General features: G+C 33.3%; 47 protein-coding genes and 1 tRNA gene (1 of these 48 running past the window's edge). 27 read left to right on the top strand and 21 right to left on the bottom strand.

The features are described from left to right. The first annotated feature begins 988 nt into the window (after positions 1-988). Positions 989-2,395, top strand: coding sequence for an MptA/MptB family glycosyltransferase (locus BM246_RS08495; RefSeq protein ID WP_074937116.1), 1,407 nt, complete (start codon positions 989-991; stop codon positions 2,393-2,395). Between the two features lie 123 nt (positions 2,396-2,518). On the opposite strand, the gene hemL is transcribed toward BM246_RS08495, so the two are convergent. The 3 genes from hemL to BM246_RS08480 are packed head-to-tail and all read right to left on the bottom strand — an operon-like array spanning position 2,519 to position 5,569. Then, positions 2,519-3,805: a glutamate-1-semialdehyde 2,1-aminomutase gene (gene hemL / locus BM246_RS08490; RefSeq protein WP_074937114.1), complete on the bottom strand. Its 1,287-nt coding sequence runs from the start codon at positions 3,803-3,805 to the stop codon at positions 2,519-2,521. Between the two features lie 5 nt (positions 3,806-3,810). Then, positions 3,811-4,650: a glucosaminidase domain-containing protein gene (locus tag BM246_RS08485; protein ID WP_074937195.1), complete on the bottom strand. Its 840-nt coding sequence runs from the start codon at positions 4,648-4,650 to the stop codon at positions 3,811-3,813. A gap of 7 nt (positions 4,651-4,657) precedes the next feature. Further along, positions 4,658-5,569, bottom strand: coding sequence for a 1-aminocyclopropane-1-carboxylate deaminase/D-cysteine desulfhydrase (locus tag BM246_RS08480; protein ID WP_074937112.1), 912 nt, complete (start codon positions 5,567-5,569; stop codon positions 4,658-4,660). A gap of 410 nt (positions 5,570-5,979) precedes the next feature. On the opposite strand from BM246_RS08480, the gene BM246_RS19960 reads away from it, so the two are divergent. Together BM246_RS19960 and BM246_RS08470 are read left to right on the top strand one after the other, a co-directional pair. Continuing rightward, positions 5,980-6,144 (top strand): C1orf53 family protein, encoded by a 165-nt coding sequence (locus tag BM246_RS19960; RefSeq protein ID WP_159018398.1) that lies wholly within the window; start codon positions 5,980-5,982, stop codon positions 6,142-6,144. Between the two features lie 134 nt (positions 6,145-6,278). Further along, positions 6,279-6,836 (top strand): DUF4136 domain-containing protein, encoded by a 558-nt coding sequence (locus tag BM246_RS08470; RefSeq protein ID WP_042502686.1) that lies wholly within the window; start codon positions 6,279-6,281, stop codon positions 6,834-6,836. A gap of 61 nt (positions 6,837-6,897) precedes the next feature. Here the strand turns inward: BM246_RS08470 and BM246_RS08465 are convergent, their stop codons facing one another. After that, positions 6,898-7,518 (bottom strand): hypothetical protein, encoded by a 621-nt coding sequence (locus BM246_RS08465; RefSeq protein WP_042502684.1) that lies wholly within the window; start codon positions 7,516-7,518, stop codon positions 6,898-6,900. Positions 7,519-7,691: 173 nt separating this feature from the next. On the opposite strand from BM246_RS08465, the gene BM246_RS08460 reads away from it, so the two are divergent. Next, positions 7,692-9,452 (top strand): aromatic amino acid hydroxylase, encoded by a 1,761-nt coding sequence (locus tag BM246_RS08460; RefSeq protein WP_074937108.1) that lies wholly within the window; start codon positions 7,692-7,694, stop codon positions 9,450-9,452. Between the two features lie 2 nt (positions 9,453-9,454). Here the strand turns inward: BM246_RS08460 and BM246_RS08455 are convergent, their stop codons facing one another. Next, positions 9,455-10,204 carry an enoyl-CoA hydratase/isomerase family protein gene (locus BM246_RS08455; protein ID WP_042502682.1) on the bottom strand — a complete coding sequence of 250 codons (750 nt, stop codon included), beginning with the start codon at positions 10,202-10,204 and terminating at the stop codon, positions 9,455-9,457. A gap of 103 nt (positions 10,205-10,307) precedes the next feature. On the opposite strand from BM246_RS08455, the gene BM246_RS08450 reads away from it, so the two are divergent. Further along, positions 10,308-10,613, top strand: coding sequence for a rhodanese-like domain-containing protein (locus tag BM246_RS08450; RefSeq protein WP_074937106.1), 306 nt, complete (start codon positions 10,308-10,310; stop codon positions 10,611-10,613). On the opposite strand, the gene BM246_RS08445 is transcribed toward BM246_RS08450, so the two are convergent. Next, on the bottom strand, positions 10,608-11,222 hold the full coding sequence (locus tag BM246_RS08445) for a DUF4230 domain-containing protein (protein WP_042502679.1): 615 nt from the start codon (positions 11,220-11,222) through the stop codon (positions 10,608-10,610). The two genes, BM246_RS08450 and BM246_RS08445, sit on opposite strands and share 6 nt — an antisense overlap. A 421-nt stretch (positions 11,223-11,643) precedes the next feature. After that, the gene (locus BM246_RS08440) at positions 11,644-12,588 is read right to left on the bottom strand and encodes a GSCFA domain-containing protein (protein ID WP_074937103.1); all 945 of its coding nucleotides are present in this window, start codon (positions 12,586-12,588) and stop codon (positions 11,644-11,646) included. A 104-nt stretch (positions 12,589-12,692) separates the two neighbouring features. Here BM246_RS08440 and BM246_RS08435 point away from each other — a divergent pair, with 104 nt between their 5' ends. Genes BM246_RS08435 through BM246_RS08375 form a run of 13 tightly spaced genes read left to right on the top strand, consistent with a single transcriptional unit; the run spans position 12,693 to position 23,041 of the window. Further along, positions 12,693-13,586, top strand: coding sequence for a MerR family transcriptional regulator (locus BM246_RS08435; protein WP_042496753.1), 894 nt, complete (start codon positions 12,693-12,695; stop codon positions 13,584-13,586). Positions 13,587-13,632: 46 nt separating this feature from the next. Then, positions 13,633-15,099: a phytoene desaturase family protein gene (locus tag BM246_RS08430; protein ID WP_074937100.1), complete on the top strand. Its 1,467-nt coding sequence runs from the start codon at positions 13,633-13,635 to the stop codon at positions 15,097-15,099. A gap of 13 nt (positions 15,100-15,112) precedes the next feature. Then, positions 15,113-15,955, top strand: a complete 843-nt coding sequence (locus BM246_RS08425) for a phytoene/squalene synthase family protein (protein WP_042502677.1) — start codon at positions 15,113-15,115, stop codon at positions 15,953-15,955. Continuing rightward, the gene (locus BM246_RS08420) at positions 15,955-16,383 is read left to right on the top strand and encodes a hypothetical protein (protein ID WP_052415203.1); all 429 of its coding nucleotides are present in this window, start codon (positions 15,955-15,957) and stop codon (positions 16,381-16,383) included. The genes BM246_RS08425 and BM246_RS08420 overlap by 1 nt, the downstream gene beginning before the upstream one ends. Then, positions 16,380-16,835, top strand: coding sequence for a sterol desaturase family protein (locus BM246_RS08415; protein ID WP_042496748.1), 456 nt, complete (start codon positions 16,380-16,382; stop codon positions 16,833-16,835). The genes BM246_RS08420 and BM246_RS08415 overlap by 4 nt, the downstream gene beginning before the upstream one ends. Beyond that, positions 16,835-17,530: a lycopene cyclase domain-containing protein gene (locus BM246_RS08410; protein ID WP_074937097.1), complete on the top strand. Its 696-nt coding sequence runs from the start codon at positions 16,835-16,837 to the stop codon at positions 17,528-17,530. Before BM246_RS08415 ends, BM246_RS08410 begins: the two co-directional genes overlap by 1 nt. Further along, positions 17,520-17,993, top strand: coding sequence for a TspO/MBR family protein (locus BM246_RS08405; RefSeq protein WP_042496743.1), 474 nt, complete (start codon positions 17,520-17,522; stop codon positions 17,991-17,993). The genes BM246_RS08410 and BM246_RS08405 overlap by 11 nt, the downstream gene beginning before the upstream one ends. Before the next feature lie 11 nt (positions 17,994-18,004). Next, positions 18,005-18,664: a TetR family transcriptional regulator C-terminal domain-containing protein gene (locus BM246_RS08400; protein ID WP_074937095.1), complete on the top strand. Its 660-nt coding sequence runs from the start codon at positions 18,005-18,007 to the stop codon at positions 18,662-18,664. Continuing rightward, on the top strand, positions 18,661-19,971 hold the full coding sequence (locus BM246_RS08395) for an ABC1 kinase family protein (RefSeq protein WP_042496741.1): 1,311 nt from the start codon (positions 18,661-18,663) through the stop codon (positions 19,969-19,971). Before BM246_RS08400 ends, BM246_RS08395 begins: the two co-directional genes overlap by 4 nt. Further along, positions 19,972-20,583 (top strand): flavin reductase family protein, encoded by a 612-nt coding sequence (locus BM246_RS08390; protein ID WP_074937092.1) that lies wholly within the window; start codon positions 19,972-19,974, stop codon positions 20,581-20,583. A gap of 6 nt (positions 20,584-20,589) precedes the next feature. After that, positions 20,590-21,267 (top strand): SDR family NAD(P)-dependent oxidoreductase, encoded by a 678-nt coding sequence (locus tag BM246_RS08385; protein ID WP_074937090.1) that lies wholly within the window; start codon positions 20,590-20,592, stop codon positions 21,265-21,267. Positions 21,268-21,276: 9 nt separating this feature from the next. Beyond that, positions 21,277-21,762: an SRPBCC family protein gene (locus tag BM246_RS08380; protein WP_042496736.1), complete on the top strand. Its 486-nt coding sequence runs from the start codon at positions 21,277-21,279 to the stop codon at positions 21,760-21,762. After that, positions 21,752-23,041, top strand: coding sequence for a cryptochrome/photolyase family protein (locus BM246_RS08375; protein WP_074937088.1), 1,290 nt, complete (start codon positions 21,752-21,754; stop codon positions 23,039-23,041). The genes BM246_RS08380 and BM246_RS08375 overlap by 11 nt, the downstream gene beginning before the upstream one ends. 51 nt (positions 23,042-23,092) lie before the next feature. On the opposite strand, the gene alaS is transcribed toward BM246_RS08375, so the two are convergent. Continuing rightward, entirely contained in the window at positions 23,093-25,708 is a 2,616-nt protein-coding gene (gene alaS, locus BM246_RS08370; protein WP_074937086.1) for an alanine--tRNA ligase, read from the bottom strand. A gap of 196 nt (positions 25,709-25,904) precedes the next feature. Between alaS and BM246_RS08365 the strand changes: the two genes are divergently transcribed. The 5 genes from BM246_RS08365 (at position 25,905) to BM246_RS08345 (ending at position 29,267) form a co-directional block, all read left to right on the top strand. After that, on the top strand, positions 25,905-26,876 hold the full coding sequence (locus BM246_RS08365) for a M23 family metallopeptidase (RefSeq protein ID WP_042496732.1): 972 nt from the start codon (positions 25,905-25,907) through the stop codon (positions 26,874-26,876). Then, positions 26,876-27,205, top strand: coding sequence for a MerR family transcriptional regulator (locus BM246_RS08360; protein ID WP_042496730.1), 330 nt, complete (start codon positions 26,876-26,878; stop codon positions 27,203-27,205). Before BM246_RS08365 ends, BM246_RS08360 begins: the two co-directional genes overlap by 1 nt. Positions 27,206-27,323: 118 nt before the next feature. Continuing rightward, entirely contained in the window at positions 27,324-27,917 is a 594-nt protein-coding gene (locus BM246_RS08355; protein ID WP_042502666.1) for a LemA family protein, read from the top strand. 49 nt (positions 27,918-27,966) lie between these two features. Then, the gene (locus BM246_RS08350; RefSeq protein ID WP_042496726.1) at positions 27,967-28,407 is read left to right on the top strand and encodes a TPM domain-containing protein; all 441 of its coding nucleotides are present in this window, start codon (positions 27,967-27,969) and stop codon (positions 28,405-28,407) included. 47 nt (positions 28,408-28,454) lie between these two features. Next, positions 28,455-29,267: a TPM domain-containing protein gene (locus tag BM246_RS08345; protein WP_074937084.1), complete on the top strand. Its 813-nt coding sequence runs from the start codon at positions 28,455-28,457 to the stop codon at positions 29,265-29,267. 80 nt (positions 29,268-29,347) lie between these two features. On the opposite strand, the gene BM246_RS08340 is transcribed toward BM246_RS08345, so the two are convergent. Both BM246_RS08340 and der read right to left on the bottom strand, forming a co-directional pair. Continuing rightward, positions 29,348-31,468 (bottom strand): M3 family metallopeptidase, encoded by a 2,121-nt coding sequence (locus tag BM246_RS08340; RefSeq protein ID WP_074937082.1) that lies wholly within the window; start codon positions 31,466-31,468, stop codon positions 29,348-29,350. Between the two features lie 80 nt (positions 31,469-31,548). Continuing rightward, on the bottom strand, positions 31,549-32,853 hold the full coding sequence (gene der / locus BM246_RS08335; RefSeq protein ID WP_074937080.1) for a ribosome biogenesis GTPase Der: 1,305 nt from the start codon (positions 32,851-32,853) through the stop codon (positions 31,549-31,551). Between the two features lie 97 nt (positions 32,854-32,950). Between der and BM246_RS08330 the strand changes: the two genes are divergently transcribed. Beyond that, entirely contained in the window at positions 32,951-33,448 is a 498-nt protein-coding gene (locus BM246_RS08330) for a GTP-binding protein (RefSeq protein WP_074937078.1), read from the top strand. Between the two features lie 143 nt (positions 33,449-33,591). On the opposite strand, the gene era is transcribed toward BM246_RS08330, so the two are convergent. The 5 genes from era to BM246_RS08305 form a co-directional block, all read right to left on the bottom strand. Then, entirely contained in the window at positions 33,592-34,473 is an 882-nt protein-coding gene (era, locus tag BM246_RS08325) for a GTPase Era (RefSeq protein ID WP_042502661.1), read from the bottom strand. Between the two features lie 165 nt (positions 34,474-34,638). Continuing rightward, positions 34,639-35,364: a BamJ family beta-barrel-assembly machinery protein gene (locus BM246_RS08320; protein ID WP_074937076.1), complete on the bottom strand. Its 726-nt coding sequence runs from the start codon at positions 35,362-35,364 to the stop codon at positions 34,639-34,641. Between the two features lie 188 nt (positions 35,365-35,552). Next, positions 35,553-35,634 (bottom strand) — tRNA-Tyr (locus tag BM246_RS08315). A gap of 58 nt (positions 35,635-35,692) precedes the next feature. After that, complete coding sequence (locus BM246_RS08310) at positions 35,693-38,443, bottom strand: TonB-dependent receptor (RefSeq protein WP_074937074.1); 2,751 nt, start codon at positions 38,441-38,443, stop codon at positions 35,693-35,695. Between the two features lie 43 nt (positions 38,444-38,486). Then, entirely contained in the window at positions 38,487-39,335 is an 849-nt protein-coding gene (locus BM246_RS08305) for a GLPGLI family protein (protein WP_074937072.1), read from the bottom strand. 162 nt (positions 39,336-39,497) lie between these two features. Between BM246_RS08305 and BM246_RS08300 the strand changes: the two genes are divergently transcribed. Continuing rightward, entirely contained in the window at positions 39,498-40,277 is a 780-nt protein-coding gene (locus tag BM246_RS08300; RefSeq protein WP_074937069.1) for a hypothetical protein, read from the top strand. A gap of 4 nt (positions 40,278-40,281) precedes the next feature. After that, positions 40,282-40,896 (top strand): deoxynucleoside kinase, encoded by a 615-nt coding sequence (locus BM246_RS08295; RefSeq protein ID WP_042496710.1) that lies wholly within the window; start codon positions 40,282-40,284, stop codon positions 40,894-40,896. 60 nt (positions 40,897-40,956) lie between these two features. Here the strand turns inward: BM246_RS08295 and BM246_RS08290 are convergent, their stop codons facing one another. The 3 genes from BM246_RS08290 to BM246_RS08280 form a co-directional block, all read right to left on the bottom strand. Then, the gene (locus tag BM246_RS08290) at positions 40,957-41,955 is read right to left on the bottom strand and encodes an App1 family protein (protein WP_074937067.1); all 999 of its coding nucleotides are present in this window, start codon (positions 41,953-41,955) and stop codon (positions 40,957-40,959) included. 71 nt (positions 41,956-42,026) lie between these two features. Beyond that, entirely contained in the window at positions 42,027-44,435 is a 2,409-nt protein-coding gene (locus tag BM246_RS08285) for a sodium-translocating pyrophosphatase (protein WP_074937192.1), read from the bottom strand. A 128-nt stretch (positions 44,436-44,563) separates the two neighbouring features. After that, positions 44,564-45,094: an inorganic diphosphatase gene (locus BM246_RS08280; protein ID WP_042502653.1), complete on the bottom strand. Its 531-nt coding sequence runs from the start codon at positions 45,092-45,094 to the stop codon at positions 44,564-44,566. Between the two features lie 306 nt (positions 45,095-45,400). On the opposite strand from BM246_RS08280, the gene BM246_RS08275 reads away from it, so the two are divergent. Further along, a complete protein-coding gene (locus BM246_RS08275) occupies positions 45,401-47,611 on the top strand; it encodes a M1 family metallopeptidase (protein ID WP_074937065.1) in 2,211 nt (736 codons plus the stop codon). 82 nt (positions 47,612-47,693) lie between these two features. Here the strand turns inward: BM246_RS08275 and lspA are convergent, their stop codons facing one another. The 3 genes from lspA to BM246_RS08260 all read right to left on the bottom strand — a co-directional run. Continuing rightward, positions 47,694-48,206: a signal peptidase II gene (gene lspA / locus BM246_RS08270; RefSeq protein ID WP_042502649.1), complete on the bottom strand. Its 513-nt coding sequence runs from the start codon at positions 48,204-48,206 to the stop codon at positions 47,694-47,696. Further along, positions 48,207-49,100: an ACP S-malonyltransferase gene (gene fabD, locus BM246_RS08265; RefSeq protein WP_042502647.1), complete on the bottom strand. Its 894-nt coding sequence runs from the start codon at positions 49,098-49,100 to the stop codon at positions 48,207-48,209. A gap of 92 nt (positions 49,101-49,192) precedes the next feature. Continuing rightward, a protein-coding gene (locus BM246_RS08260) for an NAD(P)/FAD-dependent oxidoreductase (protein WP_074937062.1) crosses the window boundary here: on the bottom strand, positions 49,193-49,462 show its 3' end. It continues 1,287 nt past the right edge of the window; only the last 270 of its 1,557 coding nucleotides appear in the window; the start codon falls outside the window, past its right edge; its stop codon occupies positions 49,193-49,195.

Below are 49,462 nucleotides of genomic sequence, written 5' to 3'. Positions count from 1 at the left end.
AACGCGTTACCTTGCTAAGCGGGTGCAAATATAAAACCCTTTTTTAACTCTCACAATAATTATTTAACTTTTATTTTAAAAAGATTTAATACCTCTTTAACCTAAATACTAAACAATATACTTATGAACTTTCTAGCTAATTACGTTGCCGTTTTTAGCGGCTGCAAACTTACAACCTTTTCTGAAACTCACAATGTTTTTTGATTCTTTTTTTAAAAGTTTTTTACCGCTTTTAAAATCTTAATCAATCAACCTGCTTATGAACGTTACCCGTTTAAAGTTTTACCTTTTTTAGCGGGGTGCAAATATAGATCCCTTTTTGGTTCTGACAACCTTTTTTATGAAGTATTTTTAATTATTATTCGAAATCATTTTAATTAATTGATTTTTAATATTTTACAATACTTCTTTTTTATTAGATTTTACTGTGATTTATATATTTAGTTGGATAACGCTTTACATCTCCGTGAATATAGCGCCATTTGCTGTAATTCTTACTTTTATATTTTGTTGCTTTTATTCGATTAGACTTGAGTTTTATTTCATTTTTTATGATTTAAGCAATAAAATCCTCTTATGTGATAGAGAAAACAAATACAATCTATTTGTTTTTCTTCTTCTATAATATGTTATACATATATTTTATAATAAAACTTACTACTATATAGACATCCTTTCTTAAGAACCTTATATTCTATCTACTTTAAAATTCATGTTCCTTATATATTGTAATATTATTAAAGACTCGATACCTCAACAGATTTAAAATTCACTTTTGAAGAAAATAAGCTTAACGGCCCAGCTCTGCGTTAGGGATTGAACGGCATGTTTGAGCTCTTTTTGTGTGGTTGCACCTATGCAACACAAAAAAGCGAGTAGTGAAAGCCCGACTCTTGATGCACGACTAAGGGTGCAGCAAGAGTAACGCCCAAATTATTCTAAAAGAAATATACCTATATATAATGACTAGGTTTAATATATTTACCGCATGTTTATGAATTCGACTTTTTTAAAACTTAATAAGCAGCCGTTGCTCCTTGCCCTTTTCTCTGTTTTACTCTATTGGGCTTTTGCTTATAGTTTGGTGCGGACCGATTATGTAAAGCTTATTGGGCTCTATGTCGCCTTGTTTGTGTTGTTTTACCGTTTGGTATCTGTTTTTAAAGACAACATTAAGCTTTTAACTTACTTAGCTTTTGGATTTAGGGTGATTTTTGTTTTAGCTATACCGAACTTATCTCAAGATTTTTATCGTTTTATTTGGGATGGACGAATGATTTTAGCTGGTTTTAACCCGTATCTCTTTACGCCTGAATCGTTTATAAATTCAGAACAACTACCTGTCGCGCAAGCCGAAACTTTGTACGCAGGAATGGGCGTGCTTAATGGTAGCCATTTTACAAATTACCCACCGATTAATCAACTTTGTTTTTTTATTGCTGCCCTTTTTTCAGGAAAGAGCATACTAGGTTCTGTGGTTGTTTTTAAACTCCTTATTATTACCGCAGATTTTGGAACGTTTTTTTATGGCAGCAAATTACTGAAACGACTCAATATTCCTGTCTGTAATATTTTCTGGTATATTTTAAATCCGTTTATAATTATTGAACTTACCGGAAATTTACACTTTGAGGGTGTAATGATTTTCTTTTTAATCTGGAGTTTGTATTTACTACATTGTGGAAAATGGCAATTTGCAGCTGTAGTTTTAGCTTTATCGATTAGTGTTAAGTTAATTCCTTTAATATTTCTACCACTGTTTTTTAAATGGTTTTTATTGAACACTGATGATAGTGCTACGAAAAAACCAAATTGGTTGAACGGCTTTTGGAAGTTAACTAGCTTTTACAGTATTGTTTTAATTACTACGCTCTTATTATTCTTGCCCTTTTTATCTGAAGCGTTTTTTAGAAACTATGCTAAAACGGTTGGCTTGTGGTTTCAGAATTTTGAATTTAACGCAAGTCTTTATTATATAGCTCGTGAAATTGGATATACGTTTAGAGGTTATAATGAAATTGGTATTATAGGAAAGGTGACTCCAGTTTTAGTTATTCTATTTATTTTGATTGTTACTTTTTTCAGGAAGAACAAAACTATGGTTGAGTTGATTTCGGCTATGTTGCTTGTTTTATCTTTTTATTACTTTACAGCAACGACTATACATCCTTGGTATGTTGCAACCCTTTTAATTTTGAGCGTTTTTACTAAATATAAGTTTCCGTTAGTATGGAGTTTTGTAATTATACTAAGCTACTTGGCTTATGTAAATGTTGACAAAGCTGATAAATCGGAAAATTTATGGGTAATAGCTATAGAATATATTGTTGTGTACGCTGTTTTTATTTGGGAAGTATTCCTGAAGAAGGACATTAAAAAACTTAAAGCAACTTAAGAAGCTGTCTTTATAGTATGTTTTGATTCTGGTTTTTGAATAAAAAAAATATCGACCACCATTTATTTACATGATGATCGATATAGTATATTGAACAAGCTAAATACTTGTTTGACTTATTAATTATAATGTTTTAGCAACAGTATTTATTGCTGCAATAGTAAAATCTAAATCATCGTAACTTAAAGCATCTGTAATAAACCAAGTTTCGAATGCACTTGGTGCAATGTAAACACCTGCATTTAGTAAACCGTGAAAAAACGCTTTGAAAGTATCGTTGTTTCCTTTTGCTGCCGAATTAAAATCGACAACCTCAGCGTCATCAAAATGAATAGAAATCATAGATCCTACTCTATTAATGGTGTGTGTAATATTATTTTCAGTTAAAACCTTAGCGATACCCGTATGCAAGTAAGCTGTTTTCTCTGCTAAACTTGTGAAAATTTCAGGCTTGTTGTTCAACTCAGTTAACATTGCTAAACCTGCAGCCATAGCTAACGGGTTTCCGCTTAATGTTCCTGCTTGATAAACGGGACCTATTGGCGCTAGGTAATTCATGATTTCGTTTCGAGCAGCAAAAGCCCCTACAGGTAAACCACCTCCTATTACTTTACCAAAACATGCAATATCTGCCTTGATGTTATATAATTCTTGAGCACCACCTTTAGCTAAACGGAAGCCGGTCATGACTTCATCAAAAATTAAAAGGATATTATTTACTGTACAAACTTCTCTTAGAGCTTCTAAAAAACCTTTTGTTGGAGGTATACACCCCATATTACCAGCTACAGGTTCTATAATAACACAAGCAATTTCATTTTTATTCGCTTCTACTAATGCTTTGACATTTTCGATATCATTATAAGTAGTCAACAAGGTGTCTTTTGCCGTACCTTTTGTAACCCCAGGACTATTGGGTGTACCGAAAGTACTTGCGCCACTTCCGGCTTGAATTAAAAATGAATCGGAATGTCCATGATAACATCCCGCGAATTTTATAATTTTATCTTTCCCTGTAAAGCCACGTGCTAAACGCACCGCACTCATACAAGCTTCGGTTCCCGAATTTACAAACCTAATTTTATCAATATTAGGCACCATAGAAACCGCTAGTTCTGCAATTTGTGTTTCTATTTCGGTAGGCATCCCAAAAGACGTGCCTTTTTTAGCTTTTTCTATTACCGCATTTACAACAGGCTCGTGGGCGTGCCCTAAAATCATAGGTCCCCAAGAATTAATATAGTCTATTAATCGGTTGCCATCTTCATCGTACAAATAAGCACCTTTGGCTTCTTTTACAAAAATTGGCGTTCCACCAACTCCATTAAACGCTCTAACCGGAGAGTTCACACCTCCAGGAATTACTTTTTCTGCCTCAGCAAACAAGGCGCTACTTCGTTTATAAATCATATATATTATTTTGGACTCACTGTTAAAATTTGTCCTATTTTTATGTTATTATCTTCTAGATCATTTAGTGTTTTTAACTCTTCAACACTAATATTATGCATTTTCGATATATAATATAAGGTATCTCCCTTTACAACAACATGCGTTACTTGTTTTGGAACCTCGCGAATACTAACCACATTAGTTTTTGCGTTCACTTCAATTTTATTTCTTTCTTTTAAATTTGAAGAAGCTTTTCTACTATCATATTTATCCAAATTATAACGTTCGATTAAACTAATTAATTTAGCAGGATATTTAGGATCGGTTGCATAACCCGCAGCTTTTAAGCCCTTAGCCCAACCTTTGTAATCGTTTTTTTTCAATTTGAATAAACCAGCATAACGACTACGTTCTGATAAAAATAATGAGTGATCGCGAAAAGAATTGCTAGCATCGTCATATTTTCTAAAACATTCTTGTGCGGCATCATCATCATGATAAATTCTATCTCCATCCCAAGTATGGCATTTTATACCAAAATGATTATTGGCTTCTTTAGCAAGACGTCCATTTCCTGAGGCCGATTCTAATATACCTTGTGCTAAAGTAATACTTGCTGGTATATTATAACGTTCCATTTCGTCAACAGCAACTCGTGCATAAGTTGCTATATATTCGTCTGTAGCATTTGCATATGTTGTAGTGGAAACTGTATTACCAGATGTTGTTCTAACCGCTTCCTTTTCATTGTTTTTTACAACACGCTCGGTTTTAGTCTTCTTCTTTTTAGTAACTACTGTTTTTTTAGATTTACAACTAAAACACACAGCTACAACACATAGCAACATTAAAAACTTCTTCATTCTTTCTCTATTCAATTAATGGTAAATTTTTCTTTTTCAAATTAACGTTCATTCCTTTAATACCTTGTAAACCTCCAGTATGTATCGCTAATATTTTTGAACCTTTCGGGAATTTTCCTTTTTCAATTAAATCGAAAATACCATATAGCATTTTTCCTGTATAAACAGGATCTAGTGCGATGTTATTTTCTAACTTAAACTGATTAATAAAACTTACTAATTCTGAATTTATTTTAGCATAACCTCCAAAATGATACTCTAGAATTAATTCCCAATTTGTTTTGGTTGCAAATTTACTAATATCTTCTTGTAAAAAGTCGCCTTTTAAAGCCGGAAAACCCAAAATTTGTTGATTTGATTTTGAAGCATTGATAAGTCCTGAGATTGTCCCTCCAGTTCCAGCAGCACAACAGATATAATCGAAACTAGCGTCTTCAGCGGTTAAAATTTCCTCACAACCTTTTACAGCTAAAGTATTTGTACCTCCTTCCGGAATATTGTAGAAATCTTTAAATTCTTCTTTTAAGCTATTTATAAAATCTGTAGACGTTTTATTTCTATAAGCTTCACGCGATACAAACTTAAACTGCATACCAGATGCCTTAGCATAGCTTAAAGTCGCATTGCTATCAATTTTATCAATTAGCTCCTCACCACGAATAACACCAATAGTTTTAAGTCCATAAATTTGACCCGCAGAAGCTACAGCTGCAATATGATTAGAATAAGCTCCACCAAAAGTAAGCAGCGTTTTACAACCTAAACCCTGAGCTTCAAGAATATTATATTTAAGCTTCCGGTATTTATTTCCTGAAACAAAATCGTGAATAGCATCTTCTCGCTTTAAATAAAGCTCTACAGTACTATTATCAGGCAACTTCACCCTTTGATTTACGCTATTTTCCAGTTGAAAAATCATGGTCTCAAAGATACTTTAAAAATCTCCAAAACCGGCGTTCATTTAAATATTGTAAGTTCCTTTCGTTTACATAAGCTTCTTTTTCAAAGGAAATATTTATGTAAGCCACGTGCCAATTTTTATGTTGAATAAAACGAAACACAAACTCTAAAACATACCATATATAGAAAGGAAGAATAAGCAGCTCTAGTTGTTGCTTTAAATGAATTTTTTCGTGATTAAGTAACACAGTATCATTCTTCATTTTTTTAGTTTTCAAAAACACGAATGGATATAAGGTAATACCAGAATACCCTTTTGGAACTAAATATTTAAAAATGAAAACCATATTATAGAGGAAACAAAAACCAATCCAAGATATAAAAGTTTTCAGAAATAAATAATTTGATTTTACGCTATCTTTGTAATCTATGAAAAAAATTATCCCAATTGAAGATGGCGATTTTTACTGGACACCGGAAGGTTACCGTTGTTTTACAGCGCAATACTTACTAAAACGAGAATATTGTTGCGAAAGCGGATGCCGCCATTGCCCTTATGGATTTAATGAGAAAACAAAGAATAGTAAACGTTAAAATAATCACAGCCGATTAAAAAACAATATATTGGTATGATTATTGATACTTTTAAAAAACACAAAACCAACTTAAAATCAATGAAATAACTAAAAGTTGTACATTGACAATAAAAACCAAAAAAACGCTTCCTTATGAAAACATTTTTAAAAACATTACCGCTTTTAGCCTTGTTGATCGTGGTTACTTCGTGTAGTTCGGTTAAAGTTGCTGCCGATTATGACAAAGACGCTAACTTTAATAGCTATAAAACATTTGCCTTTTTTAAAACAGGTATTGACAAAGCTGAAATTAGCGATTTAGATAAACGACGTATTTTACGAGCTATTGAAGCCGAACTTATTGCAAAAGGCTTTACTAAATCTGAAGATCCAGACTTATTAATTAGCTTATTTACAAAAGCAAACCAACGTGTTGACGTTTACAATAACTCTTGGGGTAGAGGCGCCTGGGGTTGGGGCGGTTACGGTGGCTTTGGTCCTGGATGGGGCTGGGGTTTTAATCAACCAAGCGTATCAACATCTACACAAGGTGTTTTATTTATTGATTTAATCGATGCCAAGAAAAAAGAATTAGTTTGGCAAGGTATGGGTAGCGGTTATTTAACCCAAAATATGGAAAAGAAAGATGAGCGCATTAAAGAGTTTGTTTCGGAAATTATGATGAAATATCCTCCGGAAGCGAATAAATAATTATAAAAAAAGGCGATTCTAATATTAGAATCGCCTTTTTTTATATCTCACTTTTGAATTCCTATTGTAAGCTTAGCTTTAAAGCATCATAAGATTGAGAATCAATACCTACTAACCCGTATTTCACTTCGCCTTGCTTTATTACCGATCCCTTTATATCAAAATTTTCTAATTCAGTTTTAAACTTTTTATTAGCAGAACTTGCTGCTATTAAGTTTCCTGCTGCTAAACCAGGTCCTAAAATTAAGCCTACAGGCGTTGAACTCGTTGTTTCTTGTAACCCATACTCGTTTGTTTTAGTTGTGTAAAAATTAACCGGAGTTAATAACAAATAAAACAAATGTGTTGCCGGGCTTTGTTTTAAAGTTTTGAAAGTTTTCTCTTTATCTAAAACATAAATTTCATTTCCGTTTGCATAAACCAAGTTTAAATCTCTTCCGAAAACTAAATCTCTTTCAGAATTATTAGAAATTTTTACAGCTACCAATCGTATACCTTTTTTATCTTCTTTCTTAGAGTACTTCTTATCGAGCAAATCGTATTTATATTCTAATGTTACTCCTTCCGCTTCAGCTTTAGATACGTAATTTAAGTTATTTGGCTCAATCACTCTGTAGCGTGATGCACAATTAAAGAAAGATAGAACAAAGGCAAATACACAAAGTAGTTTATTAAATTTCATATAGGTGATTTTTAAATTTGAGCGAAAATAAAACTATTATTAGCTTACCACCAATACATATAGTAGAAATGAAAGAAGACCATTATTACACTCTACACAATCAAAATAAATGAAACAAAACACTATACCAATGAATAATTCGTATTTTTACATAAGTAAAACCGTTTATCTTTATGGATACATCAATAGAACCAAACGCTATTTTAAATCGTTTACCAAAGCATCTAAAGCAATTTATAAAGCCACAAAACTATACCGATTACTCAGCAATAGATCAAGCAGTTTGGCGCTATGTGATGCGTAAAAATGTTAGTTTCTTAAAAACGGTAGCACACAAATCGTATTTAGACGGACTAAAACTTACAGGAATCTCTATTGATAGTATACCCAACATGTATGGCATGAATCGTATTTTAAAAGATATTGGTTGGGCCGCTGTAGCCGTAGATGGGTTTATTCCGCCAAATGCTTTTATGGAATTTCAAGCTTATAATGTTTTGGTTATTGCCAGTAACATTAGACAATTGGAGCATATTGAATATACTCCCGCTCCCGACATTATTCATGAAGGTGCAGGCCACGCTCCTATTATTGCAAACCCAGAATATGCCGAATACTTACGTCGTTTTGGAGAAATTGGTTGTAAAGCTATTTCTTCAGCTAAAGATTACGAACTCTACGAAGCCGTTAGACACTTGTCTATTATAAAAGAAGCATCGAATGCTAACGAAGACGATATTGCTTCCGCGGAAAAAAAGGTAGAACATCTACAGCAAAATATGGGTACACCAAGCGAAATGTCTTTAATACGAAATTTACATTGGTGGACAGTAGAGTATGGATTAATTGGTAGCATTGAAAACCCCAAGATTTATGGAGCCGGCTTACTATCTTCTATTGGGGAAAGCGCATGGTGCATTACCGATAAAGTAAAAAAATTACCGTACACAATCAACGCAACTTATCAAGATTTTGATATTACAAAACCACAGCCTCAACTTTTTGTAACACCTAATTTTGCGCATTTAAGCTTAATTTTAGAAGAATTTGCCAATACCATGTCTGTTAGAAAAGGCGGTCTTTTGGGTGTAAAAAAGCTTATTGAATCTGAAGCTTTAGGATCTATAGAACTGAGTACAGGACTTCAAATTTCAGGCGTTTTCTCTGATGTAAAAGATAGTGACGGACAAGTAATTTACATACAAACCAAAGGCAAAACAGCTTTAGCTTACCGAGAAAAAGAATTGGTTGGTCACGGCACCAAAAATCATACTAACGGTTTTGGTTCGCCTATCGGAAAATTAAAAGGTATAAACATTGCCATTGAAGATATGAGTCCGCGTGATTTAAGCGCCTACAATATATATGAAGAAAAAGTAACCACACTAGAATTTGAAGGTGGCGTAACCGTTTCTGGAGAAATTATTACCGGCAAACGCAATCTTCAAGGTAAAATAATTCTTATCAGTTTTAATAATTGTACTGTAACGCACTTAGATTCTATATTATTTAAACCAGAATTTGGCATCTATCATATGGCCGTGGGTAAAACGGTTGTTTCTGCTTTTTCTGGTCCTGCCGATTTAAATAGTTTTGATTTAATAACACATAAACCTTCATCTAAAACTATTCATATTAAAAAATCTAAAAGACGATTAGAACTCGAAAATCTCTATCAACAAATTAGAGACTATCGTGAAGAAAAAAACAAGACCATTTCGAGAACAAAAGTACTAGAAGAACTTATAGAAAACCACCCGACAGATTGGCTTCTAGCTATAGAAATTTTTGAATTGGCTTCTATTGAAAATGAAACCAAGCTTTGTAACAGTATTGTTAAACACTTAGAAACCGTAAAACAAAACAGACCAAACGTTGGGCAATTAATTGACGACGGATTAGAAATTGTTAGAACAACTAAACAGCTCGCTTAAACTTAACGAAAGCGTTTTAATGTGTTTTTTGTGAACTCACTAAGCACTAACTTTCCGCTAATTTTAGCGCGTTCGCTTAGTAAATCGTCCCAGTGATCGGTACCGACCCACATCACTTTTTTCATTTCCTTTACTGCTTCTTGGTTATAACTTGCTAACTTAGTCACCAACACTTTAACAGCATTATCGAGTTCTTCTACGGTTTCAAACACTTCAGAAAACAAGCCTTTTTCTTTTGCAAATTCCGAAGAAAAAAACGTTTCTGCATCTATAGTCATTTGCGACATGGCATTCTTGCCAATTTTTCTAGAAACAGCAGGCTCAATCACAAATGGACCAATACCAATACTTAATTCACTTAATTTAATAGAAGCATATTGGGTTGCTAAACAATAATCGGTCGCTGCCGCCAAACCAACACCTCCACCAACACTTTTACCTTGCACTCTGCCAATAATAAACTTTGGGCATTTTCGCATGGCATTAATCACTTTTGCAAAACCAGAGAAAAACTGAAAACCTGTTTCTTCATCTTCAATCGCTATTATTTCATTAAAACTTGCTCCGGCACAAAATGTTCTATCGCCTCCACTTTTTAAAACAATTACATTTACATCATCATTTTCACCAGCACCTTTGATAGTTTGCGCCAGTAAATCTAAAATATCGCTTGGCATAGAATTTCTATTGGGATGATAAAACTCCACATATCCAACTTTATTCTCTATATTTAACGTTACGTATGGTTCCATGTTTATTTAATAAATTAAGATTTGAATATACATAAAATTATTAAGTAACAGCAGTTACATTCTTTTAATAAAACATAACCATATTTGCTTAAAATTATAAAAAATGGGACTATTAAATTTTCTTTTTGGAAACAAAAACAACGCTATAACCGAGTTTAAAGAAAAAGGTGCGATAATTATTGATGTGCGCACACCTGGCGAATACCAACAAGGCGCTATTGTAGGTTCTAAAAACATACCGTTACAAACTATAAATACTAAAATAGATTACATAAAAAAGCTTAACAAGCCCGTTATTACATGTTGTGCAAGCGGCGGACGCTCTGCAAATGCTGCAAAAATTTTAAAAACAAACAACATAGAAGCTACTAATGGCGGCGGCTGGAAAAGCCTACAGGGGAAACTATAATTTTAGATTAAGTAGTTCTTCTGTTTTGGTAATTGGCGTACTATTATATTGCAGTGTCCAGCCCAAAGAATTGGTTAAAATATAGAATTTAGAAAGCTCGCTTATTAAACGGTTTTGCGCATTACTTTTTAAATCTGATTTTTCTAGTTTTTTGTCTAAAGATTTATTGACAATAGCTTTAATATCATTATAATCTTTAGCTTCGAAGGGGTTTAAAAAATCGGCTTGTATATCGTAGTATTCAAAATCTGGACTAATTTTGATTTCTTCTTTTGGAATACTAATAATAGTTAATGTTTTAGTAGCCTCATCGACCTGAAATTCAATTTTACTCAAATCGTAAGCAATAGTAACATCGGCATTAACAACTACGAGTGCCTTTTTTTCTGAAGTTAAGTAGGCTCCAAAAATGTCTTTAGAGTTTTTGTAATTAAATACCTCACTAAAATGCCCTTCGGTTACTATTAGTTTTCCAACATTTTTTATTTGCTCTTGTATAAGTGCCGAGCTCTCTTTAAGAACCATTTTATCTTCTTGTTTTTCACCACAATATTTAAAGGTGAATAACACAACTAAAGTAATAACAACACCAAATAGAATTTTTCGCATATGGCTAAAATAAAAAAACATCAGTTTACTTCGACATATGAAGCCTAACTAATGTAATTTATGTTAGCAATTGCTAACGGTACAAATATAGACAACTACCGTTTCACTGGTGTTACATTAAGGTTAACAGTCTTTTAAATTAATAAAAACATAATTCACTATTCTGAAAAATATAGAAATAAAAAACACCATCTGCAAAAATTATAAAAAATCTGCAAGAATGGTGTTTCTAAATGAACTGATTAATAGCAATCTAAAATTAACTGAATCATCTTTATTTGTGGTAATTTTTCGACAAAACGTTATTTAAATAAGTTTAAAAGCAATCTAGTTTCCCGACAAACAGTACCCTCTTAGCTTCTAAAAAAAATAATTACAGAAGAATGTTAGACTTAGACTACGTAAATAAGTGAATGATAAACTAAAAAACCATATGTGCAAACTGATTTTGAAGCTGCTCTTTTTTTATTTCTAGCTGTTTTAAAAACTTTAAATGAGCTTCGGAACTAGGATTAAAAGGTTTATGCTTCATCCCTTTTTGAACAACAGCTACATTATTCATTATTTTTGAAGTATCTGGAGACAACCAAACCTTTTGAAACTTCTCCCAAATATAGTTGATTGCTGTTGTATTCGGGTGAATCATATCTTCCGCGTAAAAACGATAATCTCTCAGTTCATCCATCATAATTTCATAGGAAGGAAAATAATAAGATTTATTAGATACTACAGCATGAATAGCCGCTAACAAATGTGCTTTACTTTGCGAGTTTTCAATAAAACCATCTTTTAAATGCCTTACTGGCGATACCGTAAAAATTACTGTTGCGTTATAGTTTACCGATCTAATTTGCGTTAATATATTTCTAAGTGTATTCGAAATTTCGTCTACAGACAATAACACTTTTTTGAATTGTTTTTGAGAAACTTTATGACAATTAGCAACTACATTATCACTTTTAATAAAACTATAAACCCAAGCTGTGCCTAGCGTAATAATAATATGCGACGCGTTTTTTACATAATTTCCAGTAGCTACTACTTGTGTATTAAGTTGGTTTATTAAATTAGTTTTAGATGAATGACTTAACTTTGAATGTGCATCGAAACAATGCCATTGTTCGTTATGAAAAAACACATCACTTTCTGTGTATATTTTATGTTGAATGGCGTTTTCAATTAAATTATAAATTGCCTGCGGATGAAAAAGAATTCCAAATGGATTTTGATGACTCTTAAATTTGAAATACTCTAACTTTTCTCCGATGTTTTCAGAAAAACAACTACCAAACAAAAGCACTTCAGAACTATAATCTACTAAACCAATTTCATTCGAGACAAAAGGTATTTCCGTTTTCAATTTCATACTAATATTATAATTCTATGCTTCAAAAGTAAACATAAATGAACAAACCTATGTCGCTAGTTTATTTAAAAAGCTTACATTTGTTTAACAAAAACTAAAATACGTTGAACGAAATTAAAGACAACTTTACAATAAAAGACCTTGAAAATATTTCAGGAATTAAAGCGCATACTATTCGTATTTGGGAAAAACGATACAATTTATTAGCTCCAAAGCGAACAGATACCAATATAAGATACTACACTACCGAAAGCTTAAAAAAGCTCTTAAACATTGTATTACTAAAGGATAATAACTATAAAATTTCTAAAATTGCAGAAATGCCTTACGATGTTATTCAACACACCGCAAGAGAACTAGCCAACAAAAATGCCCTAAACCAACATTCTACGCAAGCTTTTAAACTTGCCATGATACAATTTGACAGCGTATTATTTAACACCACATACGCTAAACTCCTTCAACAAAACACCTTTAGTGAAGTTATAAAAACAAACTTAATACCCTTATTAAATTTTATTGGACTGCTCTGGCAAACTAACACTTTAATACCTGCACACGAACACTTTATATCAAATTTAATAACACAGAAAATATTAATTGAAACCGAAAAACTAGGCTATTCTAACTTAAGCGACACTACAACTTATGTGCTCTTTTTGCCAGAAAATGAAATACACGAAATTGGCTTACTCTATATTAACTACGAATTATTATTAAAAGGATACAAAACCATATATTTAGGACGAAGCTTACCAATGGACAACTTAAATTCCTTTTTTAATAGCGACTCTAAAATGTGTTTTATAACGTCTATTACCGTAAGCCCGAGTGTAGATCTAGTAGAAGGATACTTTAAAGATTTAGACAAAAACTTAGCACCAACACAACACAAACTACTAGCAGCAGGTTATAAATTACAGGAACTTGATGAATCGGCATTTAAATCGGACATTAAATTCTTTCCGAATATACTTCCTCTTTTAAAAGAAGTTTAATTAATTTAATTTTTGTTTAACTTATTTTGTATATTTGTTAAACAAAATGGAAAAACAAATACATATTATCGGATCCGGGTTCTCTGCCTTATCGGCGGCGTGCTATCTTGCACAAGCAGGATACAACGTTGAAGTGTTAGAAAAAAACGAATTAATTGGAGGCAGAGCACGCCAATTAAAAAAGGATGGTTTTACATTCGACATGGGACCAACTTGGTACTGGATGCCGGATGTATTCGAAAAATTCTTTGCCGATTTTGGCAAAAAACCATCAGATTACTACGAGTTAGAGAAATTAGGCCCAGCTTACAAAGCTTACTTTGAAGACGGCGAAGCTCTTACAATCCCAGGAACTTTAAAAGAAATTTACGAACTTTTTGAGCGCGAAGAAGCAGGAAGCTCTAAACACTTAAAAGCCTTTTTAAAATCGGCTAAGTTTAATTACGATGTTTCTATTAACGATTTGGTTTACAAACCAGGTGTTTCTCCTTTAGAGTTGGTGACTCCAACAACCATTAGTAAAATTACTCAGTTCTTCTCGAGCATAAGAACTCAGGTAAGAAAAGATATAAAAAGCCCTAAATTAATCGAAATCTTAGAATTTCCCGTATTATTTCTCGGTGCTAAGCCAAGTAATACGCCAGCTTTTTATAACTTTATGAATTATGCCGATTTTGGTTTAGGTACCTGGCACCCAAAAGGTGGCATGCATAAAGTCATTGAAGCTATGGAATTACTAGCAAAAAGCTTAGGTGTTTCATTCAAAACAAATGCTAACGTAGAATCTATTGAAGTGGATGCAACCAAAAACATAAAAGGACTTACAGTTAATGGCGAATTTATTCCTTCGACATTAATTTTAAGTGGCGCAGATTACCACCATACAGAAACATTATTACCACAATCTCACCGTCAATATTCGGAAAAATATTGGGATAAGAAAGTTTTTGCTCCATCGTCTTTATTGTTTTATGTAGGGTTAGATAAAAAATTAAAGAATGTATGTCATCACACTTTATTTTTTGATACAGATTTTGATACCCATGCAAAAACCATTTATGACAATCCGAGTTGGCCAAAAGAACCTTTATTCTATGCAAGTTTTCCGTCCATAACGGATGATACTTTTGCTCCGGAACACCAAGAAGCGGCTACATTTTTAATTCCGTTAGCTCCAGATTTAGAGGATACACCAGAATTAAGAGAGGAATATTTCAACATTATAATAAAAAGGCTAGAAAAATTAACCGGCCAAAACGTTACAGATCATATTCTATTTAAAGAAAGTTTCTGTGTTAACGACTTTAAAAAAGATTACAACTCTTATAAAGGAAACGCTTATGGTTTGGCTAACATTTTGACACAAACCGCATTTTTAAGACCAAAAATAAAAAGTAAAAAAGTTAAGAACTTATATTTTACAGGGCAGCTAACAGTTCCTGGACCAGGAGTTCCTCCAGCATTAATTTCTGGAAAAATAGCTTCTGATTTAATTTTGAAAAACGATAACTAGAAACACAACAACTATGAAACAACTGTTTGACGAGGTTTCTTACTCTTGTAGTAAGTTGGTAACCCAAAAGTATAGCACTTCGTTTTCGTTAGCTACAAAAATGCTTTCACCAAAAATACGATCGGCTATTTATAATATTTATGGTTTTGTCCGTTTTGCTGACGAAATAGTAGACTCTTTCCATGAATATGACAAGGAACTTCTATTAAATAAATTTGAAGAAGATTATTACGCATCTAAAGCGCAAGGCATTAGCCTTAACCCTATTTTGAATGCATTTATCCATACGGTGAATCAATATAAAATTCCCGATCATTTAACTCAGGCATTTTTAAAAAGTATGCGTGCCGATTTGCATAAAACCGAATATACTACCGACGAAGAATACAAAGCTTATATCTATGGTTCTGCCGATGTTGTTGGCCTTATGTGTTTAAAAGTTTTTGTAAATGGAAACGACGAGCAATATGAAGATCTAAAAGAAGCCGCAAAACGTTTAGGTTCTGCATTTCAAAAAGTAAATTTCTTAAGAGATTTAAAAGATGATATTAACGTTTTAAACCGTTCATATTTTCCGAACATAAACCTTAAAGAGCTCGATGCCATTTCAAAAAATATCATTATTCAAGATATTGAATCTGATTTTGAATTTGCTTATAAAAACGGCATCTTAAACCTACCTGTTGAAGCTAAATTTGGAGTGTACATGGCTTATAGATACTATAGAAAATTACTTAAAAAACTTAAAAACACGCCTTCAGAAAAAATTATAAATACACGAATCAGAGTATCTAACCCAATGAAGATGAATCTACTAGCTCGAAGCTACGTAAAATATAAGCTAAATTTAATGTAATGTACTATTTGTGTGTTTTACTCTTTTTATTTCAGAACTCGACACCAGAACACATTGTTGAGTATCATGATATTAAAAATAAAACTCAAGAAATAGAATACATAACAAAATATAAAAAAAGCAATAGTACAGATATTCAAGCCTATGTTATTTCTTTAGAAATGAAACAAGCAGAATATAAAGTATTACCATGGCAAAAACTTAACACCTTTAACAAGGGAAAAACTAAGCTTGAGCAATTAATAATAAAAGAGCCAAAAAACGCGAACTTAATATATGTGCGTTTGGTTATACAAGAACAATTACCCAAGATGTTAAATTACAATTCGGATATAGAACATGACAAACAGTTTTTATCAGAACTATTAAAAATTAAAGACAACAGCGATTATTTGGATACATACATTTTAAATTACACAACCCTATGATCATTTTAACCTATATACTCACAACATTAATCACCTTTATAATTATGGAAGGTGTTACTTGGTGCACACACAAATATATTATGCATGGGTTTGGTTGGTTTTTACACGAAGACCACCACCAACCGGGATACCCACATGTTTTCGAAAAAAACGATGCGTTCTTCATCATTTTTGCAACGCCTAGTATTCTATTGTTCTTTTTCGGGATTCGACCAGAACTTAATTTTTTATTCTTTATTGGCTTAGGTATTTTATTATATGGCTTAGCTTATTTTTTAATCCATGATGTGTTAATACATAGACGTTTTAGTTGGTTTAAAAACACTCAAAATTGGTACTTACGCGGCTTAAGAAAAGCGCATAAAATACACCACAAACACTTAGACAAACCAGACGGCGAATGCTTCGGGATGCTTTTTGTTCCTTTAAAATACTTTAAAAAAGTACAATAATGCCATACCTATATCTCATATTAACATTAGGGAGTTTAAGTATTCCTTTGCTATATAGTATTTTTGAAAAAAAATTTCACTTTATACAATACGCTAAAAGTGCCTTTTTAAGCATTTTAATAGTGGCAATACCTTTTATAATTTGGGATGTTCTTTTTACAAAATTTGGCATTTGGGGATTTAACGATTCCTACCATTTACCAATTGCAATTTTAGGTATGCCAATAGAAGAGTGGTTATTTTTCTTCTGTATTCCTTATGCCTGTTTGTTTACGCACGAAGTTTTAGCCTATTATTTACCAAATTTTAAACTCTCGAAAACAGCAACCATAATAAGTGGAGGTTTAATACTCATTCTAGTATTTGTTTTATTATTATTTCATTTCGGGAAATGGTACACAACTTTAAATTTTATATTTTTTATGGTGCTTTTAATTTATGGTTTAAAATTTCATTTGGAAGTATTACAACGTTACTTCTTAAGTTTTTTAATCATTTTATTACCGTTTCTTTTAGTAAACGGAATACTAACAGGAAGCTTTATAGACGAACCCATTGTATGGTATAATAACAACGAAAACTTAGGTTTTAGAATTTTCACGATACCATTTGAAGATATTTTTTACGCCTTTACCTTATTATTTTCAGTACAATTAATTTTCAATTCATTTAAACAAAAAGCACATGGAAAATAACAAACTAGTAAGATTCACTATTTTTTTGTGCATAAACATTTTAGCACTTGGTGTTGGTGTCCTCTTGATGGATAACGGACAAACATCACCTTGGTACGCCTCCCTAAACAAAGCCCCTTGGACACCAGAAGGTTGGGTTTTTGGAGCTGCTTGGACCACAGTTATGATAAGTTTTGCTATTTACATGGCAGCACTAAGCCTTAATTTCCCGTTTGGTTTTAAACCTTTAATGAAGCTCTACGCTTTGCAATGGTTTTTAAATGTATCATGGAATTACCTATTCTTTAATCAGCACCAAACGCTAATAGCTTTAATTTTTATTGTTTCACTATGGTTATTAATAGGTTATTTCACCTTCAACTATATAAAAACGGTAAAGTATTACACCATATTTATAGCTCCATATTTAATATGGATGACGATTGCAGCAAGTCTAAACGCCTACATTGTATTTAACAATTAAAACAAAAACTCATGGCTAGAAAAAAAAACATTACAGCAGAAAAAATAATAGATTTATACATGTCTACTTTATTGATAGACGATAACATACCCAAAACGGTGTATGCATTTGCACATGCTAACAATTTTGAAGAAAACGATTTCTATAAATATTTTAGCAATTTTGATGTTTTAGAAAAACATATATTTTCACTTTTTTGCGAAAACACTTTGGCGCTATTAGTAGAAAATGAAGATTATACGCATTACGCACCAAAGGATAAGTTATTAAGCTTTTATTTCACCTTTTTCGAAATGCTAAACGCAAACAGATCTTATGTTTATTTAAAATTAGCACAAAATAAAAATAAGCTAGAAGCCTTAAAGCTATTATCTAAACTTAGGTCAACTTTTCTTAAATATATAGAAAGTGAGATTTACACCCATAGCGTAGATCTAAAAAACAAAACACTGAATTCTCTAAATAAAAAGGGCGCCAACGAAACCGCTTGGGCACAATTATTATTCACCATACAGTTTTGGCTAGAAGACACATCTCCAAATTTTGAAAAAACAGATATTTTCATAGAAAAATCGGTACAAGTTAGTTTCGATTTAAAAGAAATAAAACCACTAGAAAGCGTTTTAGATTTTGCGAAGTTTCTTTGGAAAGAAAAAACAATGTCCACATGAAAACAATAGATAAAATACCGACATCAAAAATACAACGTGCCACTAAACTAGTGAGTACAGGCCTAAAGGTTGGCGTAAATTATGCGAAATATTATGGTGAGAAAATGGTAAAAACAGAGGCTGAAGCTAAAGATAATTTAAATGAAGCCAATGCTACCGATATATATGATGGTTTAAAAAACCTGAAAGGCTCCGCTCTAAAAGTAGCACAAATGCTAAGCATGGAGAAAAACATTTTACCCAATGCATATGTAGAGAAGTTTTCTTTGTCGCAATTTTCTGTTCCGCCTTTATCAGCACCACTAGTTGCTAAAACATTTAAAAAATATTTCAAAAAAACACCTTCGGAAGTTTTCGATACGTTTACAGCAGAATCTGTAAATGCAGCCAGTATTGGTCAAGTACACAAGGCCACAAAAGGAGACAAAAAACTTGCCGTTAAAATTCAATACCCAGGTGTTGCAGATAGTATTTCATCAGATTTAGCCCTTGTAAAACCTATCGCCTTACGTATGTTCAATATTAAAGGTGAAGGTACCGACGATTATTTTAAAGAAATCGAGAACAAACTTATAGAAGAAACAAACTATACGCTCGAACTTGAACAAAGTATTGAAATATCTGAAGCTTGCAAACATATTCCTAATTTAAAATTCCCGAAATATTACGAAGAATTTTCATCTAACAAAATCTTAACAATGGACTGGATGGACGGACTTCATATTTCAGAATTCACAAAACAGAATAATGATCCTGCGGTTTCAAATAAACTTGGTCAGGCTTTATGGGATTTTTACATGTTCCAAATGCATACCTTAAAAAAAGTACATGCAGATCCCCATCCTGGTAACTTTTTAGTATCGCCAGAAAATGAGTTAGTCGCTATCGATTTTGGTTGTATGAAAGAAGTTCCGCTAACTTTTTACACGCCTTATTTTGAGTTAGCTGAAAAAGAAAACATCGAAGATCCAGCTTTTTTTGAAGCGAAATTATATGAATTAGAAATTTTAAAACCAACGGATACACCCGAAGAAATTGTGTTTTTTAAAACCTTATTTCACGAAATGCTATCGCTTTTCACAACGCCTTTGCAACAAGAGGTTTTCGATTTTTCAAATCCTACATTTTTCAACAAAATAGCAGAGCTAAGCACTAAATACGCACAAAGCACAGAACTTAAAAAAATGAATGGTAATCGTGGCTCGAAACATTTCATATATATCAATAGAACATTTTTCGGATTGTATAATTTAATGCACGATTTACAACCAAACCATATTATAATAAACAATTATAAAACCTTATAAATGTATTTTAGCCGTAAAGATATAGACCAACTCGATCACATTTATAAAATAAACCTGATTAATAGTATTACGGGCTATAAACCTGCAAATTTAATAGCGACAAAATCTAAATCAGGAGTAACAAATGTTGCTGTTTTTAGCTCCGTAGTGCATTACGGTTCTGCCCCACCTATTTTAGGTTTTGTACTGAGACCAACTACGGTAAGGCGCCATACTTTCGATAATATTATAGAAACAGGTTATTACACCATTAATCATATTAACGAAGCGATAGTTGAAGATGCTCATCATACATCTGCCAAGTACCCTAAAGATGTTTCAGAGTTTAATAAAACAGGATTAGAGGAGGAATACAATAACGATTTTTATGCGCCTTTTGTAAAGCAATCGACAATAAAAATGGGTATGACATTTTTACAAAAAATAGATATAGAAGCAAATGGTACTATTTTAATTTTAGGTGAAATAACAGATTTATACATTAACGATGATCTTGTGGAGCATGATGGTTTTGCAGACTTAATGAAAGCTAACACAGCTGTTATTAATGGCTTAGACACTTACGCCATACCAACTAAAAATAAAAGATTAACCTACCAAAGACCTAAATAAATAATTATGAAAAAACTAGTCATTATTGGTGGCAGTAAAGGTATTGGCCAAGCCATTATAAACATCTTAAAAGACACGTATAGCATTGTAAACATAAGCCGTACGGCAATAGAAACATCTTCTACAATTACGCAACACACTTTAGATGTTTTAGAAGATGAGTTACCAGAAATAGATAGCATAGACGCTTTAGTTTATTGCCCAGGAAGTATCAATCTAAAAGCACTATCTCGCTTAGAATTAGACGACTTTAAAAACGATTTCAACATTAACGTTTTAGGCGCTATAAAAACTATTAAACATTATGAAAAAGCTCTAATAGAAGGTCGTGGAAGCGTGGTTTTATTCAGTAGTGTAGCCACACAAATGGGCATGCCTTTTCACGCTAGTATTGCAACAAGTAAAGCGGCTTTAGAAGGTTTAACAAAATCGTTAGCAGCAGAATATGCAACAAAAATACGTTTCAATATTATTGCGCCAACTATTACAGACACACCATTAGCTTCCAGACTATTACGTAATGAAAAACAAAGAGAAACCATGACCGAACGCCACCCATTAAAATCTATTTTAGATCCTAATGAAGTAGCTGCACTAACCAAATACTTGTTATCTAGCGATGCTAAATCAATTTCCGGACAAACATTCCCAATAGATGCGGGAATAACTAGTCTAAAACTCTAAGTTTTTATTATGATTAATATAAAAAAACATTCTGGAATTTACACCTTAGAGGCTACACAAGAAATCGACATTCCGCTACATGAAGCTTGGTCTTTTTTTAGCTCTCCTAATAATCTAGAAAAAATCACTCCTTCAGAAATGGGTTTTAAAATCACATCTGAAGTTGATAAAAAGGCTTATGCCGGACAAATAATAACTTATAAAGTTGGTATTCTTCCAGGTATAAAAACAAATTGGGTTACAGAAATAACACAAGTTGAACACGAATCTTTCTTTATAGACGAACAGCGTTTTGGTCCATACAGAATGTGGCATCATGAACATTGGTTTTACAGCCAACCTGACGGAAAAACATTAATGAAAGATAAAATCTCATATAAAATACCTTTTGGAATTTTAGGTGATTTAGCTCAAACTCTTTTCATAAAAAAACAATTAAAAGGTATTTTCGAATACCGTTATAAAACCTTAGAAACCTACTTTAATGGAAAATAAAATAACTCTATTTTGGTTTCGACGCGACTTAAGACTAGAAGATAACACGGCTTTACATTATGCTCTAAAATCGAGTAATAATGTATTACCTATTTTTATTTTTGATGATGATATTTTAGACTCACTACCTAAAGACGATGCTAGGGTTTCCTTTATTCACAACACTCTAGAAAACATAAACAAAGAACTTACCGAGTTTAGATCGAGCCTTGTTGTAAAAAAAGGCTCGACTCTAGTAGTTTGGAAAGCTCTAATTGAAGAGCATAACATTGAGCGTGTATTTTTTAATAAAGATTACGAACCTTACGCCATAAAAAGAGACCTTGAAATCTCAAAATTATTAAAATCTAAGGGCATAGAAACAAAGTCGTTCAAAGACCAAGTAATTTTTGAAGAAAACGATATTCTAAAAAACGATAATACCCCATATACAATATATACACCATTTAAAAATAAGTGGTTAAAAAAATTCGATGAGAAAGCAGATGTATTAAATTATGAGATTGATAACACTCGATTTCACAAGATTAATTTAACTTTTCCTTCTTTAGAAGATATTGGATTTACTAAAAGTAAAATACTAGTAAAACCATATAATTTAACGGCTTTAGATCGCTATGATGAAGTCCGAAATTTTCCAGCACAAGATCAAACATCATACCTTTCACCACATTTAAGATTTGGACTTGTTAGCACCAGAAACATGGTGAATATAGCATTAAAAACAAATGCTATATTCTTAAGTGAACTTATTTGGCGCGAATTTTTCATGCAAATCCTCTTTCATTTTCCTAAAGTAGTTACCGAAAATTTCAAACAAAAATACGATGCGATACCTTGGAGGAATAACGCAGCAGACTTTAAAGCTTGGTGCGAAGGAAGAACGGGCTACCCCATGGTTGATGCCGGTATGCGCGAATTAAACAAAACGGGATATATGCATAATCGTGTACGCATGATTACTGCCGGATTTCTATGTAAACACCTTTTAATAGATTGGCGTTGGGGCGAAGCATATTTCGCTGAAAAACTACTAGATTACGAACTCTCTGCAAATAACGGAAATTGGCAATGGGCTGCTGGCACAGGTTGCGATGCCGCACCTTATTTTAGAGTTTTTAATCCTGCCGAACAGTTGAAAAAATTTGATAAAGATGCTATTTACATACGCCGTTGGGTTGAAGATTATGATGAATTAACCTATCCGCAACCTATGGTCGAACATAAATTTGCACGAGAACGTGCTATTTCTACATACAAAAAAGCGCTAAACCCTTAATTAAGGTTTAGCGCTTTTTCATTATTAACAATGGACTAAAACTGTTCTGTTTTATACAATATAAGCCTTTGCCCCATCTAATGCTTTTGTAATACCATCTGGATTTTTACCTCCAGCAGTTGCAAAAAATGGTTGTCCACCACCACCACCTTGAATATGTTTACCAAGTTCACGAACTACTTTCCCAGCATTTAAGCCTTTACTCGCAACTAGTTCTTTCGAGATGTAACAAGATAATAATGCTTTTCCGTTTTGTTCGGTTGCAAATAATAAAAATAAATTATCAAACTGCGATCCTAAATCGAAAGCAACATCTTTTAATCCGCCAGCATCCAAATCTAATTTTTTGGCTAAAAACTGAATGCCGTTAATTTCGGCTAATTCACTTCTTAATTCACCTTTTATATTTTTAGCTTTATCTTTTAATAAACCTTCAATTTGCTTTTTAAGATTGTTGTTTTCATCTTGTAAATTCTGAAGTGCTTTTACAGGCTCTTTTGCATTGTTAAGTAAATCTTTCATTTCGAAGAATGTTCTGTTGTTTTCAGAATAAAAATCTTTTACAGCATCGTTAGTGATAGCTTCAATTCTTCTAATTCCAGCTGCAACAGCACCTTCCGAAACTATTTTAAAATGCCAAATATCACCTGTATTTTTAACGTGTGTTCCACCACAAAGCTCAATAGATTGTCCAAAACGAATAGCACGAACCGTATCGCCATATTTCTCTCCAAACAAACTCATTGCACCATCAGCAATAGCTTCTTCTTTTGGTACATTTCTTTTTTCAACTAAAGGCAACTTACCTTCTATTCTGGCATTTACAAAGTTCTCTACATCTTGCAATTCTTCTGTTGTTAATTTAGAAAAATGCGAGAAATCAAAACGCAAATACTTAGAGTTTACAGCCGATCCTTTTTGTTCTACATGAGTTCCTAAAATCTCTCTTAAGGCCTGATGTAATAAGTGTGTTGCTGTATGGTTACTCTCCGTACGATTACGCTGTTTTTCATCTACTACCGCTTTAAAGTTTTCGTTAATATGCTTTGGTAAATTTTTAGCAAAGTGAATAATAACGTTACTTTCTTTTTTAGTATCTAAAATATAAACCACATCGCCATGGGCGTCTTCCAAATAACCTTTATCTCCAACTTGCCCTCCGCCTTCTGGGTAAAACGGTGTTAAGTTAAATACTAACTGATACATTTCGCCATCTTTTTTAGAAACAACTTTACGGTATCTTGTTAATTTTACATTAGCTTCAAGCGAATCATAACCAACAAATTCTTCTTCAGAATCGTTACTTAAAATCGTCCAATCGTCTGTAGACATTTCACTAGCTGCACGCGAACGATTCTTTTGCTTTTGTAATTCTTCATTAAAGCCCTTTTCATCTAACTTCAATCCTTTTTCAGAAAGAATAAGCGCCGTTAAATCTATAGGAAAACCATAAGTATCATATAATTCGAAAGCTTTCTCTCCCGAAACTGTATCACCTTTTGTAGTTTCTACAATTCTATTTAATAACACCAAACCTTGATCTAATGTTCTTAAAAATGATTGTTCTTCTTCTTTTACAACATTTTCAATAAGTTGTTTTTGAGCTTTCAATTCCGGGAAAGCATCTCCCATTTTTTCGCTTAAAACAGTAACTAATCTATAAATAAAAGGTTCTTTTTTCTCTAAAAATGTAAATCCGTAACGTACAGCACGACGTAAAATTCTTCGAATTACATAACCTGCTCCAGTATTACTTGGCAACTGGCCATCTGCAATTGAAAACGCTACGGCACGAACGTGATCGGAAATCACACGAATGGCAACATCTACCTCTTCGTCCTTATTATATGTTTTATTAGTAACCGCTTCAATTTCGCGAATAATTGGCGTAAACACATCGGTATCATAATTAGATTGAACACCTTGTAAAACCATACAAAGACGTTCAAACCCCATACCTGTATCAATATGCTTATCTGGTAAAGCCTCTAAACTTCCGTTCGCTTTTCTATTGTATTGCATAAAAACTAGGTTCCATATTTCAACCACTTGTGGATGATCCATGTTTACCAAATCTTTACCCGAAATTTTAGCTTTTTCTTCCGCAGAACGAATATCTACGTGTATTTCACTACAAGGACCACATGGTCCTTGATCGCCCATTTCCCAAAAGTTATCCTTTTTGTTACCTTTTAATATACGATCTTCAGAAATATATTGTTTCCAAAAATCGTAAGCTTCGGTATCCATACCTAAATTATCGTCGTCGTCACTACCTTCAAAAACAGTAACGTACAAGATATCTTTATCTATGCCATAAACATCAACTAAAAGTTCCCAAGCCCAAGCAATAGCTTCTTTTTTAAAGTAATCGCCAAAACTCCAGTTACCAAGCATTTCGAATAATGTATGGTGGTAAGTATCATAACCAACTTCTTCTAAATCGTTATGCTTTCCAGAAACACGCAAACATTTTTGCGAATCGGTAATTCTATTATTTTTAGGCTGGGCGTTTCCAAGAAAATATTCTTTAAAAGGCGCCATCCCTGCATTTACAAACATAAGGGTTGGATCATCTTTTAAAACCATGGGAGCCGATGGCACAATACTATGCTTTTTATCTTCAAAAAAACTTAAAAACTTAGCGCGGATGTCTTGAGACTTCATATATAAAATATTCTCTTTTCAGTTATTTTCTATTAATTACAAAACAATTTTTATCTTTACTTTTCAGTTAAAAAAACTACAAACAGCGGTTTTATTATTCTATTAATAATAAATGATTAGCTTTGTTCGTTCTGCTTTTAAAATTTAAAGCACTGAAACAAAAATTGTAAAGCGCAAAAATAGTATAAAAATAGTAATGAGTAAGGTAAAATATTATTACGATTCTGATTCACTTTCTTACAGAAAGATTGAGCGCCGAAAAAGAACGACGTTTAAGTATGCTTTTATGTTTATTTTAGCATCGGCACTCTTTGGTTTTTTGTTCGTTTTTATAGCAAGTCAATACGTAGAATCGCCCAAAGAACGGTCTCTCGCAAGAGAATTACATAACATGCAATTGCAGTATGAATTGCTGAATAAAAAAATGAACGAAGCCGAAAACGTTTTGGCTAATGTTGCCGATAGAGACAACAATATTTATCGTGTTTATTTTGAAGCTAACCCAATTCCGGAAGCACAACGACGCGCTGGTTTTGGTGGAATTAACAGATATAAAAACTTAGAAGGCTTTGATAACTCTAAACTTATTATTGAAAGTAATAAGCGTTTAGATATTTTACAAAAGCAAATTGTTGTGCAATCTAAATCGCTAGATGAAATTGCTGTACTTGCTAAAGAAAAAGAAAAACTGCTAGCAGCAATACCAGCTATTCAGCCCGTGAATAACAAAGATTTGAAACGTATGGCCTCTGGTTATGGTATGAGATCGGATCCTTTTACAAAGGCTCGAAAAATGCACTGGGGTATGGATTTTACAGCTCCACGTGGCACGCCTGTTTACGCTTCAGGTGATGGTATTGTGGTTCGTGCAGATTCTGGATCTACAGGTTATGGAAACCATATTAGAATAGATCATGGCTTTGGATACATTAGTTTATATGCGCATTTATACAAATACAATGTGCGAAAAAATCAAAAAGTACAACGTGGTGATTTAATTGGATTTGTTGGTAGTACTGGACGATCGGAAGCACCACATTTACATTACGAAATTTTTAAAGACGGCGACCGCATAAACCCAATGAACTTCTACTACGGAAGTTTAACTGCGGAAGAATACAGTAAACTTTTAGAACACGCTTCATTAGAAAATCAATCTTTAGATTAATGCATATAGATTTACCAGAAAAGCGATACTATGCTATTGGAGAAGTGGCCAAAGCCTTTGGCGTGAACACCTCTTTAATACGTTTTTGGGAAAAAGAATTTGATGTCCTTAAACCTAAAAAAAATGCAAAAGGCAACCGTAAATTTACACCAGAAGATGTTAAAAACTTAAAATTTATCTATCATTTGGTGAAAGAGCGAGGCTTTACGCTAGAAGGTGCGAAAACACATTTAAAGGAAGAAAAAAAAGAAGCACTAAGCAACTTTGAAATTATTAATACTTTAGAGAATATTAAAACGCAACTTATCAAAATAAAAGAACATCTTTAAGTTTCAACTAAAGATGTACTGAAGTTAAACTAAATTTTATTTCTTAAAACAGTAACTTTTTAAGAAATATTGGGTCTAACATATTGAGAACTAAAATCAACATTCAAATTATTTTATCATGAAAAAATTTTTACCATTAATTATAATTGCAATTCTTGCCATTGGCGCATACTCTTGGGGTAAAGGATTTAACAATACCGCTGTAACTTTAAAAGAAACAGCAACTAAAACTTGGGCAAATGTAGAAAGTAGCTACCAACGTAGAAACGATTTAATTGGCAACTTAGTAAAAACAGTACAAGGTGCAGCCGATTTTGAAAAAGGGACATTACAAGCCGTTATAGAAGCACGAGCTAAAGCAACTTCTATTACTATAGACCCAACAAATATTACACCGGAACAATTAGCAAAATTCAACCAAGCACAAGGCGGCTTATCTGGAGCTTTAAAAAGTTTATTAGTAACTGTAGAGCGCTATCCTGATTTAAAAGCAAATCAAAACTTTTTAGAATTACAAAGTCAATTAGAAGGTACAGAAAACAGAATTAACGTTGCTAGAGATCGCTTTAACGAAACCGTAGAGCCATACAATATGCATATTAAAACGTTTCCTAATTCCATATTAGCAGGTTTATTCAATTTTGAACCATTAAATTATTTCAAAGCTGAAGCTGGAAGTGAAAAAGCGCCAGACGTAGACTTTGAATTCTAATAAACGCATCTATTATATTTAATATTTCACCAAAGTAAACAAAACGAGCATGTCTAATAAAGTTGAAGCATTTTTAACAAGCGAAGAAGAACAAGACATTGTTGAAGCTATTCGTTTAGCCGAATTAAATACATCTGGAGAAATAAGAGTTCATATTGAAAACACTTCTAATGGCGATGCTGCACATCGAGCTTTAGAAGTGTTTCATTATTTAAAAATGGACAACACAAAATTGCAAAACGGTGTACTTATTTACGTCGCCATAGATGATAAAACGTTTGTAATTTATGGTGATGAAGGTATAAACAAAGTTGTTCCAAAAAACTTTTGGGACAGCACAAAAGATGTGATGCAATCGCACTTTAAATCTGGTAATTTTAAGCAAGGTATTATTGAAGGTATTCAAAAAGCCGGCGAACAGTTAGAATCTTTTTTCCCTTGGAAACATGATGATATCGACGAATTATCTAACGAAATCTCAAAAGGATAGTGAAAAACATGCAGCACTCAGCATCTAGTATTCGGTCGCAGTTTAAAATGAAAAATCTTTTTTTCGTTGTTTTACTCACTACACTTTTATGCACTAACTTTTCTTTTGCACAATATGAAATTCCTAAAACACCGGATTTTCAAACGAGTGTTTACGACTACTACAATCTTTTAAGTGCATCACAAAAAAGCAACTTAGAGCAAAAACTTATAAAATATTCCGACACGACTTCAACCCAAATAGTAGTAGCTATTATTGCTTCCACCGAAGGTGAAAACATTAACTATTTAGGCGCTAAATGGGGACAAGCCTGGGGAATTGGACAAGCGAAAGAAGATAACGGCGTGCTTATTCTATTAGCTCGTGATGATAGACGTATTGCCATTAACACGGGTTACGGCGTAGAGCATTTACTAACCGATGCGATGTCTAACAGAATTATTAACCTTGATATTATTCCATATTTTAAACAGAATGATTATTACGGTGGATTAAACAAAGGTGCCGATGCTATTTTTGAAGTACTAACAGGTGAATACAAAGGAACAAGACAAGCTTCTAATCAAGAAGGTATTCCTGTTGGTTTTATTATGCTATTGGTATTTATTTTTATCGTTATACTTATCTCTATTTCCAAAAACAATCGCGGTGGCGGTGGAAATAACAGAGGAAATAGATCTGCAGGATCCGATATACTCGAAGCTATTATTTTGAGTAATATGGGCCGTGGCAACTACCGAAGAGGCTCTTCTGGAGGTTTTGGTGGTGGCTTTGGAGGCGGAAGCTCTAGCGGAGGTGGTTTTGGCGGAGGCTTCGGTGGCGGAGGCTTTGGTGGAGGCGGTGCTTCTGGTGGCTGGTAAATTTATACCATAAAAAAAAGGAAGGCATTTATTAACGCCCTCCTTTTCTATATTTATTAAAAAAAATTAATCTACTTATTTTAGAAGCCTACATTATTAATGTAAGCATCCACTTCCATATCATGTCCAACAAAATCGGTAAAGGCTTTATTTAAGTCAACACTATTACCAACAGATAATATATGTTTTCTAAAACGTTCTCCGTTTTCACGATTCATACCACCGTTTGCTTTAATCCAATCGTAAGTATTATAATCCAATGTTTTACTCCACGTGTAAGCATAATATCCTGCAGAATAACCACTACCCCAAACATGTGCAAAGTAAGGTGTATGGTATCTAGAAGGCACTTCACTTACTAGTAATCCATTTTTAGCTAAAGCTTCTTTTTCAAATTCTAAAACAGGTTTAAAATCTGCTTCGTTTTCTACAGTATGCCACATCATATCAATAACAGATGCTGCTAATAATTCTGTTACATCATAACCTTTATTAAACATTTCAGCCTTCATTAACTTATCAATTAAAGCCTGAGGAATGGTTTCTTTAGTTTCGTAATGTATTGCGTAGTTTTTTAAAACATCTGGCTCTAAAGCCGCGTGCTCATTTATTTGAGAAGGAAATTCAACATAATCTCTAGGTACGCTTGTACCAGATAAAGACACATATTGTTGGTTAGCAAATAAACCATGTAATGTATGGCCAAACTCATGAAACATAGTGGTTACATTATCGAAACTTATTAAACTGGGGTTACCTTCAGTAGGTTTTATGTAATTAAATACATTAACAATTACTGGTTTTTGCTTTAAATAATGAGACTGATTAACAAAACTATTCATCCAAGCACCGCCTTTTTTAGTGTCGCGTGTGTAAAAATCTAAGTAGTACAATGCTAAGCTAGACCCATCTTTATCAAAAACTTCATAAGTAATAACATCTGGATTGTAAACCGGTAAATCTGTACGTTTTTTAAACGTAATACCATACATACGTTCCGCAGCATAAAACACACCATTCTCTAAAACCGAATTTAATTCGAAATAAGGTTCAAGTTCTTTTTGATCTAAATCGTACTTAGCTTTTTTAACTTGTTCTGCATAAAAACTCCAATCCCATGGTTCTAATTTAAAACCACCATTTTGAGCATCTATAATACTTTGTATATTGGCAGCTTCTTTTTTTGCTTGAGCCACGGATGCTTTGCCTAATTCTGATAACAGATTTAAAGCACGATCTGGAGTTTTAGCCATTTGGTTTTGAAGTTTCCATTCTGCGTAATTTTTCTTTCCCATTAATTGGGCTTTTTGCATACGTAAAAGCGCTATCTCTTCTACAACTTGCCTAGTATCTGCAGCGTTATTCTTTTCAGCTCTTGTAAATGAAGCCTCAAATAACTTTCTACGGGTTTCTCTATTTTTTAGCACCGCTAACAAAGGTTGCTGAGTAGTATTAGACAATCCAAGAACATATTTCCCTTCAAGTCCAGCTTCTTCAGCTTTTAGCTTTGCTCTTTCAATATCATCAGAACTTAAGCCATCTAATTCTTCAACAGTATCAACAACCAAAGCCGCTTCTTTACGCGCTTTTAACAACCTACTATTAAACTCGGTTTTTAAAACGGAAAGTTTTTTATTAATTTCCATCATCTTCTCCTTGTCTTCACTAGATAAACTGGCGCCTGCCATTTCAAAACGCTTTAAATAGTAATCGACTAACTTTAAATCTTCTCCCTTTAAGGTTGAAAGATCTAATGCTTTTATACGATTATAAATTTTAGAATTAAGATAAATATTATCGGAATGCGAAGAAAATATAGGTGCATACTCCTTCTCTATGGCTTGTAATGTAGGGTTGGTACTAGAGCCTGTAAGATTGTAAAATACATTTGTTGCTCTATCCAACACCTCTCCACTTAATTCGAGTGCCAATACGGTATTTTCGAATGTTGGAGCTTCTGTATTGTTGGTTATCGCATCAATTTCAGAATCGTGTATTTTTAGACCTTCTTTAAAAGCAGGCACAAAATCTTCATCTTTAATTAAATCAAATTGAGGAGCCTGATATTGTAATATACTTTTTTGAACTAAAGGATTCTGGATTTCATCTATTTTTTCTTTGGTTTTAGACGTACAAGAAAATAAGACAACATTAACTAGAACCAAGCATATAGCGTGGTGCTTTGTAAGGTGATTTATCATTGTTTTAGATTAAGTTATTAGTATATAAAAATACATAACTTAATCTAAAAACAACGCTATAAAATTATCAGTTTTTTGATTTACTTTTTACGCATGTAAACACTAATTGGAACGCCTTTAAAATCAAACTTTTCACGAAGTTTATTTTCTAAAAAACGTTTATAAGGTTCTTTTACATATTGCGGCAAGTTACAGAAAAATGCAAACTGCGGCTGCGGTGTTGGCAACTGCATAATGTATTTAATTTTAACGTATTTTGCTTTGTATGCTGGTGGTGGATAGTTTTCAATAAGTGGTAAAAACACCTCGTTAAGCTTACTTGTTTTTATTTTTTTAGATCTGTTATGGTAAACCTCAACAGCCGTTTCAATAGCTTTAAAAATACGTTGCTTTGTTAATACAGAAATAAAAACAACAGGCACATCTGTAAACGGCTCCATTTGTTGTTTAATAACGCGCTCGTACTCTTTCATTGATTTGTGGTCTTTCTCTACTAAATCCCACTTATTTACAAGAATAACAATACCTTTTCTGTTTCTTTGGGCTAGCCAAAAAATATTTTGAACCTGACCATCGAAACCACGAGTGGCATCTAAAACTAATAAACAGACATCGGCATGTTCAATAGCACGAACAGATCGCATTACAGAATAAAACTCTAAATCTTCTTTCACTTTAGATTTTCTTCTAATCCCAGCAGTATCTACTAAATTAAATTCAAATCCAAAACGATTATATTTTGTATCAATAGAATCACGAGTTGTTCCTGCAACATCTGTAACAATATATCTATCTTCTCCTATTAAAGCATTTATGAATGATGATTTTCCTGCATTAGGACGGCCAACTACCGCAAAACGAGGTAATACTTCCTCTTCTACTTCTTCCTTTTCAGGTAAAGCTTCAACTAAAGCATCTAATAACTCTCCGGTTCCACTACCATTTATACTTGCAATGGTAAAATATTCACCTAAACCTAAAGAATAAAACTCTACAGCATCTGCAGCACGTTTACCGTTATCAACTTTATTTACAACAAGAAAAACAGGTTTATTTACTTTACGTAACAACTCTGCAACATCCTCATCCATTCCAGTAACACCAGTTTCAACATCTACCATAAAAATAATGGCATCGGCTTCATCTATTGCTAATTCAACTTGTTTATCAATTTCTGCTTCAAAAACATCATCACTACCTAAAACGTATCCGCCGGTATCAATTAACGAAAATTCTTTACCGTTCCAGTCACTTTTACCGTAATGGCGATCTCTTGTAACACCACTAACGGCATCTACAATAGCCTCACGGCGTTGTATTAAACGATTGAAAAAAGTTGATTTGCCAACATTTGGTCTTCCTACTATTGCTACTATATTACTCATAAGTTTTGTTTTTATGCATTACATATCCTGTAAGCGGCTGCAAATATAGTGTTTAGTTCGATAGAAAAGAGTATTTTACTTTCCTAATGAATTAATTATGAATACACCACTAAACGAAATTGTACTTAGACCTCGGTTTAAAATGCAACTACCAAGAACAAATACCTCGGTTTTAAAGGACTTTGAAGACAGCAGGACCCTACAGTCTGATTTTATTGTATCTACAGTTGACGATCATGTATTTATCAAACTTCCTAAAGAAAAACAACATTTTTGGTCACCGCAACTACATTTAGAGATTAATGAAGTCGATGAAAACAACTGTTTATTACGTGGTTTGTTTGGGCCAAGTCCAACCGTTTGGACTATGTTTATGTTTTTTCATTTTGCCGTTGCTATGCTTTTTATTGTGTTTAGCATTTGGGCTTATAGCAATTGGGCTTTAAAAGCCTCTTACCAAACGCAAATAATAGGGTTGGTTGTTTTAACAGGAATTTGGTTTGCATTATACTTTGCTGGTAGAGTGAGTAAATTTTCTAACCAAAAAGAAATGAATGCCTTATACAATTTTATGAATAGTATTTGTAAGGCATAAAAAAAGCTCTAATTGCTACCAACCAAAGCTTTTAAACTAAACTAACTCAAACTTTTCAAAATACCAATTTTTTGAATGGTACAAAGATGCGACTCAAGTTTTAACTAAAGGTTACCTAATTAAAAAGATAACGTTAGTTTTTTTTACTGGTTATATCCAAAACGTCTTAACTGCTTTTGGTTACTTCTCCAGTTTTTATTCACTTTTACATACAGTTCTAAGTGAATTTGTTTACCGAAAAACTTTTCTAAATCTTTTCTAGCTTCTACACCTACGCGTTTTAAAGCTGTGCCTTTATGGCCAATTATGATACCTTTTTGAGTTTCGCGCTCTACCATAATTACAGATCGCATTCTAATAATTTTTTCTTCCTCGAAAAACTCCTCTGTTTCTATTTCTACAGCATAAGGAATTTCTTTTTTGTAATGAAGAAGGATTTTTTCGCGAATAGTTTCATTTATAAAGAAACGCTCTGGTTTATCCGTTAATTGATCTTTTGGATAAAAGGCTGGAGATTCTGGCAATAACTCGATAATTCTATGAAATACTTCTTTCACTTGAAAACCTTGTAAAGCCGAAATAGGAATAATTTCTGCATTTGGCACTTTCTCTGCCCAAAGTTGCACTTGAGTCTCTAATTGTTCCTGATCTGATATATCAATTTTATTCAAAAGTAATAAAACAGGGATTTTAGACGCTTTAATTTTATTAAAGAATGCTTCATCTTTTAAAGCTTGTTCTCCAATTTCTACCATATAAATTAATATATCCGCATCTTCAAAGGCCGATTTTACAAACCCCATCATAGATTCTTGCAACTCGTAAGCTGGCTTAATAATACCAGGAGTATCACTTAATACAACCTGAAAATCGTCTCCATTTACAATACCTAAAATTCTATGGCGTGTAGTTTGTGCCTTAGAAGTGATGATAGATAATTTTTCACCTATAAAGGCATTCATTAGTGTTGATTTTCCAACGTTTGGATTACCAATAATATTTACAAAACCTGCTTTATGGTTCATAGTCTTCAATTTATTAAGTTGCAAAGTTACAACCTTTATTTTTTTGAATTTACTAAAACAAAAAAGACTGCCATTTTCAGGCAGTCTTTTTTATATATTTAAACATTTCATTCTAATTACAAGTTGAAAACCTCAACATTACAATTGAAAGAATAATGTTTTAAATTACTTAATGATTTCTAACAATTCAACATCGAATACTAAAACATCGAAAGGCTTAATTTTTCCACCTCTTGGAGTTGCTCCGTAACCTAATTCTTGCGGTACAAAGAATTTATATTTAGAACCTACAGACATTAACTGTAAACCTTCTGTCCACCCTGGAATAACTTGTGTTACACCAAAAGTAGCTGGAGTTCCACGATCTACAGAACTATCAAAAATAGTTCCATCGGTTAAGGTACCATGGTAATGTACTTTTACTTGAGAAGCTGTTGTTGGTTTTTCACCTGTTCCTTCTTTCTCAACAATATATTGTAAACCACTTTCTGTTACCTGAACACCATCTTTAGATTTGTTTTCTTCTAAAAATTTCTCACCAGCTAATTTAACTTCACCAAACTCAGCTTCTGCTTTTTTAGCAGCTTCTTCTTTTTGTTTAGCGATATCAGCTTGTTGTTTCTTTTGGAAATAAGCTTGTACTACTTTTTGAGCTTCTGCTTGATCTATTAAAATATCAGTAGAATCAATAGCGTTCATAAACCCTTGAATAAACAACTCGTTATCAAATTCAGAGAAACTAGTTTTTACATTTCTAGCAACATCCATACCGATAGCATAACTTACTGAATCTAATTCTGTTTTTACAGGCTTTTTTGTAACTCCTGTGTTATTACAAGATGCCATTAATGCTGTAAGAGCAACTAGGCTTAAAACTTTAATTGTTTTCATTTTTTTGTGTTAAATTAATTTGCAGTCAAATGTAACAAAATTATAATAGCTACAAAATAGCTTTAAGCTCTATTTAACAAAAAACATTAGGCCGATACTTACACAACACTTAAGAAATGATAACTAATTTAATCTAGAAAGTATCTAAAATTAAAAAGCCTGCTAATAGCAGGCTTTTCGGTTTTAAGTGGGGAGAGCAGGATTCGAACCTGCGAAGACGTAGTCAGCAGATTTACAGTCTGCCCTCGTTGGCCGCTTGAGTATCTCCCCAAAACTGACCGCAAATATATTACTGTTTATTAATTCTACAAAACAAATTTCGTTTTTTTTACAATTCGTATCTAATTCTAAAAGTTAAAAAGCGTGGTTGTATATAATATTCGGTTGCGCTTACAGAAATTGTGCCCACACTACTCTGGTTTTGAGACCTGGTATTTAATAAGTTAGTTGCTTTAACTTCGTATTCCCATTTGCTGTCCTCATCTTTTTTATAAGCTAAAGACGCATCCCAAAACTCATAAGAATTTATTGTTTTTTCTTCATCTGAAAAGTCATTATATGAATAATCGGTCTTAAAAGTGAAACTTTTTAAGATTAAAGCATCAAATTCTACCGATGGTGCCTTAGTAAAAAACTTTGTTCTTTGTGTGCCTTGGTCATTATCTTGAATACTGTAACGGTACCCTAATTCAAAATTTGGCGCTTCTTTAAAATTAGTTCTTAATTCCCCTCTATAAGTTTGCGAATAAGTTTCGTTAGCAAATGGCAAATCGTTTACAAGCTGGTTGTATTTGGTATAACTTAAGTTACCCGTAGCTGTTGCTCTAAACTTACCCATTGTTTTTTGAACTCGAGCATTAGCACTAGCGCTTTCATCGGCTAGATTTGAATTATAAGGACTACTAACTCTAATAACACTTCCGAGAGGTAATTCGGAATTTGTTCTAATTCTATCTACTGTTTTGCTATAATTTAATCGCGCCGAAACATTGGTGTAATTAAACATATTAAAACTGAAATAAGATAAATTGAAGTTATGAGCCAAAGCACTTTCTAATTCCTGATTTCCAGAAAAAACAGAACTATAATCGTTTAAAACTAAACCTCTAGCTAATTGATTAACATCGGTAAAGTTAGTTTGCATATCGTAATTAAAAATAATACGCTCACTCTTTTTTAACTGAATCAACATATTAAAATCTGGTAGTAATCTAAAAAAGTTATCGGTATAATCTAAATCAAACTGATCATTTTTCGCACTATAAGCATGTGCAGAAAAACCAGGCGTAAATGTAAAAATTCCAGATTTTAAGCGGTAATGCGCTCCTGCATAAACATCGGTAAATGTGTAAGCAATATCATTTGTATCTAAACCATCGTTAATGGTTGGAGTGGAGTTAAAATCGGTATCATCATCTAAAGTTTGAAATATATTAGAATCGAAATCTTGTTTACTATAGATGGTTCCCACAGTAAAATTAACATCACTTTTTTGATTTAGAATATTCCAATAATCAACCTTAGCATCCATTTGATTAGATTTTACGCGCTTATCCTGATTGATATCATATTGAATTTGATCTCTATCGAAACCTAAATCACTAGCTGTTTCATCATAAGCATCACTCGGGTTAATAGGGTCGTCTAAATCATTATCGTTATTAGTCGGGTCGTTTTCTAGAATAGCATTGTAAAAAGGATCTTCATCTTGCCATAAATGTTGCACTTCTAAAGCAAAAATATTCTTCTCGTTTAACGTGTAATAATAATTCAAGTTTTGATTAATACTAAATGGTGAAGAACTTTCTAGCTCACTAACATCTCCAACTCGAGATGATAATACAAACTGATCTTGCGATTCCTTAGATGTTCTAGCCAACACATCATAATCTAATTGATTACTTCCGTTTGGTTTGTACTTGGCACTAAACTTCAACATAGCCATATCGCTACGTTGGCGTGTATTGCTTTCTTTATTTTCATCACGAGAAGCATCATCTAAAAATTGCACATCGCTAATTTCTGTTAAATCTGTTCGGTTACTTAACAGAATCGCGAAACCACTTAAATCTAAAGTTGGTTTAGGTGAATAACTAAAATTGGCTGCTCCAAATTTGGTGTTAATATTTTTGGCTCTATTATTCTGAAGTGATAAGAACCCTAAATTATTACTGCCTAAATCTATGTTTGTTCCACTACTTCTGCTTGGAGCTCTAAAACCACCAGTAAAGTTGAAATAATCGCGACGTGTAAACGCTATTTCGCCAATATTATTTAAATCTCCAATTACATTTATACTGTATTCCGGACTGTAGTAAAACAATTTTGGCTGAAATAAATACAATAAATCATTATCTGAAGTACCACCACCGGCAGTAACATTTCCGAACCAAAAATTCTTTTTACCTTGTTTAAGTCTAATATTTATAGCAATGTTATCTTGGTTATTGGTTACTCCACCTAATTGGCCAACTTCGGCATAATTTTTAAGCACCTCAACTTTATCAATAGCATTTGCAGGAATGTTTTGAGTGGCCAACTTAGAGTCTCCATCAAAAAACTCTTTACCCTCAACCATAACTTTACCAACTTTTACGCCTTCTACTTCAATTTCACCATCATCATTAATCTCTACTCCTGGTAGTTTATCTAAAACATCTCCTAGTTTTCGTTCTGTACCTGATTTAAAAGAATCTGCATTATAAACAATAGTATCACCTTTAATGGTTACAGGCATTTCGTAAACTAACTCTACAGCATCTAGCGTATTATCTTCAACTAAAACAAAATCTTGAATTATTGCGCTTTCTTTTGTAATCACCTCAGCCTGTCCCGTTCTCATGCCGATATAACTCACTTGAATATTATACTTGGCATTTTTCTCTACTGAAAGTTTGTAACGACCATCTGGGTTTGTAATACCATAAGCATCTAGCTTTTGCGTATCTTGATTTATAGCAATAACATTTGCTAATTCTAACGGGTCACCAATACTATCTCTAACAACACCTTCCAGTTTAACTTGAGCAAAGGTTGTACTTACCGCTAAAAGCAGTGCAAAAACGATTAAATTTTTCACAGAATAAATTTTCGATTAATTACTTATAATAAAATGATTGCTATTAGCGTCTTCCGCCACCACCACGGTTTCCTCCTCTACCACCACGCATAGCTTGCATTTCTTCCATTTTTTTCTTCACAATGGCGTCGTATTCTGCTTGCGTTACTTCTTTTCCTTTAGACGGCACTTTCATTTCATCTTTTTCCGAAGGATTTAAAACAATTTTAGAACACAAAATTGTAGTTTTGCCTGCACTAACTTCTAAAATTAAACCAGGCAACCCCCAATATGTATCTGGTCCTTGGTTTACAGGAATCTGTGGTGTATACCAAGCTGTAACAACAACTTCTTTAGGTTTTTCTTCTTCGTCTTTTTTATCGTCATCTCCAGATGGTCTTCTTCCAAAATTACTAAAATCAAATCCTGAAACCTCCTTTACTGCTGTAGCTTTAAAACAAGTATATTGTCCAATGGTTTTGGTTTCCGAGCCTAACTCCCATTTCAACTGTTGTAATTCATCTTTAATTAAAAACTGTTTTCCAAAAAATTCTTGCTCTTGCAATAGCTCTTTATTACTTACATTTTTATATTGATCGCCACCAGTAAAACTCATAGCTCCAAAACGAGGACCTCTACCTGTACTTGGCGCCTCTAATCGTTCTTCTTCCTTATATACAGATTCCGATTGATTAAAAGTTAGAATAAAAGTTTTCTCTAGCATACTTTTCATTCGACCAGCAATTTCTTTTTTACGCTCTTCACTTAGTTGCCCTCCACCAAAATTACTCATATCTACAGTAGTTTTAGACTCGTAGTATGCTTTACCTTGAAAGTCTTTTTGAGCAAAAGATAATACCGTTACAAAAAGTAAACATGCGGTTAATGCTGGTTTTAAAATCTTAAAATTCATTATTCTTATATTTTTGTTTTGTTACTAAAATTAAACTTTAATTTTAGCTTAGACTTAAAGAGATACCCAATAGTTTAATCTTGAAATGTTAAAATACTCTTAAAACAAATACAGTTTTTAATGCCTGAAAAATTGATTCAATTTTTGTAATTTCCCAATCGAATGAAACACGCTACATTTCTACTTTTTTTATTTACCCTTTCAATTTTCTCTCAAGAACCTATTGAAGCAACGTTAGTCAAAAAAACTTTACTAGATGTAGAACATTTAGTGTCGGTTAATAACTTTAGCACTACATGTTATATAAACAATAATGTACTCTACAAAAACCATAACAATAAAACTTTAAATTACAACAACCTACAATTAGGAAATATTGAAAGTGCTAACACTTTTAACCCGTTAAAAATTAATATCTTCTATAAAGACTTCAATACCTTAATAATTCTAGACAACCGCTTATCGGAAATTTTTAAAACCGATTTTAATGCCATTAACGACTACAAAAATGTTTCTCATGTTTCTACCGGACATGATAACACGGTTTGGATTTTTAACCAAGACATTCAAAACCTTGAACTTTTCGATTATAAACAAAAAACCTCTAGAGCCCAAACACAGCCCGTACAAAGCCAAGTTTTAGACCTAAAAAGTAACTTTAATTATTGTTGGTTACTTACTAAAAACCAACTGTATACTTATAATTATTTTGGGAGTTTAATAAAAAAACTAGATAACAAGGGTTACACAGCTATTGCGGCAGACGGTGAAAACTTGGTACTAAAAAAGGATAACAATTTACTCTACCTGAATAAAAACGATGAACAACCTGCACATATTATTCTTCCTAATATAATAATAAATCAGTTTTTTGTAATCAATGAAACCTTGTATATTTACACCCATAAAACTTTATACGAGTTTCAATTAAAAATAAAATAACACTATGCATATTGCTATTGCCGGAAATATAGGCGCTGGAAAAACCACTCTCACAAAACTGTTAGCAAAACATTACAATTGGGAAGCTCAATTGGAAGATGTGGTAGATAACCCGTACCTAGACGACTTTTACAACCAAATGGAACGCTGGAGTTTTAACCTGCAAGTATATTTTTTGAATAGTCGTTTTCGTCAAGTTTTACAAATTCGCGAAAGCGGAAAAGCCATTATACAAGATCGTACTATTTATGAAGACGCTCATATTTTTGCTCCTAACTTACATGCTATGGGCTTAATGACGAATCGTGATTTTGAAAATTACAAGTCGCTTTTCGAGTTAATGGAATCTCTTGTGCAAGGTCCGGACATATTAATTTACCTGCGTAGTACCATACCAAACTTAGTATCCCAAATACAAAAACGTGGTCGTGATTACGAAAACTCTATAAGTATAGATTATTTAAGCCGATTAAACGAACGTTACGAAGCTTGGATACACGGTTACAACAAAGGAAAACTTTTAATAATTGATGTAGACCACTTAGATTTTGTTGATAATCCTGAAGATTTAGGTTTTGTAATAAACACTATTGATGCTGAAATAAATGGGCTGTTTTAGAACAACCTATTTCTTAAAACCTGAATTTATTTTAAACTGTTGTTGATTTTATTGTTTGCACTACAATACAAATCCACTTTTTCGAGCATGCTCAATAGCTTCTTCGCTTGTTTCTACCAATAAAACTGGTGTAGTTTTGTAATCATTAAACAACCCAGAAACACGAAGCATTTTCTTTTTGTGCTTAACACTGCGCAAATAAATAGCTAAAATTCTATTAGGGAATACCTGTGCTATTTCTATATAAATATCAGGATCATGCTCTCCACAATCACCAATTAGAATAAACTTTAAGTTTGGGTAAGATTCCAGTAAATTAATGATCTCTTTTTGCTTCTCGGGCTTCTCGTCTTTAGGTTTTCGTTTAAAAACACTCGGAAACTTTCTAAGGATAATTGGTCCGTTTGGGAAATTATTTTGCTTTAAAAAGTAATCCAAATATCGATACAAGTTCCAAGGGCTATGACTTACATAAAAAATAGGATTTGCTTCATGTTCCTTTTTACCTTGATGTAATAACTTATAAAATGCAGCGGCACCTTCTAAAGGCAATCGCTTTCCTGCGGATTTTAAAAACGTATTAAAAAGCACACGCCATTTAAACATAGACACAATACCGGTGTGTAAAATAGTATCATCTATATCGCTAATAACTCCAAATTCAGCACTTTTACAAGGAATAAGCATATGAGCAGAAAACTTATTCTCCGATTGAATTAAACGTTTAACAATTTTATTTTTAAAAGAAAACTCAAACTCAACCCAACCTTCATCATCCTGATATTTACTAATATCATCAACAGTTTCATCTAGCAAAAAATAACCTCTCTCGTCGGTTTTAGTATAAAACACGTGATCATCTCCGAGCCTAACACTGAGTTCTGCATGTTTTACTTCATCTGTTTCAAAACGTTTCCAAGCATTAATCAGCAGTTTTAAAACACTTTTTTGTTCTAAATTAATACTTTCATCTTCTATAGCTCGCCCACGCAAATACACACGGTTGAAAGTACCGTAAGTTTGAAATGCTATAATTTGGACAGGGTCTTTTTTAAACATATAGATTGTAAAAATACAAAAAACCACGCTTCCACGTGGTTTTTCAAAATTACTAAAAAAAGAAGTCTAACCTAATTTAAAACCTCTTCTTCAACTTTATTTATATCTTTTTCTAATTCAATTAAAACATCTTTAGCATCTGCACCTAAAGCAGCAAGACTTTTCTTCACCTCAGCTTTGGTTCCTTCAAAATTTTCGTAAGTTGTAGAACCTTCACCATTTTTTGTTGTTACCGTTTTTACTATAGCCTTAACCGTACCATCATCATTTTTATGAACCTCGACATTCACTTCTTTTTTAACCTCAACCTTTTCTATAACTTCTGTATTATTTACATGAGCCACAACACTATCGGCAGATAATGCAATACTTGGTGCGATAACTAAAGCTACAACCGACATCAATTTTAAAAGAATATTTAGCGATGGTCCGGAGGTATCTTTAAAAGGGTCTCCAACGGTATCACCTACAACAGCAGCTTTATGCGCATCAGTACCCTTTTTACCTTGCTCCTCTATAGTTTTTTTAGCATTATCCCATGCACCACCAGCGTTAGATTGAAAAATAGCCATAAGCACACCACAAGTGGTTACACCCGCTAGCAGACCACCTAACATTTCGGCTCCGCCAATAAAACCTACAGCAACAGGCACTGCAATAGCTAATAAACCAGGAAAAACCATTTCTTTTATAGATGCTTTTGTAGAAATATCTACACATTTATCGTATTCGGCATAACCATCGGCCGCATCAAAAATAGCACGATCTTCTTTGGTAGCCTTCGTCATATCCGAATCGTATTTACGCATCACAGCTAAAGCTGCTTTTAACTGCGGAATATCTCTAAACTGACGACGCACCTCTTCAATCATAGCCATTGCAGCACGACCAACCGCATTCATTGACAAGGCCGAAAATACAAAAGGTAGCATACCACCAACTAATAACCCTGCCATAATTGTTGGCTGAGAGACATCAATTGCAATTACATTAGCCGTTTTCATGAAAGCCGCAAATAATGCTAACGCTGTTAAGGCTGCAGAAGCAATAGCAAAACCTTTACCTACTGCTGCAGTTGTATTACCAACAGCATCCAGTTTATCTGTACGTTCACGTACTTCACTTGGCAACTCTGCCATTTCTGCAATTCCACCGGCATTATCACAAATTGGTCCGTAAGCATCTACCGCTAACTGGATGCCTGTATTTGCTAACATACCAACCGCTGCAATTGCAATACCATATAATCCAGCAAAATGATGTGACACAATAATGGCCGCTGCAATTAAAAGAATTGGAATAGCTGTAGACATCATACCCACACCTAAACCTGCAATAATATTTGTTGCAGCTCCCGTTTCCGATTGTTCTACTATAGACATTACGGGTCTTTTACCTGTAGCTGTGTAATATTCTGTTATTTTACCAACGGCTAAACCAGCCACTAAACCAGCAATAGTTGCCCAAAATACACCCATAGCCCCAAATGGCAATCCTTCTACAGATTCAGGCAACAAGGCATTTATAATAAAATAAGATGCTATAACCATTAAACCCGCAGAACCAAATTCTCCAATGTTTAATGCTGTTTGTGGATTTCCTCCATCTTTTACTTTTACAAAAAAGGTTCCTAAAATAGACATCACAATACCAACAGCACCTAATACTAAGGGAAGATACACAGCACCTAAACCATTAAAATCTGGAGTTAAAATAAATGCTCCTAAAACCATGGTTCCGATAATAGATCCTACATAAGATTCAAATAAATCGGCCCCCATACCTGCAACATCACCAACATTATCACCAACATTATCTGCAATAGTTGCTGGGTTTAATGGATGATCTTCAGGAATACCTGCTTCAACCTTACCTACAAGATCGGCACCAACATCGGCTGCTTTAGTATAAATACCACCACCAACACGAGCGAATAAAGCAATAGATGAAGCTCCCAAAGAAAACCCTGAAAGCACATTTAATACCATCGCTAAATTTTCTGCACCAGGCCAGAGGTTTTGATAAATCATAAATAAGCCACTTAAGCCGAGAATTCCTAAACCTACAACTCCAAGTCCCATTACGGCACCACCAGCAAAGGCAACTTCTAAGGCTCGCCCTAATGATGTTCTAGCAGCTTGCGTGGTTCTAACATTAGCTTTAGTAGCAACTTTCATTCCTATAAACCCTGCGAGTGCAGAACATATGGCTCCTATAATAAACGAAACAGCTACAATACCACTCGATCCAACTTCTGATACACCTTTGAAGTATAACAAAATAGCCACGGCTACCACAAAAATTGATAAAATTTTGTATTCAGCTTTTAAAAAAGACATGGCGCCATCGGCAATATTTTTGGCTATCCGAATCATTTTTTCATCGCCTTGATCCTGATTAGTTACCCAAGCACTTTTAATAAAAACGAACACTAATGCACCTACCCCGAAGAGCGGTAATAATTTGATTATTAATTCCATAAGAGTTAGTTGATTTTTGGTTGTTGTTAATTTTACCAAGCTAAAAATAAGGAAATATAATTAATAAAAAAAGTCACCTTTAGTTAAAGATGACTCATTTATTTTGCAATATTTTAAGAATATACTAATTAGATAGTAAAAGTGCGTTTTTTCTTGTGCTCACTTTTATCATAACGATCTACACATTCGTGGTAAATTTTAATTGCTTGTTCAGCATTTCCCCAACCACCTGTATCAACTTTTTTCTTCTCTAAATCTTTATAAACTTGGAAAAAATGTTCTATTTCTTTTAATCTGTGTGGGTTTAAATCAGCAATATCCATTTTATTACTCCAAATAGGATCTGATACCGGTACACAAATAATTTTTTCATCTGGTCCTTTTTCATCCGTCATGTAAAACACACCAATTGGACGAACTTCCATTACAACCATTGGAAATGTTGGCTGATGACCTAAAACTAACACATCTAAAGGATCTTTATCTAACGCTAGAGTTTCTGGAATAAATCCATAATCACCAGGATACATCATTGAAGAAAATAACATACGATCAAAACGGATTTTGTGTAATGTAAAATCGTATTCGTATTTATTTCTACTTCCTTTAGGTATTTCAATTAAAACATCAAAAGTTAACGGTTGTTGTTTCTTGCTCATATTAAATCTTATTTTATTTTTCTTCTTCAAGAGAAGAATCTTAATTTTCTGTAATCAAGGTACAAATGTACTGAACACGAAAGCAGTAAACAAGATAAAAACGCCTGTTTTAACACTAAATTGAAAGCTTAATTCTACTTTTACCTTATATTAATTAAGAAATAAAAAGATACACATTGTAATTCAATTCCTTTTTTATTCAAAAATCCGGCCTCTTTCTCTACAAAACCCTTACAATTATTACAAAACTTAACCATAATTAGTATCTTGTGTTTTTTTAAATCAATGATATATAAGCGTCATATTATGAGACTACTCCCTGTTTTAATCATAACTATTTTAGTTAATTTCAACTTAACAGCACAAACCCAGCCGTGGCAAGGTAAATTCGAACCTATCGATAATTTAATTGCCCCACCAAACACGTACAGAACAGCTAGTGGTGCTCCGGGGAAAGATTATTGGCAACAACGTGCTAACTATAACATTAAAGCAACTATAGACGAAAAAACAAATACCCTTTCGGGGGAAGAAACCATAACCTATTTTAATAATTCTCCAGATGAATTATCATACTTATGGCTTCAATTAGAGCAAAACGTAAACAAAAAAGAAAACGAAGATTTTGGTAGTATTAATAATGAAGTAAAAGATTTTATTACCACTCGGAAAATGCAATTTCTAACCCGCGCTATCGATTTTCCTGCTGGCTACTCTATAAAAGAAGTAAAAGATGCAAATAATAACAATCTAAAAATACTTATTAACAACACCATGATGAAGGTTAAATTGAATACACCTTTAAAATCTGGTGAACAAATTAGTTTTTCAATTTCTTGGTCTTACCCAATAACAGATAGAAGTATGTATACGCTTTCGCGAGAAGGGTATGAATACTTTCCGGAAGATGATAACAGTGCATTTTTAATTGCGCACTGGTTTCCTAGAATGGCCGTATATAGCGATACTGAAGGTTGGCAAAACCAACAATTTCAAAAACTTGGTGAGTTTGCTTTAGAATTTGGAGATTACGATGTTGAAATTACAGTACCTGCCGATCATGTTGTTGCTGCAACTGGCACGCTAGAGAACAGCGAATCTGTATTAAACAAAACACAACTTAAACGCTTAAAACAAGCCAAAACTTCCTTTGACAAACCGGTAATCATTATTACTGAAGAAGAAGCCGACCTTAATAAGAAAACAAAATCTAACAATAAAAAAACTTGGAAGTTTAAAGCTAAAAATGTACGCGATTTTGCTTTTGCTTCATCTAGAAAATTTATGTGGGATGCACAAGCTGTAAAATTACCAAGCCATACAGTTATGGCTATGTCACTTTACCCAAAAGAAGGTTTACCTGTTTGGCAAGAAGTCTCTACAAAAGCAGTGAAAAACGCCTTGGAGGTTTACTCTAACGCTACTTTCGATTACCCTTATCCTGTTGCCATTTCGGTTAACACATCTAACATAGGTATGGAATTCCCAATGATTAGTTTCAACGGAGGCCGCCCAACGGATGGAAAAATAAGCGAAAAAGCTAAGGCAAGTATGATTGGCACTATTATACATGAAGTAGGACACAACTGGTTCCCTATGATTGTAAGTTCTGATGAGCGTAAATGGATGTGGATGGACGAAGGTTTAAACACCTTTTTACACCAACGCACGTTAAAAGAAAGATACCCTTCTTACAGCCACGTAACTCCCAAAAAAATTGTTCCTTTTATGATGGGTGATAAAAACATACTACGCCCAATTATGACAAATTCAGATAATGAACTATTCAACCAATTTGGAGCGAATTTCTACATGAAACCAACTGTAGGATTACAAATGTTACGTAACTCTATTATAGGTAAAGATTTATTTGACGAAGCTTTCAGAGAATATGCTAACCGTTGGAAATACAAACATCCAAACCCAGGAGATTTATTTAGAACCTTAGAAGATGCAACTGCTACCGATTTAGATTGGTTTTATAAAGGATGGTTTTTTACAACCGACCACGTTAACCAACAACTACATAATGTAAAATGGTTTACAGTAAAAGAGGAAAACACAAAAACTTCTAAAAACAATAATACTGAAGCAGAAATGACGGAGGATGTTTTTACAGATTTCTCGAACGGGCCACAAGTTATAAATATGACATCTACACCAGATCGAGGATATGGTCAATTTACATCTCGCTTAGATGAAAAAGAATTACGCAAACAACTTTCTGGTAAAAACATTTACGAGGTTACTGTAAAAAATATAGGCGGCTTAATTATGCCTGTTATTATTGAATGGATTTACTCTGATGGTTCTTCGGAAATTGATAGAATTCCTGCTCAAATTTGGAGACGAAATGAATATGAAATTAAAAAGACATTCGTAAAAGCCAAAACGGTTGTTAAGGTAAATTTAGATCCTAACTTTGAGCTTGCCGATACGGATATGAGTAACAATACATTCCCGAAAGCAGATTCAACTTCCGACTTCGATCGCTTTAAAGCAAATCAAACTAAATAAATTTTAAAATACATCGAATAAAAAAAAGCCAACTAAATAATTTAGTTGGCTTTTTTTTATAATCTTAAAATATAGCTTAACTCTAAGCTTCTTTTTCTTTCTTCTTAAAACTCATAATTACCAAAATTATCATTCCGGTAGTAACCGATAAATCGGCCATATTAAAAACACCTGTTCTAAAAACACCTCCTAAATCAATAAAGAAAAAATCGGTTACAGAGCCGTAAACTACACGGTCGTAAACATTAGCAATACCACCACCTATAATACTAGCAAAAGCAAAAAGTGATAAATTATCTAAACTTGTATCTTTTAAAATATGACGAAGTACAAATGCTAAAACAACAATAGGTAGAATTAACAATAAAATGATTCTTAAGGTTGGATTTAAATCGCTACCCATACCTAAAAAAGCACCGGTATTTTCAACATTCATTAAAATAAAAGCATCTCCAATTAAAGAAATACGTTCACCCGGATGAATATCTGTACGACCAACAATAGTATTTCTAACCCATATTTTCGAAATTTGATCGACAGCAATGGTTAAAACAATGACTAGAATAATGTAAATTGAGCGTTTTGTAAGTTTCATCTACTTATTTGTATCTAACGTTGCAGAAGCTGTTTCCGAAGCTCTATTTATTTTTTTAACTAAACCTTGTAAAACTTTACCTGGGCCAACTTCAGTAAATAAGGTAGCACCATCGTTTATCATTTGTTGTACAGATTGTGTCCAACGTACAGGAGCTGTAAGTTGTGAAATTAAATTTGCTTTTATTTCCGCCTCATCGGTAATAGCAGTTGCCGTTACGTTTTGATAAATTGGACAATTTGGCTTGCTAAATGTTGTATTTTCTATAGCTGCTGCCAACTCCTCACGAGCAGGCTCCATCATTGGTGAGTGAAATGCTCCACCAACCGGTAATACTAAAGCGCGTCTTGCACCAGCTTCTTTTAAAGCCTCACAAGCTTTATTTATTGCTTCAACTTCTCCCGAAATCACTAATTGACCAGGGCAGTTATAATTTGCAGCAACAACAACACCATCAATCTCTTCACATACTTTTTCTACTACAGCATCTTCTAAACCTAAAACGGCAGCCATAGTACTTGGTTGTAATTCGCAAGCTTTTTGCATCGCAATCGCACGTTGAGAAACCAATTTTAATCCGTCTTCAAAAGTTAATGCGCCACTCGCTACTAATGCTGAAAATTCACCTAAAGAATGTCCTGCAACCATATCTGGTTTAAAGCTTTCACCTAACGTTTTTGCTAAAATTACTGAATGTAAAAATATAGCCGGTTGTGTTACTTTAGTTTCTTTTAAAGCTTCTGCAGTTCCTTCAAACATAATGTCTGTAATAGGAAATCCTAAAATCTCATTTGCCTTTTCAAATAAACTTTGCGCTAAAGGAGAGTTTTCATAAAGGTCTAAACCCATTCCTGAAAATTGTGCTCCTTGGCCTGGAAAAATATATGCGTTCATAATTGGTTCTTTTATTAGTGCTGCAAAAATAACAATTATTGGCTATTATCAATAGTTTTAATGATTTTAGCAAAATAAACCCAATTAGCAAACTACAAATTATCTGTTGCTGCTTCCGCACAACGTTCACCATCCATAGCCGCAGACACAATACCACCTGCATAACCTCCACCTTCTCCACAAGGAAATAAGTTGGAAATTTGAGGATGTGCTAAACTCTCTTTTCGAGGAATAGAAACTGGTGATGATGTTCTAGACTCTACACCAACCACATTGGCTTCTTCGGTGTAATAGCCATTCATTTTTTGTCCGAACGCCTGAAACCCTTTTCGCAATCTACTTCCAATTAATTTCGGTAAAAG

Origin of the sequence: Algibacter lectus, assembly GCF_900112395.1 — a bacterium.
Taxonomy (GTDB): Bacteria; Bacteroidota; Bacteroidia; order Flavobacteriales; family Flavobacteriaceae; genus Algibacter; species Algibacter lectus.
The sequence above is the reverse complement of the archived record's forward strand: the minus strand, read 5'-3'. Positions and strand labels throughout refer to the sequence as shown.

What these genes read in the sequence shown, in the direction of transcription:
- BM246_RS08495 (WP_074937116.1), top strand. Translation starts at nt 989, where the DNA reads ATGTTTATGAATTCGACTTTTTTAAAACTTAATAAGCAGCCGTTGCTC.
- hemL (WP_074937114.1), bottom strand. Translation starts at nt 3,805, where the DNA reads ATGATTTATAAACGAAGTAGCGCCTTGTTTGCTGAGGCAGAAAAAGTA.
- BM246_RS08485 (WP_074937195.1), bottom strand. Translation starts at nt 4,650, where the DNA reads ATGAAGAAGTTTTTAATGTTGCTATGTGTTGTAGCTGTGTGTTTTAGT.
- BM246_RS08480 (WP_074937112.1), bottom strand. Translation starts at nt 5,569, where the DNA reads ATGATTTTTCAACTGGAAAATAGCGTAAATCAAAGGGTGAAGTTGCCT.
- BM246_RS19960 (WP_159018398.1), top strand. Translation starts at nt 5,980, where the DNA reads ATGAAAAAAATTATCCCAATTGAAGATGGCGATTTTTACTGGACACCG.
- BM246_RS08470 (WP_042502686.1), top strand. Translation starts at nt 6,279, where the DNA reads ATGAAAACATTTTTAAAAACATTACCGCTTTTAGCCTTGTTGATCGTG.
- BM246_RS08465 (WP_042502684.1), bottom strand. Translation starts at nt 7,518, where the DNA reads ATGAAATTTAATAAACTACTTTGTGTATTTGCCTTTGTTCTATCTTTC.
- BM246_RS08460 (WP_074937108.1), top strand. Translation starts at nt 7,692, where the DNA reads ATGGATACATCAATAGAACCAAACGCTATTTTAAATCGTTTACCAAAG.
- BM246_RS08455 (WP_042502682.1), bottom strand. Translation starts at nt 10,204, where the DNA reads ATGGAACCATACGTAACGTTAAATATAGAGAATAAAGTTGGATATGTG.
- BM246_RS08450 (WP_074937106.1), top strand. Translation starts at nt 10,308, where the DNA reads ATGGGACTATTAAATTTTCTTTTTGGAAACAAAAACAACGCTATAACC.
- BM246_RS08445 (WP_042502679.1), bottom strand. Translation starts at nt 11,222, where the DNA reads ATGCGAAAAATTCTATTTGGTGTTGTTATTACTTTAGTTGTGTTATTC.
- BM246_RS08440 (WP_074937103.1), bottom strand. Translation starts at nt 12,588, where the DNA reads ATGAAATTGAAAACGGAAATACCTTTTGTCTCGAATGAAATTGGTTTA.
- BM246_RS08430 (WP_074937100.1), top strand. Translation starts at nt 13,633, where the DNA reads ATGGAAAAACAAATACATATTATCGGATCCGGGTTCTCTGCCTTATCG.
- BM246_RS08425 (WP_042502677.1), top strand. Translation starts at nt 15,113, where the DNA reads ATGAAACAACTGTTTGACGAGGTTTCTTACTCTTGTAGTAAGTTGGTA.
- BM246_RS08420 (WP_052415203.1), top strand. Translation starts at nt 15,955, where the DNA reads ATGTACTATTTGTGTGTTTTACTCTTTTTATTTCAGAACTCGACACCA.
- BM246_RS08415 (WP_042496748.1), top strand. Translation starts at nt 16,380, where the DNA reads ATGATCATTTTAACCTATATACTCACAACATTAATCACCTTTATAATT.
- BM246_RS08410 (WP_074937097.1), top strand. Translation starts at nt 16,835, where the DNA reads ATGCCATACCTATATCTCATATTAACATTAGGGAGTTTAAGTATTCCT.
- BM246_RS08405 (WP_042496743.1), top strand. Translation starts at nt 17,520, where the DNA reads ATGGAAAATAACAAACTAGTAAGATTCACTATTTTTTTGTGCATAAAC.
- BM246_RS08400 (WP_074937095.1), top strand. Translation starts at nt 18,005, where the DNA reads ATGGCTAGAAAAAAAAACATTACAGCAGAAAAAATAATAGATTTATAC.
- BM246_RS08395 (WP_042496741.1), top strand. Translation starts at nt 18,661, where the DNA reads ATGAAAACAATAGATAAAATACCGACATCAAAAATACAACGTGCCACT.
- BM246_RS08390 (WP_074937092.1), top strand. Translation starts at nt 19,972, where the DNA reads ATGTATTTTAGCCGTAAAGATATAGACCAACTCGATCACATTTATAAA.
- BM246_RS08385 (WP_074937090.1), top strand. Translation starts at nt 20,590, where the DNA reads ATGAAAAAACTAGTCATTATTGGTGGCAGTAAAGGTATTGGCCAAGCC.
- BM246_RS08380 (WP_042496736.1), top strand. Translation starts at nt 21,277, where the DNA reads ATGATTAATATAAAAAAACATTCTGGAATTTACACCTTAGAGGCTACA.
- BM246_RS08375 (WP_074937088.1), top strand. Translation starts at nt 21,752, where the DNA reads ATGGAAAATAAAATAACTCTATTTTGGTTTCGACGCGACTTAAGACTA.
- alaS (WP_074937086.1), bottom strand. Translation starts at nt 25,708, where the DNA reads ATGAAGTCTCAAGACATCCGCGCTAAGTTTTTAAGTTTTTTTGAAGAT.
- BM246_RS08365 (WP_042496732.1), top strand. Translation starts at nt 25,905, where the DNA reads ATGAGTAAGGTAAAATATTATTACGATTCTGATTCACTTTCTTACAGA.
- BM246_RS08360 (WP_042496730.1), top strand. Translation starts at nt 26,876, where the DNA reads ATGCATATAGATTTACCAGAAAAGCGATACTATGCTATTGGAGAAGTG.
- BM246_RS08355 (WP_042502666.1), top strand. Translation starts at nt 27,324, where the DNA reads ATGAAAAAATTTTTACCATTAATTATAATTGCAATTCTTGCCATTGGC.
- BM246_RS08350 (WP_042496726.1), top strand. Translation starts at nt 27,967, where the DNA reads ATGTCTAATAAAGTTGAAGCATTTTTAACAAGCGAAGAAGAACAAGAC.
- BM246_RS08345 (WP_074937084.1), top strand. Translation starts at nt 28,455, where the DNA reads ATGAAAAATCTTTTTTTCGTTGTTTTACTCACTACACTTTTATGCACT.
- BM246_RS08340 (WP_074937082.1), bottom strand. Translation starts at nt 31,468, where the DNA reads ATGATAAATCACCTTACAAAGCACCACGCTATATGCTTGGTTCTAGTT.
- der (WP_074937080.1), bottom strand. Translation starts at nt 32,853, where the DNA reads ATGAGTAATATAGTAGCAATAGTAGGAAGACCAAATGTTGGCAAATCA.
- BM246_RS08330 (WP_074937078.1), top strand. Translation starts at nt 32,951, where the DNA reads ATGAATACACCACTAAACGAAATTGTACTTAGACCTCGGTTTAAAATG.
- era (WP_042502661.1), bottom strand. Translation starts at nt 34,473, where the DNA reads ATGAACCATAAAGCAGGTTTTGTAAATATTATTGGTAATCCAAACGTT.
- BM246_RS08320 (WP_074937076.1), bottom strand. Translation starts at nt 35,364, where the DNA reads ATGAAAACAATTAAAGTTTTAAGCCTAGTTGCTCTTACAGCATTAATG.
- BM246_RS08305 (WP_074937072.1), bottom strand. Translation starts at nt 39,335, where the DNA reads ATGAATTTTAAGATTTTAAAACCAGCATTAACCGCATGTTTACTTTTT.
- BM246_RS08300 (WP_074937069.1), top strand. Translation starts at nt 39,498, where the DNA reads ATGAAACACGCTACATTTCTACTTTTTTTATTTACCCTTTCAATTTTC.
- BM246_RS08295 (WP_042496710.1), top strand. Translation starts at nt 40,282, where the DNA reads ATGCATATTGCTATTGCCGGAAATATAGGCGCTGGAAAAACCACTCTC.
- BM246_RS08290 (WP_074937067.1), bottom strand. Translation starts at nt 41,955, where the DNA reads ATGTTTAAAAAAGACCCTGTCCAAATTATAGCATTTCAAACTTACGGT.
- BM246_RS08285 (WP_074937192.1), bottom strand. Translation starts at nt 44,435, where the DNA reads ATGGAATTAATAATCAAATTATTACCGCTCTTCGGGGTAGGTGCATTA.
- BM246_RS08280 (WP_042502653.1), bottom strand. Translation starts at nt 45,094, where the DNA reads ATGAGCAAGAAACAACAACCGTTAACTTTTGATGTTTTAATTGAAATA.
- BM246_RS08275 (WP_074937065.1), top strand. Translation starts at nt 45,401, where the DNA reads ATGAGACTACTCCCTGTTTTAATCATAACTATTTTAGTTAATTTCAAC.
- lspA (WP_042502649.1), bottom strand. Translation starts at nt 48,206, where the DNA reads ATGAAACTTACAAAACGCTCAATTTACATTATTCTAGTCATTGTTTTA.
- fabD (WP_042502647.1), bottom strand. Translation starts at nt 49,100, where the DNA reads ATGAACGCATATATTTTTCCAGGCCAAGGAGCACAATTTTCAGGAATG.